Genomic DNA, 55,178 nt, shown 5'->3' with positions numbered 1-55,178 from the left:
ATACTGTGGCCAACCTGGGCGATCACGCATGTTAATGAAGGCGGGATTGTCGAGATTGCATCGGCTGTGATGCTGTTCGGCGCGGCTGTGGCGGCGTTGGTAACTTTGAAGGGGTTGCCGCGAGTGTATATTTCGCTGGGCTGTTTCCTTCTGGCAGAGCGAGAGATCGACACCGAGATCTTCGCCACAGACAGCTCGATTGCGGCTGTTTTCAACGCGATTGACAATATGCTTGATCCCACTTGGGTGCGGGTGGTTCTGGGTCTGGTCTTGCTGTTCGGAGTGGTCTGGCACGGGATGCCAACGATCTGGAAAGCCCGCAAGGCCCGTGCGCCATTCCTTACCGTTTTCGCTTTGGCAGTGTTGGCTGTCGTCGTGGCGCAAGTCGTGGATCAGGTCGCACGGCCCAAATATACGGACTTTTCCCAACTGACACTGATGCGTCTCTTTGTTGTGGAAGAAACGCTCGAGCTATTGTTTTCGATTGGCATTTTCGCTTCGGTTCTGATCGGATGGCGTAAACACCAACAGCACGAGACGATGCCCGATGCGCCCTTTGCGTTCGAACCAGACGATAGCCGAGTTCCGCTTACCAACGAATGAGCTAAGGGACGACATCCCGTTTTACACCAAGGTTCTGGGGATGCGGATGGATATGATCTATCCCGCAGACGATCCGCGGACTGCCGTGTTTTCGGGTCATGGGTTGCGCCTGCGCATCGAAAAAGATGCGCCTGAAGGTGCCGGAACGCTTCGCATCCTGACCGAAGACCCCGACGCATTTGCCGGCGGCGAACGGGTTTTGATCGCGCCAAACGGAACCCGAATCGAGATTGAAGACCGCGACCCGCCGCTGGTCATGCCTGAGACTGTCCATTCCTTTGTCGTGCGTCGTTTGAAAGATCAGGCCCCTTGGATCATCGGGCGGGCGGGCATGCATTACCGTGATCTGGTGCCGGATCGTCTGGGCGGCTCGATCATCGCCAGCCATATCCGCATCCCCGATGGTGGGCCGGTGCCGGATATGGTGCATTTCCACAAGGTGGGTTTTCAGCTGATCTTCTGCATCCATGGCTGGGTCGATGTTGTCTACGAAGATCAGGGTGACAAGATGCGACTGACCGCCGGGGATTGCTTTATCCAGCCCCCGGAAATCCGCCATCGCGTGCTGGAAGCCTCGGACAACGTGCAGGTGATCGAGATCGGCGTCCCGGCCGAGCATGTCACCGAGATTGATCATGAGATGGAGCTGCCGACGCCTCATTTGCGTCCGGACCGGGAATGGCAGGGTCAACGCTTTGTCTACAATCAGGCCAAGGATGCCGAGTGGATACCCTTCCGGCTGCCGGGCTATGTTTGCCGAGACACGACGATTGCCGAAAACACCAAAGGCGTGGCCGGGGTACAGGTCGTCCGCCGCGGGCAGGGGGACCCGGTCTGGGCCAGCCATGATACCGACATTCACTTTACCTTCGTCATGACCGGAGAGGTCACGTTGGAAGGCGAAGGGCGCGAGCCATACCGGCTGGAACAGGGGGATGCCTTTGTTATTCCGCCGGGAATGCGCACGCGGCTGGCGGACCCGTCCGAGGATCTCGAATTGCTGGAAGTGACATTACCGGGAACCTTCAACACAATGCTGGAATAGGCGAAAAACACATGCTGGGGGCTTCAACTTCCCCGGCGCTTGCTATTAGGGTACGTTTTTCTGACCAACTGATCAAAAATTGGGGAATCGCCATGTCGCTCAAAGATGCTGCCCTGAAGGTTCGCGAAAACGCCCATGCGCCTTATTCGAACTTCAAGGTGGGCGCGGCGATCCTGTCGGGGTCCGGTACGCTTTACGTCGGCTGCAACGTCGAAAACGTGGCTTATCCCGAAGGCACCTGTGCCGAAGCAGGGGCGATAGCCGCCATGGTTGCCGCAGGTGAGACCGAACTGGCCGAGGTCTACGTCGTGGCCCAAAGCCCGCAACCGGTGCCGCCCTGCGGGGGGTGCCGCCAGAAACTGGCCGAGTTTGGCGCGCGCGACGTGAAGGTCACGCTGGCGACGACCGGGGGGATGGAACTGGAAACCACCATTGGTGATCTTCTGCCGGGCGCGTTCGACGCGTCCCATATGCAGGACGCCTGAGCCAATGGATGCCCGCTCGATCATCGCAAAACTGCGCCGGCATGAGGTGCCGACCGGCGAAGAATTGACATGGTTCGCGCAAGGTCTGGCCGATGGCGGGGTCAGCGACGCGCAGGCCGGGGCCTTTGCGATGGCGGTTTGCATGGGCGGGCTGGGCGCGCAGGGACGTGCCGACCTGACCCTAGCCATGCGCGACAGCGGCGATGTCCTGAGTTGGGATGTGGATGGGCCGGTGATCGACAAACACTCGACTGGCGGGGTGGGGGATTGCGTCAGCCTGATACTGGCCCCGGCGCTGGCGGAATGCGGGGCCTATGTTCCGATGATTTCCGGGCGGGGCCTTGGTCATACAGGTGGCACGCTGGACAAGCTTGAAGCAATTCCCGGTGTCACCACGCAGATCGGGCAGGACCGCCTGGCCCAGATACTAAGCGAAACCGGGGCCGCGATTGTTGGCGCAACCGGTCAGATCGCACCGGCCGACAAGCGGCTGTATGCGATCCGGGATGTCACGGCGACGGTCGAAAGCCTCGATCTGATCACCGCGTCAATCCTGTCCAAGAAACTGGCGGCCAGCCCCGAGGCATTGGTGCTCGATGTCAAAGTCGGCAGCGGCGCGTTCATGAAAACGCTGGACGAGGCGCGCAAGCTGGCACAGGCCCTGACCGAGACCGCGAATGCGGCTGGGTGCCGGACTTCGGCCGTGATCACCGATATGCATCAACCCTTGGCCCCGGCGCTGGGCAATGCGCTGGAAGTGGCCGAGGTGATGAATGTTCTGACAAATGCGCATTACGCGCCGCTGGCCGAAATTTCGGCCGAGTTGGGTGGCGTATTGCTGGCCGATGCGGGCATGGTCGCCACGGCTGATGAGGGGCGCGACAAGATCACCGACGTCATCCGCGACGGGCGGGCAGCTGAGCGGTTTGGCCGCATGATGGCCGCTGTCGGCGGGCCGCTGCAGTTCGTCGAAAACTGGTCACGCTTCCTGCCCGAAGCCAGCGTGATCCTCGAGGTTCAAGCCCCGCGCGGTGGGTATATCAACGCGATAAATGGCGAGGCATTGGGCCTTGCCGTGGTTGCCTTGGGCGGTGGTCGGCAGGTCGAAAGTGACGTGATCGACCCGGCGGTCGGTATGTCCGGCATTGTCCGGCTGGGCGACAAAGTCGACAAAGGCGCGCCCTTGGCCGTGGTGTATGCAGCGCGTGAAGACGCCGCGCGGCAGGCCGCAGAAACGATCCTGCAAGCCATCTCGATCGGCGATGATGCACCGATGACCCCGACGCTGGTTCATGAAAGGATCACCGCATGAGCCGGGCTTTTCTGGTCGTCATGGACTCGGTCGGCATCGGCGGCGCGCCGGATGCGGGCCAGTATTTCAATGGCGACGTGCCGGACACTGGGGCCAACACGGTCGCACATATCGCGCAGGCCTGTGCCGAGGGTCGCGCCGAGGACGGGCGCTCTGGCCCGCTAGACCTGCCCAATCTGGACGCGTTGGGCCTTGGTGCTGCGGCGCGTCTGGCGTCGGGGGAGGATACGCCGGGGCTTGATGCTGATCCTTCGGGCCTCTGGGGATGCGCGCGCGAACGTTCGCCGGGCAAGGACACGCCCTCGGGCCATTGGGAACTGGCCGGGCTGCCCGTACCGTGGGATTGGCACTATTTCCCCGACACCACCCCGGCCTTTCCCGCTGATCTGAGCCGCGCCGCAGCCGAGGCGGCGGGCGCCGATGGCATTTTGGGCGACTGCCACGCCTCGGGTACCGCGATCATCGCGGAACTGGGGGCCGAACATATGCGCACCGGCTGGCCGATTTGCTACACCTCTGCCGACAGCGTGTTCCAGATCGCCGCGCATGAAGGCAGCTTTGGCCTCGACCGTCTGCTTGAGATGTGCCGGACGCTCGCGCCGCGTTTGCACCAGATGAAAGTGGGTCGGGTGATTGCACGGCCCTTTGTCGGATCGCCTGAGGACGGTTTCACCCGCACCACTAACCGGAAGGATTTCGCGATCCTGCCGCCTGCTCCGGTGCTGACCAATTGGGTGCAGGATGCCGGGCGCAAGGTGCATGCGGTAGGCAAGATCGGCGACATCTTTTCGATGCAAGGGATCGACACGCTGCGCAAAGGTTCGGACGCCGAGTTGATGAGGCACCTGTCCGATCTGGTGGACCACGCCGAAGAGGGCAGCCTGACCTTCGCCAATTTCGTCGAATTCGACAGCCTCTATGGTCACCGCCGCGACATTAGCGGCTATGCGCGGGCTCTGGAATGGTTCGACCGGGAAATCGGCGTGATCCTGCAAAAGCTGCGCCCGGACGACCTGCTGCTGCTGACCGCCGATCACGGCAACGATCCCAGCTGGACCGGAACCGACCACACGCGCGAACAGGTGCCTGTTATGGTCGCTGGAAAAGGCAGCGGCCAGATCGGGCAAATCGCATTCGCCGACGTCGCCACCAGCATTGCCCATCACCTGAACGTACCGGCGCAAGGGCCGGGGAGAAGCTTTCTATGACCGTTGCGGATCTGCCCAAAATCGAATTGCACCTGCACCACGAAGGCGCGGCCCCGCCCGCCTTTATCCGCCAACTCGCCCATGAAAAGCGCGTTGACCTGAGCGGGATTTTCAAACCTGACGGCAGCTATGACTTTCGTGATTTCGCCCATTTCCTCAGCGTGTATGAGGCCGCTTGTGAGGTTCTCAAAACGCCCGAGGATTTCCGCCGTCTGACGCTGGCGATACTTGAAGAAAGCGCCGCAAATGGTATTGTTTATTCAGAAACCTTTCTCAGCCCGGATTTCTGCGGCGGCGGGGATCTTCATGCCTGGCGTGACTATCTGACGGCCATTCAGGACGCCGCTGACGAGGCTGAGCGCAAGTTTGGCATCACCCTGCGCGGCGTCGTCACCTGTGTCCGTCATTTCGGACCAGAACAGGCCAAACGCAGCGCCCATTGCGCGGCGGAAACCGCAGGCGACTGGATCACCGGGTTTGGCATGGGCGGCAACGAATCCGTGGGCACCCAGGGGGATTTCAAATGGGCCTTCGACTGCGCCCGCGAGGCGGGTTTGCGTCTCACCACCCATGCGGGCGAGTTTGGCGGCCCGGAAAGTGTCCGCGATGCGATCCGCGACCTTGGTGTGGAACGCGTCGGCCACGGGGTGCGCGCGATTGAAGATCCTGACCTTGTGCACGAAATTACCGACCGTGGTATCACGCTAGAGGTCTGTCCGGGATCAAACGTGGTCCTTGGCCTGTTTCCCAATTTCGCAGACCACCCGATTGCAAGGCTGCGCGATGCAGGCGTCAACGTAACCGTTTCCACCGACGATCCGCCCTTTTTTCATACCACCATGCGGCGCGAATATGAGATGCTGCACGCAGCCTTCGGCTGGGACGCCGAAGACTTTGCTGCGCTGAATGAAACAGCCCTGAACGCGGCTTTTTGTGACGAAGACACCCGCGCGCGGGTCAAGAAAAGACTGGAGAACTCATGAGCGATCACCTGACCGTCGTCGACCACCCGCTGGTGCAACACAAGCTGACGCTCATGCGGGACAAGGGCACCTCGACCGCCGTGTTCCGGCAGTTGCTGCGCGAAATCACGCTGCTGTTGGCTTATGAGATCACGCGGGAAATGCCGCTGACGACGCGGCATATCGAAACCCCGATGGAGGAGATGGACGCCCCCATCCTGGCCGGCAAGAAACTGGCGCTGGTCTCGATCCTGCGGGCGGGCAACGGAATGCTGGATGGGGTGCTGGAACTGATCCCCTCGGCACGGGTGGGATTTGTCGGCCTGTATCGCGATGAAGAAACGCTGAAACCCGTTCAATACTACTTCAAGGCCCCTGAGGGGCTGAAAGACCGTCTGGTCATTGCCGTTGATCCAATGCTGGCCACCGGCAACAGCTCTGCCGCCGCGATTGATCTGCTGAAAGAGCAGGGCGCGACCGATATTCGCTTTCTCTGCCTGCTGGCCGCACCCGAAGGTGTCGAACGCATGAAAGAGGCGCACCCGGACGTGCATATCGTCACCGCCGCGCTGGATCGCGAGTTGAACTCGAAAGGCTATATCATGCCCGGTCTCGGTGATGCCGGGGACCGGATGTTCGGCACCAAGTAAGGCGGATCACTCGCCGCAAATATTCTGTAGCCGGACCCAATCGCGGTCCGGCAACACCTGTTCCAACGTGCGCCCGGCCATCGGGTCGGCCTCAATCAGCCCCAGCACGGTTTCCCCGGTGATGTCACGTGCATAGGCATAAGGGGTCGAGGGCAGGGCGGCCTGCGCGAACATTGCCAGCAACGCCTCATCCGTGACCGCGGGGCGGGGTTCGGACAAGACCTGTTCGGTATAGTTGTCGACGATCTGAGGCGTCAGCCCTCCGGTTGTCAGCAATCGAAACGCCGAGGACGCGCCCGTCCGGTCCAGCAAATCATCCAGCGGGTCCTGCTGTTCGGACCGCGCCCGTTCTGCGATAACAAACCCGGCGGCGACGGCTGGATCCTCATGATCCTCGACCAATGACCGGCTGAGAAGAACAGTGCCGCCCGGCAGGCTGAGGCTGTCCTGCACACCCGCAGGCAGGATGATGATCTGCCGCACGCCGGTCCGTTTCGCCAGCCGATCCAATGACGCCTGCGCATCGCGTGAGGTACAGGCACGCCCCGACACACGCTCGATCCGTTTCAGAATCGCGTCACCAATTTCCTGTCGCTTCACCTCGGGCACGACGGACACCACATGGCTTTGCAGCGCTCCGGGCAGCCACAACAGCATGACCGCCAGAACAGCGGCAACAACGCCCCCAACGCTGAGCCACCGCAGACGCCCGGGATGCGGGCGTGCCTTGTCGATGGCGCGTTGCAGCCGGTCGATGGCTTCGAGCATGGTCTTTTCGCTTTCGGCCAGCTCCAGCGTCTCATCCGGGTCGCCATCGGGGTTGAAGATCGCGGGGAAGACACCCGGATTCTGCCGTTCCAGCGCCGCCAGCGACCAATGCGTCAAGGCGCGGTCATTGAAATCCGAGATGGTCAGCGTGGCCTCACCAATCGAGACGACAACCTCGCGCCGTTGTTCATCGGGCGAGGGGCGCCACAGACCGGTGGCTTCGATCCGCTGGTACTGTTTCAGGGCGGTCATCTGGATGGGTTCTGCTCGTATTTCTTTTGCCGCAGCTTAGCACGCCCAAATCGCGCGGCGCAAACTTGTTGCGTCGGGATTGGCAATTGTGCTGGATGGCGGGACGCAGAACAGGAACATGTGGCAGATGCAGGCAGCTAAACCGACCTCACCGATTTTGGCCGCGGCCCTGATGGTCAGTTCCATGGCCATCATCGGGGTTGTGGACAACGTCGTGATCCTGCTGGCCGAGACAATCGGGCTGTGGCAATTCCACCTGAGTCGGGCCGCTTTGATGTTGCCCTTGATCGCGGGGCTTTCTCTGCTGGGCTTTGGCACGCTGCGCCCCAAACGGTTAGGGCCTGTCGTGGTGCGCAGCCTGCTGATCACCACGGCCATGCTGTTCTATTTCGCCTCGCTGGCTTTGATGCCGATTGCGCAGGCGCTGGCCGGGCTGTTCACCTCGCCGATCTTTGTGCTTCTGATTTCGGCACTGGGGCTGAAACAACCCATCGGGCCGTGGCGTATCGGGGCGGTGATGATCGGGTTCATCGGCATCCTGTGCGTTTTGCAACCCAACCCAACCGATTTCGACGCCCGAACCCTGTTGCCGGTGGCGGGCGGGTTTTTCTATGCGCTCAGCGCCATTGTCACCCGCAGTCACTGCTCGGATGAAAGTACGGTAGCGTTGCTGGCGAATATGGTGATGACCCTGGGGTTGGCAGGCGCAATCGGGTTGGCCTTTTTCACCGCCTTTCCGGTGGATACGCCCGAGGGGCCGGATGGGTTTGTGACCCGAGGTCTGGTCCAGGACTTCCAACCGGCCATTCCGTGGATCGTCGTGCAAGCCGTTGGGTCGACCATCGCGGTCTTCATGCTGATCAAGGCGTATCAAGTGGGCGAGCCGTCCTTTGTTGCCGTGTTCGAATATTCGGTGATGATCTTCGGCCCGCTTTTTGCCTGGGTGGCGTTGGGGCAGTCCATCGGCGTGATGCAGGTCTTTGGCATCGGACTGATCGCAACGGCGGGGGCCGTGCTGGGATGGCGCGCCAGTCGCGCACCGGCAGAGCAGGGCGTGGCGTGATCATCTCGACCGGACGGCGTTATGTGTTTGTGCATATCCCCAAGACCGGGGGCACGTCATTGGCGTTGGCGCTGGAACAGCGGGCGATGAAGGATGACATTCTGTTGGGGGATACGCCCAAGGCGCTGAAACGCCGACGCCGCGCCAAATCCCTGAACGCGCGCGGGCGCCTGTGGAAGCATTCGACGCTGTCCGATATCGACGGGGTTCTGTCTGCCAAGGCTTTGACGTCGATGTTCGTGTTTACGATGGTGCGCAATCCGTGGGACCGGATGGTGAGCTATTATCATTGGCTGCGGGTACAGAGCTTTGATCACCCGGATGTCGGGCGCGCCAAAGATCTGGATTTCGGGTCGTTTGTCCTGCATCCGTCCACGCTGCGATCCTTTCGGCACCACCCCGCGCGCGCCTATGTGACCATGGCCAACGGGGCCGAAAGATGTGACGCATATATTCGCCTTGAGCATTTCGCACAGGACGCGCGGCCTCTGATCGAACATCTCGGGTTTGACGTGGAGCTGCCGCATCTGAACCGGTCGAAGCGGGATCGCGATTACCGTCGGTACTATACGACGCAAACAGTGGATGCGGTTGCCCAAGCCTGCGCGGAAGATATTCGGAGATTCGGATATCAGTTCGACGGATCGGCCCAGTAATCGTTTCCGAATGCGGATCAAAAGAAGTATTTACCCCGCATTTGTCTGTAAAATGTGCGCAAAAGGGGCCTCAAAAGGCCCAAATTGGGCGCAAATATGTCAGAAATAAGTCACCCCTTAAAATTCATGCTATCCGTTTTGCATCGTTAGTTTGTGCCACAAGGGGGTGAGGCACGTGTTTGAAGTAGTGAGTGTTTCGGGGTTTTCGGATCAATCTGGTGACGTTGATTTCGCCGACCCGAATAAAGCGGTAAATGCACGCCGTGGCGGTCTGTTGCACGGCACCAAGGTTGCCACCACCAGTGGCTGGAAGCTGATCGAACGGGTTGCCGTGGGCGATCTGGTGCGAACTTTGGATAACGGGTTTCGCGAGGTGCGCCGGATTTCGACCTGTTGCGTCGTCATTCCGGCCGATGAAACCCGTGCCGATTACATGCCGATATTTGTACCCGCACGGGCGACCTATAACGGGCGGCCCGTCTGGTTGATGCCCGAGCAGGGCATGGCGCTGGACCTTGGGAAACTCGATCCCGACGCGGCGGGTGTCGCGGTCTTTCCGGCCCGGATGTTGAACGGCGCGTGCCGGATGTCGGCGCAGGTGCCGGGGTCATCGTTCCAGGTGACGACTTTGTTTTTTGACACGGATGAGGTGATCTTTGTCGAGGGCGGGCTGCAGACCTTTTGCCCGGCTGGTCGGTTCAGTGCCCGTTCGGCACAGGAACACGCGCCCTATAGGGTGGCGGATGAACAGACCGCGACGGCTTTGGTCAATTCGATTGCAATCAGGGGCGACGTTTCAGCCCTTGCAAACCCGTTGGGTGCACTGCCTGCACCCATCCCGCAGGAACCGATTTTCCCGATCCGCCCGCCATCCGGCATGCGCAGGCCGGGGCGTCCGGGCAGGCCCAATGCGCCTGTCCTGTTTCTGCGGCCTGAATGGCAGACCTAACCAAACACGAAAAGAACGATGCAGGCGCGTGGTGTCACGCGCCTGCATCACTTGATCAAGCGGCTTTGGCTTCGGGGTCGAAGCGGCCATAGAAGGTCTGACCCTTCTCGGCCATCTCACGCAGCAGCGGCGGGCAGGCAAAACGCTCGCCATAGGCTGCGGCCAGTTGGTCGCAACGCTCGGCGGCGTAAGGCGCGCCGATGATGTCCAGCCAGCTGAGCGGACCGCCAGACCACGGAGCAAAGCCCCAGGCCAGAATCGCACCCACATCGCCTTCGCGAATGTCTTCCAGAACACCCTCTTCCAGCGCGCGCACCGCTTCCAGAACCTGCGCGAACATCAGACGTTCCTGCACTTCGATCAGGTCGGGTTGATCCTCGACCAGCGGATACTTGTCCTGCAGACCATTCCAGTACCCGACGCGCTTGCCCTTTTCGTCATAGTCAAAGAAGCCCGCGTTCGATTTGCGGCCCAGACGGCCCTGTTCTTCCATCCAGAAGATCAGATCGTCCGAGGGGCTTTCGGGATAGGCATCGCCCATTGCCGCCTTGGTGGCACGGGCAATCTTGGCCCCTAGATCGATCGAGGTCTCATCGGTCAGCTGAACCGGACCGACAGGGAAACCCAACTGACGCGCGGCGTTGTCGATCAGCACGGGGCTGACGCCCTCGGTGATCATGCGCGCACCTTCGTTGATGTAGGGGATGATGCAGCGGTTGCAGTAGAAGAAGCGTGCATCGTTGACCACGATGGGCGTCTTCTTGATCTGGCGCACATAGTCCAGCGCCTTGGCGACCGCGCGATCCCCGGTTTCCTTGCCCTTGATGATCTCGACCAGGAACATCTTCTCGACCGGCGAGAAGAAGTGGATGCCGATGAACTGATCCGGACGCGCCGAGGCTTTGGCCAGATCGGTGATCGGCAGGGTCGAGGTGTTCGAGGCAAAGATGCAATCCTCGGGGATGATCGCCTCGACCTTCTTGGTCATCTCGGCCTTGACGCCCATATCTTCGAAGACAGCTTCGATGATCAGGTCACAGCCTTTCAGGTTGTCCAGATCCGGGGTCGCGGTGATGCGGCCCAGCATGGCCTCTTTCTTTTCAGCGGTGACCTTGCCGCGCTTCATGCCCTTGTCAAGATAGGTCTCGGTATAGGCCTTGCCCTTGTCGGCGGCTGCTTGATCACGGTCGACCAGAACCACTTCCATACCGGCCTGCGCCGACACCAGCGCGATGCCCGCACCCATCATGCCCGCGCCCAGAACGCCGATCTTCTTGACCGACTGATCGGGAACACCAGCGGGACGCACAGCGCCTTTTTCCAGCGCTTCCTTGTTCAGGAACAGCGAGCGGATCATGGCACCCGAGGACGGGTTCATCAGCACGGAGGTAAACCAGCGCGCCTCGATCTTCAGCGCGGTGTCGAAATCGACCAGAGCACCTTCGTAAACCGCGCTCAGCAGCGCCTTGGCAGCCGGGAAGGCGCCTTGGGTCTTGCCATGCACCATCGCCGAGGCTCCGACGAAGTTCATGAAGCCCGCTGGATGGTAGGGCGCGCCGCCGGGCATCTTGTAGCCTTTGGCATCCCAAGGCTTGACGATGTCGCCGTCCTTGGCGTTCAGCACCCATTCCTTGGCCGCAGCCATCGGGTCTTCGGCGATCTCATCGATATAGCCTGCGCCCTTGGCTTTCTTGACGTCCAGCATCTTGCCTTCCAGCAACAGCGGAGCCGCCGCAATCGCGCCAACCTTGCGCACCATCCGCGTGGTGCCGCCCGCGCCGGGGAAGATGCCGACCATAATCTCGGGCAGGCCGAACTTTGCCTTGGGGTTTTCGGCGGCAAAGATGCGGTGCGTGGACAGCGGCAGTTCCATACCGATGCCCGCGGCGGTGCCGGGCAGAACGGTGGCAATCGGCTTGCCGCCCTTCTTGGTCTTGGGGTCCATGCCCGCAAGCTCGATCTTGCGCAGCAGGGCATGCATCTGCATCGTGCCCTCGAACAGACCCTTGGCCGGATCGTCGCCCGCCTGTTCCTTCATCACCGCCAGCAGGTTCAGGTCCATGCCACCGGCAAACGACCCTTCCTTGCCCGAGGTGATGACGATGCCTTTGACCGCGTCATCTGCCAGCGCATCATCGATGCAGCTGCTCAGTTGCGCCAGCCCGTCAAAGGACATCACGTTCATGGTTTTCCCGGGCACATCCCAGGTGATGACGCCCACGCCATCAGAGTCTTTTGTCAGAGTGAATTCAGTCATTGTCATCTCCAATCTGGTCAGCCGTCAGCGGGCTGCCGTCTTTGCGGGTAAAGCGAAAGCCGTCGGCATCGAACTTCACCATCATGTCTAAGTCGCTGTAATAGCCGGTCTCGGTCGGGGTCCGTGTGCCCACCACCAGAAAGGTCGCGGGCGCATCGGTTTTGTTCACAAGGTGGTGGCCGTTGGCCTCACCTGCGGGAAAGGCGGCGCAATCACCGGGCTGCATCTCATGCTCACCATCATCGTCGATCAGGGTGCAGGTGCCGCTGAGGACAATGGCGAACTCGTCCTGTTCCATGTGATAATGGCGCAGCGAGGACAGCCCCTGCGGTTCCAGCCGCACGATGTTGACCCCGTACTGGGTCAGCCCGCCGGCATCACCCACAGGCTGAACAAAGCGGCCATCGCCTGCCTTTGCCAGCTTGCCGGGATAGCCCGAGCCGCCCCTGAACGGGATCTGAGAGAGATCCAGCTTGGGCATCAGACCCGCTCAATGATGGTTGCCGCACCCATGCCGGACGCGATGCAAAGCGTTGCCAGACCCATTTCCTTGTCCTGACGCTCAAGCTCGTCCAGCAGCGTGCCGATGATCATCGCGCCGGTCGCGCCCAGCGGGTGGCCCATCGCGATCGAGCCGCCATTGGGGTTGACCAGCGCCGGATCGACGTCAAACGCCTGCTGGAACCGCAGCACGACCGAGGCGAAGGCTTCGTTTACTTCGAACAGGTCCAGATCGCTGATCTTCATGCCGTTGTCGGCCAGAATCTTCTCGGTCACCGGAACCGGGCCGGTCAGCATGATGGTCGGATCGGTGCCGATCTTGGCGGTCGCCTTGATACGCGCGCGCGGTTTCAGGCCGTATTTCTCGCCAAACTCCTTGTTGCCGATCAGCACAGCCGCAGCCCCGTCCACGATGCCCGAGCTGTTGCCCGCGTGGTGGATGTGGTTGATCTTTTCCAGATGCGGGTATTTCAGCATCGCAACCTTGTCAAAGCCCGGCATCTGCTCGCCCATCATCTGGAAGGACGGGTTCAGCGAACCAAGGCTCTGCATGTCGGTGCCGGGGCGCATGTACTCGTCGCGGTCCAGAATGGTCAGCCCGTTCTGATCCTTGACGGTGATGACCGATTTCTCGAACCGGTTGTCCGCCCAGGCCTCTGCGGCACGGCGCTGCGATTCAACCGCCAGCGCGTCCGCGTCATCGCGAGTAAAACCATATTCGGTGGCAATGATGTCGGCCGAAATGCCCTGCGGCACGAAATAGGTGCCCATCGCCAGCGAGGGGTCCACGGCAATCGCCGCACCGTCGCTGCCCATGGCCACGCGGCCCATCATCTCGACACCGCCGGCGATATAGGCCTCGCCTGCGCCGCCTTTGACCTGGTTCGCCGCCAGGTTCACCGCTTCCATGCCCGAGGCGCAGAAACGGTTGATGGCCAGACCGGGGATCGATTCATCCAGATCCGAGGCCAGAACAGCCGAGCGCGCCAGACAGCCGCCTTGCTCCATCACCTGCGTGACGTTGCCCCAGATCACGTCCTCGACAGCGTGGCCTTCCAGATTGTTACGCTCTTTCATCGCGTTCAGGGTCAGGGCGGACAGGCGCACCGAGGTCACCTCGTGCAGGCTGCCATCCTTGCGGCCCTTGCCGCGCGGGGTGCGCAGGGCATCATATATGTAAGCTTCGGTCATGAGACTTCTCCTTAAGCTCGATCCGACGGTTTGCCGGGCATCAGGTCATAGGGGTGTTTCCAGCCGGGCTGTGCGCTGAGACGGGTCAGCCAGGCATCGATATGGGGCCAGTCGGCACGGTCAAAGCCGAATGGTTCGGGGTAATACAGATAGCCGCAGCAACTGAGATCCGCGTTGGTGACGCCATCACCAACAATCCAGTCACGGCCTTCCAAATGGGCATTAAGGACTTCGTAAGCCGCTTTCAATCGCCCCTGATTAAACGCAATCACATCCGGGTTACGGTGTTTTTCCGGCAGGAAATTGACCAGAAACCGCGTCAACCCGGCCATCGAGCTGAGCTTGTGGTTGTCCCACAGCACCCAGCGAAGGATCTCGTAGTTCTCGTCCCGGTCCTTGCCGCCGAACTTGCCGGATTTTTCGGTCACGTAAGCCTGAATGGCGCCGGACTGGCTGGTGCGAAAATCGCCATCGACAAGAAACGGGGCTTCGCCCATCTCGTTGGCGTCCTTGCGGAACTCTGGCGTGCGGGTCTCACCGTTGAAGAAGTCGACAAAGACCGGCTCCCACTGCAGCCCGGACATCTCCAACGCCAGCGCCGCCTTGTAGCTGTTTCCGCTTTCTCCGAAGCAGTGCAGTTTGATCGTCATGCGATTGCCCCTCCCAAGGCGCATGTGGTCAGGTTGGAATTGAGTATTTGTAAAAAGATGAAGTGAGGACGTTTACCATTTATCAAACCGGATCTGTTTCACTCGGCTTGCGGTACAGGCTGGAGAGCCGATGACCGCAAAAGGTGAAGTCGTCCCTGTCCTGATGGCGAGTGCGCCCGGTGGCAGGGGCGCATCACGTATTCATCTTTTCAGAAATACTCCCGCCGGAGGCGTCCGGCCCTAAGGCCGTAGCAGGCAGTTGGTTGGTGCGTGCCCTCACCGTTTTCGCGCTTCCAGCTCAGAGTTGAAGATGCGCAGACGGTGGGTCAGATTCTCCTCGTCAATCACGCTGTTGAAGTTCTCGAACAGAAAGGACAGCGCCTCACCTTCATCCAGACCGGCCTCACGGGCGAAACCCTTGAGTTTGCGATACCCGTCTTCAGTCATGGCGACCGGAAAACGGCGGGTCAGGCGAAAACGTTTTGGCATCTTGTATCCTCTCAATAGCTGGGCCCGGGCATGAGCGCCCGGACCCAGACTGAGATCAGAAGCTCGCCGCGTCCAGAGCCATCACAGTGTCCGCACCGGTCTGGATACGGGCCAGATGCAGCGTCGTGGCGGGCAGGCGGCGGGCCATGTAGAAGCGACCGGTATTGATCTTGGTCTCGTAGAACTCTTTGTCCGACGCACCATTGTCCAGCGCACCCTGCGCGGCCTTGGCCATCTGCGCCCACATCAGGCCCAGGCAGACATGGCCGAACATATGCATGAAGTCATAGGATCCCGACAGCGCGTTGTTGGGGTTCTTCATGCCCTGCTGCATGAAATACATGCCAGCGGCCTGCAGATCCTTCGACGCAGCCTTCAGCGGTTCGATGAACGCCTTGTCATAAGCTTCGTCCTGGCCCGTGTTCTCTTTGCAGAACCCCTTGACCATTTCGAAGAAGGCCATCACGTGCTTGCCGCCATCCTGTGCCAGTTTGCGGCCCACCAGATCCAGCGCCTGAACGCCGTTGGCGCCTTCGTAGATCTGGGCGATACGGGCGTCGCGGGTGTATTGCGACATGCCCCATTCCTCGATGTAGCCGTGGCCGCCATAGACCTGCTGCGCCTGAACCGTCATGTCGTAACCCTGATCGGTCAGGAAGCCCTTGATCACCGGTGTCAGCAGCGAAATCAGACCGTCCGCGTCCTTGTCACCCGAGCGATGCGCCTTGTCGATCATCGTCGCGCCCCACAGGATGAACGCGCGCGCGCCTTCGGTAAAGCTTTTCTGATCCATCAGGTTGCGGCGGATGTCGGGGTGCACGATCAGCGGATCGGCGGGGCCGTCCGGGTTTTTCACGCCGGTCACGTCGCGGCCCTGTAGGCGGTCCTTGGCGTATTCGACGGCGTTCTGATAGGCGGCCTCGGCCTGCGCCAGACCCTGCATGCCCACACCCAGACGCGCTTCGTTCATCATGGTGAACATGGCGCGCATGCCTTTGTGTTGGTCGCCCAGCAGCCAGCCGGTCGCCTCGTCATAGTTCATCACACAGGTCGAGTTGCCGTGGATGCCCATTTTCTCTTCGATCTTGCCGACCGAAACACCGTTGCGCTCGCCCGGGGTGCCGTCTTCGTTCACGATGAATTTGGGCACGATGAACAGCGACACGCCTTTGATGCCTTCGGGGCCGCCGGGGATCTTGGCCAGCACCAGATGGATGATGTTGTTGGACATGTCGTGATCGCCAGCCGAGATAAAGATCTTCTGACCCGAGACCTTATAGCTGCCGTCTTCCTGCGGTTCCGCCTTGGTGCGCATCAGGCCCAGATCGGTGCCGCAATGCGGTTCGGTCAGGTTCATGGTGCCGGTCCATTCGCAGCTGACCATGTTGGGCAGGTATTTGTTCTTCTGCTCGTCCGAGCCGTGCGCCAGAATGGCCGAGGCCGCGCCGTGGGTCAGGCCCTGATACATGGTGAAGGCCTGGTTCGCGGCCGAGAACATCTCGCCCACAGCAGTCCCGATGACATAGGGCATGTTCTGGCCGCCATACTCTTCCGGCATGTCGAGGCCAGTCCAGCCACCTTCTTTCACCTGCTCGAAAGCGTCCTTGAACCCGGTCGGCGTGTAAACGATGCCGTTTTCCAGCCGACACCCTTCGGTGTCGCCCACGGTGTTCAGCGGATGCAGCACATTCGCGGCAACTTTGCCTGCTTCTTCCAGAACTGCGCCGGTAAATTCGGCTTCCAGTTCATCATAGCCGGGAATATCCGACTGCGAGACTTTCAGAACGTCATGCAGGATGAACTGCGTGTCTTTGGTAGGCGCGTTATACACGGGCATGGAAAGCTCCCTTAATTCATATTTCCAGCCGGCAGGCCGAGGTTACTCGGCTGCCTTTTTTTCCTGTTTCATCGAGGCGATGACTTTTTCGCCCCAACGCAACTGTTCTTTCAGATCGTCGATTGCCTGCGTCAGTTCTTCGCGGCGCGATTCCATGTCTGCCAGACGGTCGCACGCGATCTCATAGGTGCGGGTCATCTGGGTCAGTTGCTGATCGCCCACATGGTACAGATCCAGAAGCTGGCGAATTTCCTCCAGGCTGAACCCGAACCGCTTGCCGCGCAGAATCAGCTTCAGCCGCGCGCGGTCGCGTTTGGTGAACAGGCGTTTCTGACCCTCGCGGATCGGAAACAGCAGTTCCTTCGCCTCGTAGAACCGCAAGGTACGGGGCGTGACATCATAGGTCTCGCACATCTCACGGATGGTCATCAGATCTTCGGTCATTCGTCATACTCTCGTCACTGGCGTCACTGGACATGACTTGCGCAGTTGCTGGTCGCTTTACAACATGAGAGTGACGTTTACGTAATCCAAACGCTGCGTCATTTCCAAGTTGACGTAACTTCCGAACGCGTAAACAGACTCAGGGGCAATTTTGTTTCCCCTGCGTCAACCGGGAATCGGGACGGACGCCGCCAAAACGACTGGCAGATTTATGGGCGCTTGCGGCACCCGGCAGGCATTGAGCCTGTCAGTTCAGAGATTTTGCTGTCTGGTCGCGCAGGCGCTTGAGCTCGCCCATCGCCTCGTCCAGTTGCTGGCGTTGCTGGTTCAGTTCGTCCATCTGGCGGTCGGCCATTTCGACAAAGGCAGCCATTTGCGCCTCGTTGCCCTGATCTTCATAGATCAGCAGCCACTGACGAATCTCTTCCAGCGGAAAGCCGAATTTGCGCCCGCGCATTATCAGTGTCATGCGCGCGCATTCGCGGGGGCCGTAAAACCGCGACCGGCCTTCCCGATCGGGCTGCAGCAACTCGATATACTCGTAGTAACGCAGGGTACGCGGAGTCACATCGTACTCAGCGCACATCTCTTTGAATGACAAACGGTTGTCGGACATTCCTGGTCTCCTTGGCAGCACCGTAGGGTGTCATGAGGACGAGCGCAACAGGCGGGCTTGCCCTTTGCATCGTCCGCGGCTCATAAAGGGGCAACTTGACGACAGGAGCCAAATGTATGGCGGATATCTCAAAATTTGCGCGCCAGTTCATCCAGGCCATTCCTCACGCACAGGCACTTGGGTTAGAGCTGACGTATATTAACAATGGTGAAGCGGAAATCACCATGCCTTACAACGAGGCGCTGGTTGGCGATCCCCGGACCGGTGTCATTCATGGTGGTGCCGTATCGACAATGCTGGACACGTGCTGCGGCGCAGCTGTGATGAGCAATCCGGTGAAGCCGACAAGCACCGCAACCATCGATCTGAGGATAGATTACATGCGCGCCGCAAAGCCGGGCCAGACCATCACGACACGCGCCAAATGCTATCATATCACGCGGAACGTGGCCTTTGTACGGGCCACGGCAACCGATGAAGATCAGGACAATCCGGTCGCCACCGCATCGGGTGCCTTCACCGTGGAGGTCAAGTAAATGGCGCGTGCACGTCCCGAACCCATGCAGGTTGTCAAACAGCGCCGGGATGCCGCGCTGACCGCTTTGGTTGAAGGTGTTCCGTATATCCGCTTTCTCAATATCAGCTTCGACCGGCGCGGAGATGAGCTGACCGGCGTTCTGAATTTTGACGAAAAGTTGATCGGAAACCCGCTATTGCCCGCCCTGCACGGTGGCGTGACGGCGGCGTTTCTTGAAGTCACAGCCCTTATCACCCTAAGCTGGGAACGTCTGTTCCCCCGGATCGAAAGCGGTGAACTGGATGTTGCGGATATTCTGAAATCAGAAGAGACGCGCTTTCCCAAGACGATCGATTTCACGGTGGATTTCCTGCGCTCAGGCCTGCCGCGCGACGCCTATGCCCGCGCCTTTATCAACCGATCCGGTCGGCGCTATGCCTCGGTTCGGGTCGAGGCCTGGCAGGACAATCACGACAAATTGTTCGCGCAGGGCACAGGGCATTTCCTGATCCCCCAAAGCCGCTCTGACAAGAGCTAAGGAATGCACGATGCCCCGGCACCCATAACGCACGGGCGGGTGCTGAGGATCGCGGTTCCGATTGTGCTGTCCAACGTGACGGTGCCGATTCTGGGTGCGGTGGACACGGGCGTTGTTGGGCAGATGGGTCAGGCTGCGCCGATTGGGGCCGTGGGGATCGGTGCTGTGATCCTGTCTGCGGTCTACTGGATATTCGGCTTTCTGCGCATGGGCACCACCGGCCTTGCCGCGCAGGCGCGCGGGGCAGGGGATTTGGCCGAGATGCGCGCCCTGCTGATCCGGGGGCTGATGCTGGGTGCGGCGGCGGGGCTGGTTTTCATCGTCGCACAGGTTGCGATTTTCAGCGGCGCGTTTCTGCTGTCTCCGGCCAGCCCCGAGGTCGAGGCGCTGTCCCGGGCCTATCTTGAAATTCGGATCTGGGGGGCGCCAGCCACCATCGCGCTTTACGCGGTAACCGGATGGCTGATCGCGGTCGAGCGGACGCGGGGCGTGTTCCTGCTGCAAATCTGGATGAACGGGCTGAATATCGCTCTGGACCTGTGGTTTGTTCTGGGCCTCGGTTGGGGCGTTGAAGGCGTCGCCATTGCAACCCTGATCGCCGAGTGGACGGGGCTGGCGCTGGGGCTGTGGTTGTGCCGCGACGGGTTTCAGAACCGGATCTGGCGCGATTGGTCGCGTATCTTCGATGCGGCCCGTCTACGGCGGATGCTGCAGGTGAACAGCGATATCATGATCCGTTCGGTCCTGTTGACCGGTTCCTTCACAACGTTCCTGTTTGTTGGGGCCGATCTGGGAGACGTCAATCTGGCCGCCAATCAGGTGTTGCTGCAATTTCTGGAAATCACCGCCTTTGCGCTGGACGGGTTTGCGTTTTCTGCCGAGGCGCTGGTCGGTGGCGCAGTTGGCGCGCGGGACAGGTTTCAGGTCCGGCGCGCCTCTGTCGTGTCGTCGCAATGGGGTGTCGGCGGGGCCGTTTTGCTGGGCGCGGTTTTCTATTTCGCCGGACCTGCGCTGATCGATCTGATGTCCACCTCGCCCGAGGTGCGCGAGGCCGCGCGCGCGTTTTTGTTCTGGGCGGCAATTGCCCCGATCATTGGCGTGGCAAGCTGGATGTTTGACGGCATCTATATCGGCGCCACCTGGACCCGTGAGATGCGCAATGCGATGCTGCAATCGGTGGCGATCTATGTCGTGGCCCTGTTCCTGCTGGTGCCCAGCTTCGGCAACCACGGGCTGTGGGCCGCGCTTATGGTCCTGAACCTTGCGCGCGGCGTGACCATGGGCTGGCGCTATCCCCGGCTTGAGGCTCAGGTCGCTTAAAGCAGGTCCAGCAGGTTTTCCGGAGGGCGCCCGATGGCAGCTTTACCCCCGGCGATGGCCAGAGGACGTTCGATCAGGATCGGGTTCTCGGCCATGGCATTGATCAGTTCCGTGTCCGGCGCATCTTTTGACAGGCCCAATTCCCTGAACCGCTTCTCGCCCGTGCGCATCATCTGAACGGCGGATACGCCCAGAAGGGCCTGAGCCGCGCGCAGTTCCTCGACCGAGGGGGCATCTTCAAGATATTTCCGAACCTGAACCTCCGCACCGCGCTCTTCCAGCATTGCCAGACCCGTGCGGGATTTTGAACAGCGCGGGTTGTGCCAATAATCGATCACAGCCAGTCCTCTCGTTTGCTACCCACGGCCTGCGCGACCGAGTTGAACCCGTCGCGCGCCAGCAGGGCATCCAGCCCCTGCGCGATCTCCGCTGCCAGTGACAGACCGCCATATACCATTGCAGTATAGAACTGTACCGCAGACGCCCCGGCGCAAATCTTGGCATAGGCTTGTTCCGCCGTGCTGACGCCACCAACGCCGATCAGAGGGATGTTGCCGCCGGTGAGGTGACTCAACCGGGCCAGCACGCGTGTCGATTTCTCGAACAAGGGTGCACCCGACAGGCCGCCTTTTTCGTCCTTGTGCGCACTGCGCAGGCCGTCACGGGACAGAGTGGTGTTGGTTGCGATCACAGCATCCACGCCGGTCTCGGCGGCGACCTCGGCGATGTCCTGCAGTTCGGTCTCGGTCAGATCGGGCGCGATTTTCAGGAAGATGGGCAGGGGGCGGGGCAGGGCATTGCGTGTCTCGATGACACCGCTCAGCAGCGCACTAAGCGCGGCTTTGCCCTGAAGATCGCGCAGCTTTTCGGTGTTCGGGGATGAGACGTTGACGGTGGCAAAATCCAGATGCGTGGCGCAATGGGCCAGCACTTTGGCGAAATCTCCCGGCCGGTCGTCGCTGTCTTTATTCGCCCCAAGGTTCAGGCCGATCACAGCATCCTTGGGACGGTTAGCCAACCGTCCGGCCATGACCTCCATTCCGTCATTGTTGAACCCAAAACGGTTGATGGCGGCCTTGTCCTCGATCAGGCGGAACAGGCGGGGCTTGGGATTGCCGGGCTGTGGGCGCGGGGTCACGGCCCCGACCTCGATAAACCCAAAGCCTGCGCGGGACAGAGGGGTCAGGACCTCTCCGTTCTTGTCAAATCCAGCGGCCAGCCCCACCGGGTTGGGCAGGCGCAGCCCCGCAAGTTCGGTGCTCAGCCGGGCCGAGGTGATCGGCCCGGGCGCAGGGGCCAGCCCAGCCTTCAGCGCCTTGATCGACAGCCCATGGGCGATTTCCGGATCCATCCGGTGCAGGGCGGCCAGCCCAAGTTTTTCAGTCAATTTCATCCGAAGGACGCCCCGCCCTCGGTCGAACCGCAGCGGATCAGGCGCGAGGTTTCGACCGCCGCCTGACGATGCACAACGGCTTTCTGATAGTCAGGATCGGTGACCATTTCCAAAAACACATGAGCGCTGGGATAACGGGCGATGAACACTGCATCCCACGCTTCATCCGTCGGTCCGATCAAAGTTGCCTGAAACACGCCGCGCCACAGGATCGACGCGCCCAACCGGGCAATGATAGGGGCCGTCTCTGCCCCGTATTTGCCATAGGCATCCGCCCCGGTCAGGTCGGCCCCGGCCAGTTCGTGACCCACCGGATAGGCGGCCTTGGCGCGAAACTTGACCAGATTCAACATCTCGATGGGGTGATCGCGATCCAGCGTCTTGAAGGTTTCGAATTGCTCGCGTTCGGGATCGATATAGGCGGTCATGCCATCTCCTTCGGGAAGTGGTGGGTTTGGCCATCAAAGGGCAGCGCGCGCGACCAGACCACGTCAGATATACGGATCTGGCGGTAGAGATGTGGGAACAGGGCCCCGCCGCGCGACACCTCCCATTTCAGGTCATCGCCCATGGCATCCGCGTCGCAGGCCAACAGGGTCAGCCCCTCGATACCGGCGAAATGCTTGGCTGCGGTTTCAGCCGCCTGTTCAGCGGTGGAAAAATGCACGAACCCGTCGGACAGATCGATCGGAGCCCCGTCCGATGCCCCATTGGCCTGCAACTCGGCCCATTCATCGGCCCGGAAAATTTTGTAGATCAGCATGTCTTGGGTGATGCCTCGCGCTGCGAGGGGAATCAAGTCGGATTTGCCCCTTTGACTCTTTCCCGTCCACAGCGCACGATCTGCGCAATCAAAGATAGGGAGTATTCAAATGTTGACCCGTTTCCTGACCTCCGCAGCCGTGTTGGCCCTGACCGCAGGTGTTGCGGCGGCTGAGTATAAGCTGACGATTTTGCACACAAACGACATTCACAGCCGCATCGAGTCGATCAACAAATACGATTCCACCTGCGACGCCGAAGACGAGGCCGAGGGCAAGTGTTTCGGCGGCGTGGCCCGGCTGAAAACAGCCGTGGACGCCAAGCGGGCCGAGCTGGCGGATGAAAACGTGCTGCTTCTGGATGCGGGTGACCCGTTCCAGGGCTCGCTGTTCTACACCACCTACAAGGGCGCGGCCGAGGCCGAGTTCATGGAAGGTATCGGCTATGATGTCATGGCCGTCGGCAACCACGAGTTCGACGATGGCCCCGAAGGTCTTGCAGCCTTCATCGACGCGGTCAGCTTCCCGGTGATCTCGGGCAATCTGGATCTGTCGAATTCGGCCGAGTTGAAGGACAAGGTGCAAAACCACGTGGTTCTTGAGGTTGGTGGCCAGAAGATCGGCATCATCTCGGCGCTGGCAACGGATACGGTCGATACCTCAAGCCCCGGCAAGGACGTGGTGTTTAAGGACGAAATCGAAAGCCTGAAGGCCGACGTCGCGGCGCTGCAGGAAGACGGGGTGAACATCATCATCGCGCTGAACCATGTGGGTCTGGCCAAAGATCTGGAGATCGCCGAACAGGTTCCCGGCTTGGATCTTGTCGTTGGCGGCCATTCGCACACGCTGTTGTCGAACACGGACGAAGGTGCTGCGGGTGCCTATCCGACGATGGTGGGCGATGTGCCGGTGGTGCAGGCCTATGCCTATTCGAAATATCTGGGCGAAGTGGTTCTGACCTTCGACGATGACGGCAATCTGATTTCCGCAGAAGGTGAGCCGATCCTGCTGGACGCCTCGGTCGCCCCTGACCCCGACGTCGCAGCGCGTGTCGCCGAAATGGGCGCACCGATTGAAGAGATGAAGCAGCGCGTGGTTGCTGAAACCGGTGCCGCGGTCGAAGGGTCGCGCGATATTTGCCGGGTGCAGGAATGCGAGATGGGCAACCTTGTCGCCGATGCGATGCTGGCGCGGGTTGCGGATCAGGGGGCCCGGATCGCCATCGCAAACTCGGGCGGGCTGCGCGCCTCGATTGACGAAGGCGAAGTGACCATGGGCGAGGTCCTGACGGTTCTGCCGTTCCAGAACACGCTGTCGACCTTTGAGATCAGCGGTCAGGGCGTCATTGACGCGCTGGAAAACGGTGTCAGCCAGGTGGAAGAAGTCAAAGGCCGTTTCCCGCAGGTTGCCGGTATGACCTTCACCTGGGATCCTTCGGTCGCGCCGAACAAGGGCCGTATCACTGAAGTCATGGTTGCCGAGGGTGACGGCTTTGTGCCGATCGATCCGGCAGCGACCTATCTGGTCGTGACCAACAACTATGTGCGCAATGGCGGAGACGGGTACAGCATGTTCGAAGGCGACGACAAGAACGCTTATGATTTTGGTCCTGATCTGGCGGATGTGACAGCGGAATATCTGGCCGCAAACGCGCCGTATACGCCTTATGTCGATGGGCGTATCAAGCAGAAGTAAGGCGCTGGTATATCAAAGAAAGCCGCATCATTTCGATGCGGCTTTTTTCGTTTGGATCAGCTGAAATCGTACTCAGGCCATAGATCGGGATCGAACCCGTCCAGCATGGGCTGAATATGCTCGGCGACGGCGCGCCAGCCACCGATCGACTTGGTCGAGATCTTGTTGCGCACCTGATCGATACTGGCTGTTCGCACTTGTTTCGTATTGTCCTCGGGGCGCACCATCGCGGGGTGCCATTCAATCTCGCAGAACGCAGCGATGTCTCTGCTGTAGGTTTCCGGGTCGGCAACCAGTTTTTCATAAGGCACGGTCAGGATGCGACCGGCAAACGCGGCATCCCAATGCGCCATGTACCGACGGTACAGGTTGGCCGTATGCGCAATCGATTCCAGGTTCGAGGCATAGTTCATACCGCCCGCCGGGAAACGCCGAATCCATTTTGACAGGCCAACATCCCGAGGATCGCGCAACATGTTGATGACTTTCGCGTTCGGGAACGCCCCAAGGACGAAGCCGACGCGCTGGAAGTTATGGGGCATCTTATCGACAAAGGCTGTCGAATCCTCGGGGATCGGCGGCATTAGCTCGCGAAACTGCTGCGCGAACTCGCGTGCTGCATCCGCGTCGAACGCCTGTTCGCCCGATTGGAACTCGACAGACAAATCCGCCGCCAAAGTCAGTTCGCCACAACCCGCGATACCGGGCGCGGCGCTGAGCATCATTTCCATCAACGTTGTGCCAGAGCGGGGCTGCCCGATCACGAAAATCGGGGCTGGGGTCTCGACCAGATCAGAACTGACTGCAGGCCCGCCAACCGGAAACAGGTTCGTAATCGCGTTAAACTTCTTATCTTCCGCCGCAAAATGGTAGGGATTGGTGCCGTGCTGCGTCGCGTTGGCTTGCGCGAAATGCGGCATCGCCGCACCCAGCCCTTCAATCTTCGAGGTCAGGTGGGCCTTTGCGAATTGAAGCTCTTGCAAGTCGTGATCACTGGCATCTATCGCCGCTTCAACCTTGTTCAAAAGGGCAGAGGCATTACCCTTGTCGGCAATGGTCGACAATTGCAGCAACGCGTTCTTGTGGTTCGGGTCCTTGTCCACAATCGCACGATAAAGCGTGCCAGAGCTCTCTTTGTCGCCGCTTTGGTGCAAGGTAACTGCTTTGGCAAAGGCGACTGCCGGATTCTCGGCGTCCAACTCGAATGCGCGTGAGACATCGCGCGTATTTTCCTCCACAAAGCCGATCCTTGCGAAAGCACGCGCCCTTTTGATCAGCAGATCAGCATTATCGGGATCATTGGCCAGTTTCTGCGTCGCATAGTCGATGATCGACCGCCAGTTGCTGCCCTTCAGCGAAATCTCTTCGATGACCCGCGCAAGTTCCTTGTTGTTCGGAAACTTCTCGGATTTTTGTTCCGCATAGGTCAGCGCGCGCTCGATCTGGCCGGTCTGCATCAACGCATTTGCAAGGTTCTCGACAAATTGCGGGTCTTCCGGCTTCATACGCGAGGCTTCGACGAAATGCGGGATCGAGCGTTTGTATTGCTTCATCTCGGTCAGGACGAACCCGGCTATGGCGCGATAATCGCAGTCCTTCGGGAATTTCTTGATCCCCAGCTCGGCCTTTTTCAACGCCTGTGGCAGTTTTCCTGCCTCCAAAAGCTCGATTGCCTTGTCTTTCAGGGATTTCGCCGTTTGATTTTTCATGTCACCCCATGAGACCTTGTGCCTGAATGAAACACTTTCGAGGGTTCATTACCCATGTGCGGACGGTTTGCAATAACTCTTCCCAATGATGCCATGGCGCAGCTTTTTGCCGCCAGGCCTGCCAACGCCTTGCCCGCCGTCCCGAACTACAACATTTGCCCGACAAATCAGGTCCACGCCGTGCGGTTGGGTGAGGGCGGTCGGCAGTTGGACGCGCTGCGGTGGGGATTTCTGCCCCGTTGGTACAAGACCGAAACCGCAGGGCCCTTGTTGATCAACGCCCGGGCTGAAACACTGGCTGAAAAACCCGCTTTTCGCGATGCCTGCCGCGCGCGACGGTGCCTGATCGTAGCCACCGGTTTCTACGAATGGACCAAGACGGAACAGGGCACCCGTCTGCCCTGGTATATTCATCGCAAAGATGGGGCTCACATCGCGTTTGCAGGGGTCTGGCAGGATTGGGGCCCTGATGACGCCCGGCAATCCACCTGCGCCATCGTCACCACGCAAGCGAACCAAAACCTGTCTGCCATTCACCACCGGATGCCCTTGATCCTTGAGCCGGACGACTGGTCCTTGTGGTTGGGTGAGGCAGGCAAAGGTGCCGCGCGGCTGATGAAACCCGGGGCCGAGGATGTGTTGGAGTTTCACCGGGTCGACCCGACGGTCAATTCCAACCGCGCGTCGGGCCCCGAATTGATCGAGGCAATCGAAGAATGATCGCTGACAGGCTTTCCATAGGTCGCGCGGACAGCTAGATCGTTGCCATGGCTCTGAAATTCTCTGATCTCACACAGCTTTATTCGCATGGGTTCGACACCGTGATCGACGTGCGCAGCCCGGCAGAGTTTGCCGAAGATCACCTGCCTGGTGCGATCAACCTGCCTGTTTTGGACAATGAAGAACGCGCGCGGGTGGGAACGATCTACAAACAGCAAAGCCCGTTTCTGGCCCGCAAGCTTGGGGCCGCGTTGGTGTTTCGGAACGCGGCCAACCACATCGAACACAGGCTCAGCCATCATGAGGGCAACTGGCGTCCACTGGTCTATTGCTGGCGCGGCGGTCAGCGCTCGGGCTCATTCACCTGGACATTGCAACAGATCGGGTGGCGGGCCGAAGTGGTTGAGGGCGGGTATCGCACCTATCGCCGTTTGGTGAATGCCTACCTGTATGACCAACCGTTACCGTTCCGGCTGGTGGCGTTGGATGGGTATACCGGGACCGCCAAAACCGACCTTTTGCATTATCTGAACCAACGAGGCGTTCAGGTCATCGATCTGGAAGGTCTGGCCAATCATCGCGGGTCTTTGCTGGGGGAAAGGCCGGGCGGGCAGCCCAGCCAGAAGGCTTTTGAATCCGCTCTCTCTGCCGCCTTATGCGCTCTGGACCCGGCACGCCCGGTTGTGGTCGAGGCGGAGTCGTCCAAAATCGGAGAGCGCATATTGCCGCCCAGCGTCTGGACCGCGATGTGCAACGCGCCGCGCATTCACATCAGCGCACCGATTGAAGCTCGCGCCGCCTATCTCGCTCGCGCATATGACGACATCCTGTCGGACACCGAACGTCTGCGCGACCGGCTGTCACCGCTGCGCCTCCATCGTGGGCACGAGGTTGTTGATGGGTGGTTGCAACTGATCGATGCCGGTGACAAACCGGCCTTGACCCGCGCCCTGATGGAGCAGCATTACGATCCCGCCTACACCAAATCCCGACGGTCTTTTGCGACCGACACACTGGCGCAGATCGAAGTCGTGCGCTTGGATGAGCCGGGCTTGAATGAGGCAGCCGCCCGGATCGAACGGGCTCTGGATCAGCATTGAAGCCGCAGGCCCGGTGCTTCGGTCAGGGAACCGATGCGCACCGCCGGATACCCGGCGTTTTGCAGGTCTTCCAACACCGCGTCGGCATCGTCGGGCGCAATGGCTGCTAGCAACCCGCCTGCGGTTTGAGGGTCGAACAACAGCGCCGCCTTGCCGTCCGAGGGAAGTTCGGGCGCGATTGATCTGTTATCCGCGAACAAGGTGGAATGCATGCCGCTGTCGTTCAGGTCCAAGGCCCCGGGCATTGCGGGAACAGCCTCCAGATCCAGAACCGCGCCACCGCCCGAGGCGTCGCACATGCCCTTCAGGTGACCCGCCAGACCGAAGCCGGTGACGTCGGTCATGGCATGCGCATCGACCAGAATACGCGACGCAGCACCCTGCGGTTGGGTCATGATTTCATAAGCTCTTGCCACGCTTGCACCAACTCCGCGCCCGGCCATTTCCGCAGCCATCACGACGCCGCTGCCAATAGGCTTGGTCAGGATCAGCGCATCCCCTGGTCGGCCACCGGCCAGAGTGATCGGCGTATCCCGGCACAAACCCGTCAGGGTGAACCCAATCGTCATCTCATCGCCCATCGAAGAGTGACCGCCGACGATCTCGGCCCCGGCCTCTCGCATGACCTCGTTGGCGGTGGTCATGATCTCGCTCAGGGTGCGTTCCTGTAGTGCTGCGGACATGCGGGGCAGGATCAGAGTCGCCGTTGCAGCCTGCGGTTCGGCCCCCATGGCCCAAATGTCGCCCAAAGCATGCACCGCCGCGATACGCGTCATCAAAACCGGGTCATTGGTCACGCTGCGCAAATGGTCCGAGGTCATGACCTGCCGTACCCCACCCGTTGTCAAAAGCGCAGCGTCGTCTCCGGGCAGGGGCGTCACGTCGGTCCGGGTTGGCTCAGGCAAAGCCGCCAGCGCCTGTTGCAGGGCACCGCGCCCAACCTTGGCCCCGCAGCCGCCGCACATGGGTTTGTCGCCCAGCACCTCGGTTAGGCCCGCCGCGTGATCGCGCGGCAGCGCCGGGGTTGGCATCGTTGGAAGGTCGCGGAATTTGCTCATGAAGGTCTGGTCGATGTGGTTTTTCCACCGCCACATCAATGCGCCGCTGAACGAGGTGCCCAGCCGCTCCCCCAGCGCGGATTTGCCGCCTAGCGAGATCAGCTTCAGGTAATCCTTCTGCGGCACATAGCGCCGCATCCGACCCGCGCCCAACGCCGCCCGCAGGTTATGGAACAGAACCGGAGCTTCGCGCACCGCATAAACGCCCGCCTTGGGGCGTGGGTTTTCCGTCAGATGGGCGCAGTCCCCGGCGGCGAAAACGGCCGGATCGCTGGATTGAAGGTGGCCGTTCACCCGTATGAACCCGTCCTGCAGGTCCAGCCCGGTGCGGGTGATCCAGTCATAGGGGCGGGCCCCTGCCGCTCCGGTTACGAACTGGGTCTCGATCTGGCGACCATCCTGCAACGCCACATGATCGGCGGCGATTTCCTTGATCGCGGTCTGTTCCAGCACCTCGACGCCCAGCCCGGCCATTGCCCGGCGGATCGTCGCGGCGGCTTTGAGCCCGGTCGCTGTCAGGGCCGAGGCATTGTCGATCAGCGTCACCTGCGCCGTGCGTTGGCGGGATTTCAAGGCATGGGCCATGGCCATGGCCAGTTCGACACCCGCGACACCTCCGCCAATCACGGCAACCGATGCGGGGCCGCTGCCATCCAGATATGCAGCCCAACGGGCGGCGAAAGGGCCCAAGGGTTTGGCAGGCACCGCGTGTTCGGCAAAGCCGGGCAGGGCGGGCATGTCCGAGGTGATCCCGACATTGACCGAGGCCACGTCGAACGCCACCGGCGGACGCCCCGGTACATGAACGCAGCGCTGATCGGTATCGATGCCATCGACCGCCCCCAGAATGACCCGCGCACCGGCAAATCTGGCCAGCTTTACCAAGTCGATATCCAGTTCCCACCGGGCATAATGCCCCGCGACATAGCCGGGCAGCATCCCGGAATAAGGCGCGGTCGGGCCGGGATTGATCACCGTCACCCGTGCACCGGGCAGCGGGTTCATCCCCCATTTGCGCAGCAACAGCGCGTGGGTGTGTCCTCCGCCAATCAGAACCAGATCACGGGTCAGGGGCAGCGGAGGTCTATTCATCAGGATCAGTTCGTACTGTGGTCAGGGACGTCTTCGACCTGCTCTACCGCGTGGGTGGCCCAAAGCTCATCCTCGCCCGCGTCGGGCAGATCCTCGGGCTTTTCATGGCGATGTATGTGCCATTTGGCAATGAACAGGGCCGTGATCGGGGCGGTCAGGAACAGAAACAGGGTGATCAGCAACTCGTGCAGGGAAAGTTTGCCTTCCAACAAGACAGAATGCGCGATCGAGGCCAGCAGCACGCCGCCAACCCCCAGCGTCGTTGCCTTGGTGGGTGCGTGCAGACGCGACATCGGGTCCTTCAGTTTGATCATCCCGAAAGAGCCCACAAAGCCGAAGATGCCAGACATAATCAGGAAGGCTGCAATCAGAAGTTCGACGAAAAAAGTCATGCCGCCCTCACTCGATAATATTGCCGCGCAGCATAAAGCGCGCGTAGGCCACGGTTGAAACAAAGCCCAGCATGGCGATGATCATGGCGGCCTCGAAAAAGATCTCGGTGCCCTGATCCAGACCGTAAAGGATCATCAGGGCGATGGTGTTGATCACCATCGTATCCAGCGCCAGAACGCGAGTGCCAACGCCGTCCGCAGTGATGATCCGCCACAGGCACATCATTATTGCGGCTCCGAAACAGGCGAAGGCAAACCAGATCGCATAGTCAATCATTCGAAAATCTCCTTCAGTCGGCGTTCATACCGCTGCTTGATCTGGTCGCGGACCGCATCGGGGTCGGGGGCGTCGAGGCAGTGCACCAGCAGGTTATGCCCCTGCGCCGACAGGTCACAACTGACGGTGCCGGGGGTCATGGTGATGGTGCCTGCCAGAACGGTGATCGCCTCGGGCGTGCGCAGCTCCAGCGGGATGCAGACCCAGTTGGGCTGACGGTCCGAGTCGCGCTTGAACAAAATAATCCGGGCAACGGTGATGTTGGCCATCACGATGTCCCACAGAACGACCAGCATGTACTCAACGACCATCGGCCAGTTGCGCAGCTTGGGGCGGTCGGGCCAGTAGGGTTGAGTGATGAAGGGGATGATGATCCCCAGGATCAGCCCGAAGACCAACGAGTTCAGCGACGGTTTGTTGGCCAGCAGCATCCAGACCACCGTCAGCAGGAAGGTCAGGTGCGGGTGCGGGAATACGCGGCGCAGCAGCTTGATCATTCTTCCCCTCCCAACACGGCCGAGATGTAGTGCTCGGGCGTGAACAGTTGTTCAGCGGTTTTACTGGTGTAGGTCAGTGCAGGCCCGGCAAATATAGTCAGCAGGATCAGGCCGGCGACCAGACCGCAGACGGATGTAAAGGCCAAGCCGGGTTGCGGCTCGGGCGCGGTTTTGGGGGTGTCCTCATCTTCCGGTGTCGATGCATCGTGGCTCTTCCAGAAGATCAACGATCCTGCGCGCGCCAGTCCGACGATGGTGACAAAGGACCCGATCAGGATCACGGCCCAGACCCATCTCGCATCCGGCGCCCCGCGCGAGGCATCCAGCACCAGCAGCTTGCCGACAAAGCCCGACAGCGGCGGCATACCGGCCATGGCGATGGCTCCGACAAAGAACAGGGCCGAGATCAGCCCGGTTTGCGCCATCGGCGCTTTGGGCATAATCGCTCCGCCCCGTCGTTCCATCACCAGATCGGCGACAAGGAACAACAGCGCCGTGGCGAGCGTCGAATGGAACACGTAATACAGTGCGGCGGCGCTGGCCTGAGGTGTGAACAGCGAGATCGCGATCAGCAGCGTCCCCATCGAGGCGATGGCGCAGAAGGCCACCATCCGCGCGATATGCTGCGACCCCAGAATGCCAATGGCCCCGACCGCAAGCGTCACCAGTGCGGCGGGTTGCAGCCAGTCGCCGACCAGCCCTTGGGTCGCCTCGACCTCGGGTCCAAAGGCCAGCGTATACATCCGGATGATCGAGTACGCGCCGACCTTGGTCATGATCGCAAACAGCGCGGCCACCGGCAGCGGCGCGTTGGCATAGCTGGCTGGAAGCCAGAAATGCAGCGGCAGAACGGCAGCCTTGATGCAGAAGACCAGCAGCAGCAGCACCGCACCGACGCGCAGCAGAGCGGTGTCTTCGGGCGGGATCTCGGCCACGCGCAGGGCGATATCGGCCATGTTTAGTGTGCCGGTCACACCGTAAAGCGTGCCCAGAGCAAACAGGAACAGGGTCGAGCCCAGCAAGTTGTAGGCCACATATTGAACGCCGGATTTCAGCCGCACGGACCCGCCGCCATGGGTCATCAGACCGTATGAGGCGATCAGCAGAACCTCGAAGAACACAAACAGGTTGAAGGCGTCACCGGTCAGGAAGGCGCCGCAAACGCCCATAAGCTGGAAATGGAACAAGGCGTGGAAGTGTTTCCCCCGTTCATCCCAGCCCGAGGCGATAGCGTAGAGCACAATGGGCAACGCCAGCAAAGCGGTCAGCAGAACCATCATCGCCGAAAGCCGGTCCAGCACCATGACGATGCCGAACGGCGCGGGCCAGTTGCCAAGCTCATAGACCTGAATCTCCCCTCCCGCTGCCTGGGCGGTGACGGTCAGGGCAATGCCCAGCAAGGCAACGACGCCCGAGACCGAGAAGATGCGTTGCAGGTCCAGATGATAGCGCAGGACCATGATAATGAACGGGGCCAGGATCGCGGGAAGGACGATCGGCGCAACGATCCAGTGGTTCATGCGTCTTCCTCCGGCGCGTCCACGCTGTCGCTTGCGCTCATGTCGATATGGTCATCTTTCGAGGACAGATAGGCCGACAGGGCGATCATCACGATCACCGCCGTCATCCCGAACGAGATCACGATGGCCGTCAGCACCAGGGCCTGGGGCAGCGGGTCGGTATAGGGGACGTCTTCGTATTTGTTCAGAACCGCAGGCGCATTCAGGGCCAAACGTCCGGTGGCAAACAGGAACACGTTCACCGCATAGGTGATCAGCGACAGGCCAAGAATGACCGGGAATGTCCGTCGGCGCAGGATCAGGAAGATCCCGGCGGCGGTCAGAATGCCTACGGCAGAGGCAACCAGCGCTTCCATCAGGCCTGCTCCTTCTCTTCTACTTCGTCCTGTGGGGCATCCCGCAGCGGGTTGATATCCATCGGGAATTCCTGCGCCATGCCCGGTCGCCACGCAAAGCGCGACAGGCTGTCGAGCGCCAGCATCACGGCCCCCAGAACGGCCAGGAACACGCCCACGTCAAACAACATGGCGGTGGCCCATTCGAACTCTTCCAGCGGGGGCCAGTTGATGTAGCCGAAGTCGCTGGTCAGGAAGGGGCGTTCGTTGAACCAGGCCCCCAGACCGGTGGCGGCGGCGATCAGCACACCCCAGCCGATGGTGCCGTGATAGTAGAACCTTTGTCGTTCAATCGCCCAGGTATAGCCGCTGGCCATGTATTGCATCAGAAACGCAATCGCGACGATCAGACCGGCGATGAAGCCGCCCCCGGGCTGGTTGTGACCCCGGAAGAAGATATAGGCCCCGACCATCAGCGCGATGGGCATCATCACACGGGTGACAACCACCATCATCAGTGGGTGTGAATCCCCCGATTGCGGCCAGTGCGGTTTGCGGTTCAGCAGGTAGCCGCGCACATTGGTGCCCAGAACCGCCTCGGTCAGGGCAAAGATGATCAGCGCGGCAATGCCCAGAACAATGATCTCACCAAAGGTATCAAAGCCCCGGAAGTCGACCAGAATGACGTTCACCACATTGGTGCCTCCGCCGCCTTTGTACGAGTTTGCCAGATGGAAATCGGAAATCGTCGGGAAGGCGAAGTCGCGCAGCATGATCGCATAGATCAACGCCCCGGTTCCCACGCCAGCAACCACGGAAATCGCCGCATCCCGCCAGCGCCGCGCGGCGGAACTGTCCCATGGCGTCTCGGTGGGCAGGAAGTTCAGCGACAGCAGCAGCAGGATCATCGTCACCACTTCGACCGAGATCTGGGTCAGCGCCAGATCCGGTGCCGACAGATAGTTGAAGGCAACCGAAACGATCAGGCCAACAACGCCGATCAGCACGAGCGAGAGCAGACGGTTGCGATGGAACCACATGATGCCCAGCGTCGCGCCGACCAGACAGATCCAGCCAATGATGGGAATGATCTGCGCGGGAATCGGTACACGGGTTTCGACACCGATGGTTCCCGTCGAATAGGCGTAATAGCCAAGCCCTACGGTAAAGGCGACAAAGATGATCGCGTAGCGGCTCAGGACCCCATTGTGCAGTTCATCCGTAATCCACTGGCTGAGGCGCGTGAAGGCGTTGATGATAGCCTCGAAAATCACCTTGGCCTCGGGGCGGGGCAGAGCGTTCCACACATACTCGCCCCGTTTGTGCAGCGCCAACAGGAACAGACCGCCCAGCGTGGCCACGACCGACATATACAACGCCGGAGTAAACCCGTGCCACAGTTTCAGCGAGTAATAGGGCAGTTTCTCGCCCCCGATCACAGCGCTGGACACAACGGCCACCAATGGGCCGACGATAGCGGCGGAATAGAAGCCGATCAGCACAACCAGAACCACAAGGAACGCCGGCGCAATCCACAGCCCGACAGGCGGATCATGCGGATGCGCGGGGTAATCGTCGCGCTGCGGTCCAAGGAACACATGGCTGACGAAACGGAAGGAATAGGCGGCGGAAAACAGCGCCGCCAGCAGGGCCAGACCCGGCATCAGATAGTGCGAGTTCAGCCATGTGGTGTGCACGGTTTCCTCCAGCATCATCTCTTTCGAGAGGAACCCGTTCAGCGGCGGCAGGCCGGCCATCGACAGTGCCGCGATTGTGCCGATTGTGAAGGTGATCGGCATCAGGTGCCTTAGACCCCCCAGCCGTTTGACATCACGCGTTCCGGTCTCGTGATCGACGATCCCGGCGGTCATGAACAAGGCGGCTTTGAACGTCGCGTGGTTGATGATGTGGAACACGGCGGCCACGGCGGCAAACTTGGTGCCAAAGCCCAGCAGCATGGTGATCAAACCCAGATGCGAGACGGTTGAAAACGCCAGCAGCGCCTTCAGATCATCCTTGAACAGCGCGATCACCGCCCCAAGCAGCATGGTTACTAGACCGGTGGTGGCAACGATATAGAACCACGCATCGGTGCCCGACAAAACCGGCCACATCCGCGCCATCAGAAACAGGCCCGCTTTCACCATCGTGGCCGAGTGCAGATAGGCCGAAACCGGCGTCGGTGCGGCCATCGCGTGCGGCAGCCAGAAATGGAACGGGAACTGCGCCGACTTGGTGAAACAGCCCAGCAGGATCAGGATCAGCGCGGGCATGTAATAGGGCGATGCCTGTATCAGTTCCTTGTTCTGCAGAATCACACTCAGATCGTAGGACCCCACGATATTGCCCAGGATCAGCATCCCGGCGATCATCGCCAGCCCGCCGCCACCGGTGACGGCCAGTGCCATTCGCGCGCCCTGACGGCCTTCGGGCAGGTGTTTCCAATAGCCGATCAGCAGGAAGGAACTTAACGAGGTCAACTCCCAGAAGATCAACAAAAGCAGGATGTTGTCGGACAGAACGATCCCGACCATCGCGCCCTGAAACAGCAGCAGATAGGTATAGAACTGCCCCATCGGATCTTCGCGCGACAGGTAAAACCGCGCATAGAGGATGATCAGCAGACCGATGCCCAAGATCAGCAGGGCAAACAGAAAACCAAGCCCGTCCAGCATGAAGTTCGCGTTCAGCCCCAGGCCCGGTATCCAGTCGTACCGGGCGGTCACGACCTCACCTCGCATGACCGAGGGGATGTGGATCAACAACCCCATCAGGGCCAGGAAGGTGGTCAACCCAGCGGCCGAGGCGGCTGCGTTTCGTCCCGCCCGGATCAGGAGGGCTGGAAACACAGCTCCGATAAAGGGAAGGGCCGCGATGAGGAATAGGGACAAGTGCGATACTCCGGTCTGAGCGGTCAATATGATTGAATTGGTAAGGATAATTTATTGACTGTCCAAAAATTGCAAGGTTTCGAACGGCCTCAAAAGATGTATTCCGGATGTGATTAACCTGCGTAATAATGACGCGAACTTGAACGGGTGGCCGGTTTTCCGCGCAGCACCGGCCCCGCTGCTGTGTTAGAAAACACCCGTCAGCGCAGGAGGGCGCCGCATGGCGGACAGGACAAACCGGACCCGAAGGTGGGTTTTGCTGGGTGGCGGGGCCGCCATCGCAGCAGGGTTTGCGATACGGGAATATCGTCTGATCCCGCAGGATTATTCGGGCGGTCAGCTGGACGTATCTCAGGCGCATCAACAGGCGGTTTCGGGCGATGTTCTGCTGGTGGATATCCGCACACCGCGCGAATGGCGCGCAACCGGCATCGGGCAGGGGGCGCAGCCGCTGGATATGCGGCGGGACGATTTTGTTCAGGCTTTGACGACGTTGACGGGCGGAGATCAATCCGCCCCCGTTGCCCTGATCTGCGCCCGCGGGGTCCGCTCAGCCCGGCTGAGCAACCAACTGACCGAGGCGGGGTTCACCAATATCATCGATGTGCCCGAAGGCATGCTGGGGTCTGCCGCCGGGCCGGGCTGGGTGCGCGCCGGGTTGCCGGTCGAAGCTTATACCGAGGGGACGTGATGGAAACGAAATACTGGCTGTCTTTTTGTTTGGCTTGCGCAGGAAGCTCGGCCCTTGCCGATTGTGGTCCGGATCAAGGGACCTGCCAGACGCCGTCGGGCGAATATCACATAGAATTGCCAAACGCCGAAAACCCGCCATTGGTGGTTTTCCTGCATGGCTATGGGGGCAGCGGTGCCGGAACCATGAGAAACCGCGCTATGGTGGACCCATTGCTAGAGCGTGGCTATGCCGTCATGGCTCCGGAAGCGCTGGAACGACCGGACAGGGGCGGCACCAAAAGCTGGAACTTCTATCCGGGCTTTGGGGATCGTGATGAAACCGCGTTTCTTAGCGAAACGGTCGAAGATGCGGCCGCGCGCTTTGGCATCGACAGTGAACGCGCGATACTTGGCGGGTTCTCGGCTGGTGGCTTCATGGTGAATTACCTGGCCTGCGCGGCACCCGATACATTCTCGGCCTATGTGCCCGTCTCGGGCGGGTTCTGGCGTCCGCATCCCGAAGCCTGCGAAGGGCCGGTTCGGATGTTCCACACCCATGGTTGGACCGACAATGTGGTCCCGTTAGAAGGGCGTCTGCTGGGCGGCGGGCGCTTTCATCAGGGCGATATCTTTGCGGGCCTCGAAATCTGGCGCATCGCCAACGAATGCGAGGATACGAAGCCCAGCGGGTTTTCGACCACTGGGCAATTCATGCGGCGCAACTGGATGGGATGCGCCGAAGGCAGTGCGCTGGAATTTGCGCTGTTTCCCGGCGGTCACAACGTGCCCAGTGGCTGGGCTGACATGATGCTGGACTGGTACGAGGGGTTGCCCGGCGGCTGATTACTCCGCCGGGGTCATTGTGCCTTTGCCTTCGATCAGCCGCTTCAACTCATCCCGGTGACGACGGGCCGAGCGGGTGATGGCCGGTTCGGCGAAATCCTCGCGCATGCCAACCATGCGGCGGGCGGTGCCTGCGGACACGCCGCTGAGCGCGGACAGCGGGACCGCCAGCGCAAGGCTGATCGCAATCGGGGCCAGCCAGACCGAGACCAATCCGGCGAGAATACCAACGCTCAGCGCGATGCCGCTGATGGTTTCCAGCGTGTGGCACAGGATCAGGGTGCGCAGAGAATAGCTGCCGCCATCGCGTGCTTGCGGCGACCAGCCCTTTTGCAAGCCCAGGGCGGTGCGGAACACGGCGATCATCTGCTGCACCATCAGGATCGGTGCGTAGAGGATCGACAAGATGACCTCGAACAGGAACGAGGTGAAGAACCGCCGCCAGCCGCCGAAATCGGAATAGCGCACACCGCTGAGGGGCAGGGCGGCCACACCCAGAACCTTGGGGGCCAGCAGCATGGCGTACATGACCAGAATGATCAGCACGTGGCGCGTCTCGGTCATTTCGGGCCATTGCGGGAACAGCGGATTATCGGGGCTGAAGTAATGCAGAACCGAGGCCTCTTCGCCCTGACCGATCAGCGCCCACATCAGCAGCAGCGCAAACCACAAAGGCGACATCAGATATCCAACCGCCCCATGGAACATGTGAAACCGCGAGACCGAGCGGAACCCGCGCGAGCCCAGAAGTTTCAGATGCTGCAGGTTGCCCTGACACCAGCGGCGATCCCGCATGGCGTGGTCGATGAGTGTGGGTGGGGTTTCTTCGTAAGACCCCCGGATGCGCGGCAGGAACCGCACAGCCCAACCGGCGCGGCGCAGCAGACCGGCCTCGACGAAATCGTGGCTCATGATCAGCTTTTCCTGCCCGGTCAAGGACCGCAGCTTGGGCAGACCGGCACATGTGGCGAAGGCCCTGGTGCGGATGATGGCGTTGTGGCCCCAATAATTGCCCTCTTGCCCGCACCAGCGGGCCAGACCTTCGGCAAAGGCGATGCCATAAACGCCATTGGCAAACTGCTGCATCCGGGCAAAGACCGACTGCGCGCCGATCAGTTGCGGGTAGCTTTGGATCAGGCCTGCGCCCGGGTCGCGCGCCAGCGAATCCGTCAGGCGGGCGATGGCGCGGCCGGTCATCAGGCTGTCGGCGTCCAGAACCAGCATCGCGTCCCAATCCGCGCCCCAGCGGCTGACCCAATCGGCGATATTGCCAACCTTGCGGTCCGTGTTCTGCGGGCGGCGGCGGTAATAGAGCTTCAGGTCCGGGGCCAAGGTCGTGCGCAGCGCTTCGATACTGGCTTGCTCTTGCGCGGCGATATCCGGGTCGCGCGTGTCCGACAGGATGAACATCGCGTATTCATGCTGACCGCCCCGCGCGCGCAGTTCTTCCAGCATGGTGCGGGCATTGCCCAGCACGAACCACGGGACCTCATTATAGGTCGGCATCAACAGGGCCACGCGCAGCGGTTGCGCGCGTTCCCGTCTGACCGGACGGTCCTGCCGGGACAGGGAAATCATGCCCAGAAGCACCGTGCAGACGGTGAAGGAAATCCAGAAGAAGTTGAACGAGATCAGTGCCAGCAGAATGCCTTCGACCAGATTGATCCCCTCGGCCCCGAACCAGTCGCTCATGACCCAGAGCAGGCCCAGCGTTGCCGCCATGGCGGGCGAAAAGGCCAGCGCGCGCCAGAACCCGGCGGATCGGCGTTTGCCCGACGGCACCCCGGCATCGCGGAACCCCGCGCGGAAATCCTGCGCGGGCATGGCCAAGGGCGCCTCGGGCGGCATGATATGCAGATCGCGGCTCATGTGGTCCAACGGTACAGCCAGACTTCGGAGGCCGGTTGCTTGCCCACCAGCAGCTGCGCGCGCAGTTCAACATAATCGCGGTCGCCGGGCTGGAACGAGAAGGCCAGACGCACACCGCCTGTGTCCGGGTTGCGTTGCAACACGCCGTCCGAGGTTTCGGCATGGGGCGAATTGGCAAAAATGCGAATGGCGTCCAGATCGTCGAACAACTCGCTGGGTTCGAAATCGATCACGGCCAGACGGCCTTCGCCAAAGGTATTCACACCCATCGCCGTGTTGATGACACGCGGCATCGAGGTGCGCTGCGGCTCTTCACCCCAGATCAGGCGATAGCTGAGGTCCACCTGACTGCCTGCAGCATAGGGTTCCGCCGGACGCCAATAGGCAACGATGTTGTCATAGATTTCCTGATCGGCCGGAATCTCGACCAGTGTGACGGTGCCCTTGCCCCAGTCATCCCCCGGTTCGACCCACAGGCTGGGGCGCTTGTGATAATTCGCCTCAAGATCCGCATAGTCCGAGAATTCGCGCTTGCGCTGCATAAGACCAAACCCTTTGGGGTTGGTGTCCACGAAAGATGAGATTTGCAGGCGCGTCGGGTTGGCCAGAGGCCGCCAGATAACCTCACCCGCGCCATTGCGGATCAGCAGCCCGTCGCTGTCGTGCACGGCGGGGCGGAAATCGTCGAACCGGCTGTGGTTGGTCTGATCAAACAGGAACATCGAGGTTCCAGGCGCGATGCCGACGTGATCCAGCTCGGTGCGCGGGAACAGGGTGGCTTCGACATCCATGATGCAGTCGGCACCGGCGGTAACGTTGAAACGATAGGCCCCGGTCACGCTGGGGCTGTCCATCAACGCGTGGACCACCATGTTGCGCTGGCCCGGTTCCGGGCGTTCCAGCCAGAAGCGGATAAATTCCGGGAATTCCTCACCATCCGGATCGCCGGTTTTCAGCGCCAGACCGCGGGCGGACAGACCGTAAACCTCGTGCAGGCCGATGGCGCGGAAATAGCTGGCCCCCTGCCAGACGCAGAACTCATCTGTTTTGCCGGGGCGGTGCATTTCGGTGCGCAGGCGCAGGCCCGAGAAGCCCAGCGTGTCGTCGATAGGCAGGGTCGGAACCTCATCCGACTTGTCGAACATCGCAAGATCGAAGGCCACCGGTTTGGTCATGCCATTCTCCACCGTCGACACTTTGACCGTGCGCGGGAAGTACAGGCCCGGCGTGAAGAAATCGACGTTGAAGGGGGTCTCGGTCTCGTACCAAAGGGCGCGATCCAGACGGAACCGGATCGAGCGGTATTGCTGGTACGTCAGGTCCTGCCATTCCTGCGGCACCATCTCACGCTCGGCAAAGGGGCGGCTGGCCAGTTCACGGGCCAACTCGATCACATGATCGCGGTCAAATGGCACGTCTCCGCCCGAGGCAAAGGTGGCGGGCGCCAGAAACAGCGCGGAGGTTGAGGCCAGAAATGCGCGGCGCGTCAAAGTCATTTCTTAGATTTCCACGGATGAGATTTGAACCAGCCGGCCAGATAGGCCACTGCGATGATCATGGCAAAGCCAATCATGTTGGCGGCGAAAACGGTGGCGGCATCCCGCCCGGCCTGATCCAGCGCAACACCGATCAGACGGGCTGCCGCCATCGAGAAGACGAATACGGCAAGGGATTGCTGGCCGACTTTGGTCACCAGCTTCAGCACCACTTGCCAAACCCGTGCGCCGACACTGTGGCCCGAGGCGATCAGGCGGTGGCCATGTTCACCCGCGACGACCCAGCCCAGATAGGCCAGCGACAGGAAGTGGATATAGCGGAACAGGCCGAACTCGGTCTTGCCGCGCAGTTCCTTGGTCAGGGGCCAGATCTCGCGGATTTCTTCGGCCAGGCCGGGGGCTGCGGATTGCACCCACAGGAACACTTTCCACGACCCAATAGGCGCGGACAGAACCAGAAACGCAATCGCCGCCCAGATCAGTGTTTTTGACACCCGCGGGGCAGGGATCCAGCCGCGCATGAAAGCAAAGCCGGTGAAGAACAGCAGCTGCCAGCCGAACGGGTTGAAGAACCATTGCCGGTCAGACCAAGGCTCGGCCGGAAGGGCAAGCGCGCCGGTCTGAGCCACCAGCCAGATCGACACCGAAGCCAGCGCGACGGCCCAGAACCCGATGCGCGACAACGCCATGAACAGCGGCATCATCGCCAGCACAACCAGATACATCGGCAGGATGTCGAAGTAGTTCGGCACATAGGTCAGGGTGAAAATCCCGACCATCTGCGGCAGCGGATCGTTGAAGAAATGCTGCAGGTTCAGGGACGAGACGTAATTCTTTGTAAACAGGCCGGAATTATCAAGCGCGGCCATTGTCATGGCGACAAAGAAGAACAGACAGATATGCGCCCAATAGACCTGCCAGATGCGGAACGCCACGCGGGCGGTGCCCATCCACCAGCCCTTGCGCAGGAACGCGCCGCCAAAGGCGATGGCCGAGGCCATGCCGGAACAGAACACAAAGATCTCGGTAGCGTCGGAAAACCCGAAGCGCGCCGGAATCCAGCTTGTCCAGGGGTTGCCGGGGATATGGGCAACCAGAATGATGAACATCGCGATGCCGCGATAGAAATCCAGTCGCGGGTCGCGCACGGTTGCCGGAGCGGCCACCGGGGCCGCCACAGGCGCAAAATCAGAAGCGGGCGATGCAGTCGCCATACGTTTTCTGTCCTTCTTGGTCTTTTTGTTATTCGGCCGGGACGCTTTGAGCGTCTCCGCTGTCGCGGGCCGCGTCGATCAGGGCGCGGCGCGCAAGTGCGTAATTGTCCTCGCCCCCGGCACGTTTGGCGCGCCGGTCGTCCAGGATGCGCTCCACCGCGTCCAGACGCCCGGCGCGCAGGCCGGAATCGATTGTGATGCGCTCGAATACATCACGTTGTGCGTGGCTGCCACCTGCCATTTGCATGCCAGCGCGCGCGGTCGACAGGAAATCGAAGGCCGCGCCATAAAGCCCGTCGCCGAAGGCCTCCAGGCCCTTGGCCGCAGCAATGCCCGGATCGGACATGCGGATCGGGGTGTCCCCCTGATTGCGCTGCGCATCCTTCTGAATGCGCTGCAACATTTTGCCCGTCGCGTCCGCGCGGTTGTCGCCGGTCAGGGCCAGCAGGTAATGCAGGTCGGCAAAGATCAGGCAGCCGTCCTCGGTCCGCGCGGCGCTGAGATCGGCGAGTTCTTCCCAGCGGTTGCCAACATCGATGCCCTCAAGCTCCAACCGCGACAGCAGCGAGGTCGCGTTCGAGATGTCGCGATAATCATCCGTCTTGTCCTTGCGGATATGCTGATCATACAGCGCCATCACCTGATCGACCTGACCCAGATCCAGATGCATCAGCGCCTTGTGCCACCAGACGTGATAGCGAAAGTTGTTGCAATGCGCCCAGGCGTCCTCGCGCCCGGCAAGCCAGTCCAGACCCAGTTGCGCGTTGCCTGTCATCTCGTGGACGTGAGCGACAGCATGCAGACCCCAGGCATCGTCCGACACCATCCACAGGGCCTGTCGACCGGCAATCTCGGCCTTTTCATAGGCGCCAGTTTCTTCCAGCGCGAAGGAATGGCAGCCCAGCAGATAGCCGCGTCCGGCATGATCCGGCTCGTAGGCGGGCAGAACCCGTTCAATCGACCGACGCATTCCCGCCGCGTCTCCCAGCACAAACCGTGTCGCGTGGCTGAGTTTCATCGCCAGCGTGTCGGTCGGATGGGCGCGCAGGACCTCTTCGAATTTCTGCACAGCTTGCGAGGGCAGGTCGGCTAGATAGAGCGACAAGGCATCGACATACAGCTTCTCACGCGCCGACACGGTCTGGCGTGTCATTGCGGTGTTGGCTGCGGCCAAAGCCTCGGTCGCGACGGGCAACATCTCGCGCCGACCCAGCAGAACCATGAACAGACCCTTGATCGCATGACCCAATGCGAAGTCCGGCTCAAGCTCGAGCACCTTGCCCAGATGCTGAGGGGTGATTGCCGCGTGCGCCATGAACCCAAGCAGAACACCATCCCACGCTTCGACGGCTGCCGGGTGGCTGAGGGTGTTCAATTGTCCAAAAACGTCTTGTTTCATACTTGGGTCCAATCTGATTGCGATATTTGACACTGTTCGATTTATCAGAGTGTGCGGGCGCGTCGTAACAGTATCGACCCTGCTCTCGAATTGGTGAAAAGCCGTGTGTGTAAAAATTGAAAAAAACCGCCGATTCAAGGGCATGTTTCAGCAACTTGCCGCCGAAATGGGCAAGTGTTTCAGTCTTCGAAGGGGTTTTCAGCGCCTAAAACTGCATCAGTATCCGCACCAAACACCGGCGGGGCATGCCGATATGTTACAGGCGTGCGTGACAGGTTCAGGGGATTCCCGATCAGTTTCACCTCGGCCGGATCGGCCTGCATGGCGATCTGCATGCCACGGGCTGCCACCTGATCCGAGGCAAAAACCTGATCCAGTGTCCGCACCGGGCCAACCGGCACCTTGCGGGTTTCAAGCTCGGAAATCACCGTGGCCGTTGCCTGGGATTTCATTGCCGGACGCAGCACGGCGTTCAGCGCATCGCGATGTTCAAGCCGCGCGGGGTTGGTGGCGAAACGCGGCTCGTCGGCCAGTTCGGGATGGCCGATGAAATCGCAGAAGCGGCGGAACTGGCTGTCATTGCCAACTGCCAGAATCACGTGGCCATCGGAGGTTTCGTAAACCTCGTAAGGCACGATATTGGGATGCCCGTTGCCACGCCGCTGGGGCACATCGCCCGAGGTCAGATAGTTCACGCCCTCATTGATCAGCCAGGCCACCTGCGAATCCACCAGCGCCAGATCGATCTGCTGGCCTTCGCCGGTCAGATCGCGGTGACGCAGCGCCGCCAGAATGCCGACAGTCGCATACATGCCGCACATGACATCGGCGATGCCAACACCCACTTTCATCGGCGCGCCATCGGTATCGCCGGTCAGCGACATGATCCCACCATAGCCTTGCGCCATCAGGTCATAACCGGGCTTGCTGGAATTGGGTCCGGTCTGCCCGTATCCGGAGATTGAGCAATAGACGAGTCCCGGAAGATCCTGAGACAAGCTGTTGTAATCCAGCCCGTATTTCGCCAGCCCGCCGGGCTTGAAGTTCTCGATCAGAATATCGGCATGCGAGGCAAGGCGTTTGATTTCAGCCTGTCCCTCGGGCGTTGCGATGTCGATGGCAACGGATTTCTTGTTGCGGTTGGCCGACATGAAATAGGCGCTCAGGTCCGAGCGGTTGCCATCCCCATCCGCAACATACGGAGGGCCCCATTGCCGCGTATCGTCCCCGCCGGTCGCGGGGTTTTCGATCTTGATGACGGTTGCACCCAGATCGCCCAGCAATTGCGTGCAGGTCGGTCCGGCCAGAATGCGCGACAGGTCCAGAACCTTGACGCCCTTCAGCGGTCCTTCAGATGCGGCCATCATACCCTCCACGATCAATCTCGGCGGCGATCACAGTAAAGCGGTCGGCCTTCATCGCCTCGTTCAATGCTGCGCGCAGTTCTGCGCGGTTGCGCACGGTATGTCCATAGCCGCCAAAGGCGCGGCCCATGGCGGCAAAGTCGTGACGGTCGAAATCGACGCCCCGGTTGCCCATCTGGCGCTGGCGTTGCTTCAATTCGATCAGCGCCAGCGAGGCGTCGACGAACACGAGAAAGATCGGATTTCCGCCCATTTCGGCAGCGGTCGACAGCTCTCCGGCGATCATCAAGAACCCTGCATCGCCCGAAAAGCTGATCACCGGGCGGTCGGGTTCGGCCAAGCTCAGGCCCATCGCCATCGGAAGGGCGCAACCCATTGTGCACAAAGCAGAAGATTGGATCAGCCCGCGCGGCTCTTGGCACTCCCACATCTGGCTCAGCAGGATGCGGTGTGCGCCGCTATCGGCCGAGGCCAGCGTGTTGCCGGGCAGCACGGCGCGGGTTTCGGCGATCACACCCGCAGGCCCCCAATCGTCGTCCTGCGGGAAGGCTTGCGCCAGCGCGGCCTTGACCTGAGCGGGCTCTCCACCGGGCCACGTGGCGCGGGCCGGGTTGCCTTTGGCAATCGCCTCCAGCGTCTGGCCGGTATCGGCCACCAGATTCAGGCCGGCCTGATGCATGTAGTGATCGTTCACCACGGCCGAGATGTCGATGACGCGCTTTTCGTCCGGATCCCAGATCTCGCGCCAGCCGGGGCGCATTTCGATGGGGTCATAGCCAAGGCACAGAACCAGATCGGACTGTTCGATCAGCGGCACCAGATGTTTGTCGGCCAGAGGCGACAGCCCCGCGCCGCCCAGACACAAAGGGTGATCCTCGGGGATCACGCCCTTTGCCTTGTAAGTGGTGACAAAAGGAATGCTGAAATGTTCTAGAAACGCCTGAACCACACTGCGCGAGTCGTCATACAGCACATCCAGCCCGATGATCGCGACGGGACGTTCGGCCTCGGCCACCCAGCGGCGGGCCTTGGACAGGCAGTCGCCTTCCGGGGCTACAGCCGCCACCTTGGCCAGGCGGCGGCGTTTGGGCGAAGACATACGCGCATCCGCAACCGAGATTGGCACGTCGATATGGACCGGGCCGGGGCGGGGCTGATTGGCCAGAGAGACTGCCTTATCCGCAATGATATCCGCGCCTTCGGCGGTCATCACATAGGTGGCCTTGGTGATCGAGCGGTAGACCTGTGAATGGTCCATGACCTGATGGGTATAGGTCAGCGCCTCGTCTGCATCCACACAGCCGGTCAGCACGATCATCGGCACGCGGTCCTGAAACGCATTGGCCACCACGTTGATCCCGTTCATCGCACCCGGCCCGATGGTCGCAACCAGAATGGCGGGCGCGCCGTCGCGGTGATGCACGGCCTCGGCCATGAAGCCCGCGGCGTTTTCGTGCTTGGTCAGATGGAAGGTGATGCCCGCCTTTTCCAGCGCATCAACCAGCGTCAGAACCTCGCCGCCCGGCATCCCGAATGCGTGGCGGCAACCCGCCTCGTACAGCCGTTGGGCCAGAAGGTCCGCAGCGCGGGGGGACAGGTCCTGCATCAGTCATGCTCCGAATTAGCCAATGGGAAGCAAATGTCTGACATCCCTAACAGAGGCAAGCCGGATCACGCCAGTGTGACTATTTGACTGCGGAATCCGCGATGGATTGAAACTTTGCGTCCAATTCTTCGGCAATCGCAGACAGCGCCGCGCCGCCTTCGTCAGCGTAAGGCTGGAAGACAAAGCTGGGTGTTTTGTAAGACAAGGTCGCCGTGCCATCGTCATTTTCGGTGACGTAAAACCGGATCGGCGCTTCGATCATCGCAGCGGTCGAGGTTTCCAGAACGCGCACGGCAAAATCGTTGTTGAACACGCCGATCACGCGGTTGCCGGGGATGGTAATCCCACGCGCCGCAGCGGCCTTGGTCGGACCGGCCTGAGTGACCACGATCAGCCCATTGGCCTTCACCGCCGCTTTCGTGTCAGCGACCAACGCCTCATAGGATTTTTCGCTGTCAAACACGGCCCATCCGGGCAAAGGCTCATCCGCAAAGGCGGGCAGAGCCAGCAAACACGCAAACGCAACGACAGGTTTCATCGCAGGCCCTCCGTCAACTTGGCTAACTGCTTGATGCCAGAATTCGCGTGTCGGCGCACTCACATTCTTGTGCCGTTACCTGTTAGTCAGCGCGTCGCTTCAACAGATAGATATCCATGATCCATCCATGTGCGGCCCGATGTCTGGCGCGATTGGCCAGAATCTCTTCGGCCACGTCGGCCAGAGGCCCATGGATCAGAATCTCTTCCTTCATTCCGACATAGGCGCCCCACCAGATGTCATAATCTGCCATCTCCAGTGACTGGAACGAACATTCTCCATCCAGCATGACGGCGACATTCGATGCGCCCGGGGGCCAACCTTCGTCCCGCAAACGTCGCCCCGTGGTGACGACATAAGGCGCACCGATCTCGTTGATCGGGATTGCGTGGGCCGCCGTCAGCGCTTGCAACGCGGTGATGCCCGGGATCACCCGCTTGTTCGGCTGCGGATTCAGCCGGGCCGCAATGCGCAAAGAACTGTCATAAAGCGACGGGTCGCCCCAGATCAGCAGGGCAACCTTGCTGGCCGTCGGATGGGCCGAGATCGCCTTTTGCCAGCGCAGCGCAATGGCGTCGTGCCACTCATCCACGCCTTGCAAATAACCGTCCTCGGACCGCCGTTTGGGAATGTCGAAATAGGCGATCTGCGGCGAGCTGTCCGTGACCGTGGCAATGATCTCTTCGCGCAGTCCGGCCAGATCGGCCTTGTTCTCACCCTTGCGCGGGATCAGGATCAGATCGGCCTCGCGGATTGCCTCAATGCCTTGCCGGGTCACATGATCGGGGTTGCCGGTGCCGATCCCGATCAGGGTCAGATCATACATCATCCAACTCCGCCAATGGACCATAAAGGATCAGGGCAGGGGCCGTGCCGATTTCGGATTTCAGCGTGTCGGCAAGCGCGCCGATGGTGGAACGGTGCAGCACCTGATCGGGGGTCGACACGGATTCCGCCATCAGCGCGGGCGTGTCCAATGGCAGTCCATGGGCATGCAGCGCCTCGACCAGCAGGGGAAAGGTGCGCTTGCCCATGAACACAACAGTCGTGGCCATTCCGTCGGCCAAAGCGGGCAGGTTCAGATCGTCGGGCAACTGCCCACTGACATCATGGCCGGTGACAAATTGCACCCGCCGTGCCGTAAGGCGACGTGTCAGCGGGATGCCAGCAGCGGCGGCTGCCGCAACGGCCGAGGGGATGCCCGGAATGACCTCGTATTCGATCCCGGCCGCGCGCAATGCCACCAGTTCCTCCTCCAGCCGTCCGAACAGCCCGCCATCGCCGGATTTCAACCGCACGACGCGCTGACCGGTCTGCGCATATTCGACCAGCAGGCGGCTCACATGGTCCTGTTTGGGCGAGGGGCGTCCGGCGCGTTTGCCGACGCCGACCAGATCCGCATCCTCGCGCGCATGCGTCAGGATCGGCCCACTGCTCAGGTCATCGAACAGCACCGCATCGGCCTTTTGCATCCGGTCCACGGCCTTGAGCGTCAGCAGCTCCGGGTCACCGGGGCCTGAGCCTACGAAAGAGACAAAACCGCTCATGCCGAGGCCTCGGCAATCAGGTGAAAGAACGTGCCGGTGACGTTGCCACGCACTGATCCGGTTTGGGGGCCTTCGGTTCCCTCGGCGTCAAACACCCGCGCCAAGGGGGCATCGGGCTGTTCGATAATCGAGGAATAGTGGAACTCGTGCCCCCGCAGGGCTGTCCCTGCCGCAAGTCCCGGCATCGGGGCCAGAAGTTCAGCCCGGCGATAGCCCAGATTGAATTTGCGCTTTTCGTAAGATGTGACCAACCCAAGCAGCCCGGCCATCTTATGCCGCGTGCCGTCCTTGTCGATCAACCCTTCGCCCAACGCCATGTACCCGCCGCATTCGCCGTGAACCGGTTTGGTTTCGGCGTGGCGACGCACTCCGGTCAGGAAGGTATCAGCAGCGGCCAGAGTGCCCGCATGTAACTCAGGGTATCCACCCGGCAACCAGACCAGATCGGCATCCGTCGCCGGAGCTTCATCCGCCAAAGGCGAGAAGGGCAACACCTCGGCCCCAGCCCTGCGCCAGCCTTCCAGCAAATGTGGGTAGGTAAAGGAAAATGCCGCATCCCGCGCCAATGCAATTCGCTGGGCCGGGGGGCGCGGCAGCGCGGCTGACGATGGCCCAGCCGGGCCTGAGGAGGCCGCCCGCTTGATCGCTTCCAGATCTACATGCTCACGCAGGAAGGCCGCATATCCGGCGATGGCGCTTTCCAGATCGGGGTGCTCAACGGCCTGGATCAGGCCCAGATGCCGCTCGGGCAGGGTCAGATCACCGCGTCTTGGTAGCACGCCCAGAACCGGCAGGCCTGCGCGCTCCATGCCCAGGCGGGTCAGACGCTCGTGGCGCAGGCTGGCACAGCGGTTCAGGATCACGCCGGCAAAGGGCAGATCGGGGTTGTACATCTTGAACCCCAGCGCCGTCGCCGCCGCCGATTGCGCCTGTCCGCCCACATCCAGCACCAGCACCACCGGCCAGCCCATCCGCTGCGCTGTCTCGGCGCTGGAGCCATGCCCCAGCTCCCCGGGCCTGGCCACGCCATCAAACAACCCCATCGAGCCTTCGGCGACCACAATATCCGCCCCGTCCGCCTGCGCTGAGATCGCGTTCAGCAGCGGATCGCCCATCGCCCAACTGTCGAGGTTGAACGAGGCCCGCCCCGCCGCCGCCCGATGAAAGGCCGGATCGATGTAATCAGGCCCGCTCTTGAAGGGCTGCACCGTCAGACCGTCCTCGGCCAGTGCCCGCAACAGGCCCAGCATGACGGTGGTTTTACCGGTGCCCGAGGACGGCGCCGAGATCAGCAATCCGGGAGGGTTAGTCATCACCATGACTCCAGCTCGACCACGGGCTGTCCGCGCTTTGCGGGCGATACCGACGGTCATAGGTCTTAGAATACAGGCAGCTTTCGTCGAACCCTTCGCCCGCCAGCGCTGGTCCGACCATGATCAACGCGGTGCGCGAGATGCTCTCGTCCAGTGCATCTTTCAACGTTTCCAAGGTCGCGCGGATGATCCGCTCATCCGGCCAACTGGCGCGATAGACAACGGCCACCGGACAATCCGCGCCATAGGCCGGGGTCAGGTCAGCGATAACCTTGTCCAGATTGCCAATCGACAGGTGAATGGCCAGCGTGGCCCCGGTGCGGGCGAAGTTCTCCAACGTCTCACCTTCGGGCATCGAAGATGCACGGCCGGGCGTCCGGGTCAGCACCACCGATTGCGCGAGTCCGGGCAGGGTCAGTTCAGTGCCCAGAGCCGCTGCCGCGGCGGCAAAAGACGGCACGCCGGGCGTGACGCTGACCGGAATGCCCATCTCTTTCAACCGACGGATCTGTTCCCCCATCGCGGACCAGACCGACAGATCGCCTGAATGCAGCCGGGCCACGTCTTGCCCCGCCTTATGAGCCGCTTCGATCTCGGCCATGATCTGGTCCAGATCCATCGGCGCGGTGTTCACGATCTTCGCGCCTTCGGGGCAATGGCTCAGGATCTCCTCCGGCACCAGCGAGCCCGCATACAGGCACACCGGGCACGACGCGATGATATCGCGCCCGCGTAAGGTAAGCAGGTCGGCGGCGCCCGGTCCGGCGCCGATGAAATGAACGGTCATGTTGGTCCTCCGATGGCCAAGGCGCAGGTCGCCAGCCGGTCGTCTGAAATCTGTCTTGGGGATATCAACCGCGCGCCGGGTCCGGCGGCGGCAAGGGCGGATGCTTCGGCCACGCTGCCGGTGCCATAGCTGGCGCGGCTGCGGGCTGAGCATGTCAGGGTGCGCTGTCCGGCCAGGTCAGCGGGTGCAACAAGGTGCAAGGGCAGGTCGACGATTGCCGCAAAGGCGTCCAACGCGGCGTGGCCGTCCTTGTCCGCGACCGTCGCCAGCGCATCCACGGCATGGCCCGAGGACGCCTGATCATAGGCCGCCTTCAGGCTGTCCACCGTGGCGGAGCTGGAAAAACCAAGACCGGCGACGATCATAGGGTCACGCTCCACTGCACCACCGGATAGGCGGATTTCCATCCGCGGCGGGGGCCCAGAGCGCCCGCCTGCGCCAATTCAATCCGCAGCAAGTCGCCGCCAAGGGCCTCGTGCCATTGGGCGAGCAAAGCCTCGCTTTCCAGCGTCACGGCATTGGCGACCAGCCGCGTGCCCGGTTTCAGGTTGTCGCGCAGCCAGACCAGCAAAGCCTCGGACAGCCCGCCGCCAATAAAAACCACATCAGGCATGGCCAAGCCCGGCAGAGCATCGGGCGCGGTGCCATGAACGACCTCCAGTCGATCCTGCCCCAACGTGTCCGCGTTGCGCCTAATTCGGTCTGCACGCTCGGCCAGCGGCTCGATCGAGGTTGCGGTCAGGGTCGGGTCGCACATCAGCCATTCGATGCTGATCGAACCGGTTCCGCCACCGATATCCCACAGATGCTCGCCCCGTTGCGGTGCCAGCGCGGACAGGGTCAGCGCTCGGATGGGCCGCTTGGTGATCTGACCATCGGTTTCAAAGATGTCGTCCGGCTTGCCGGATGCTTTGGGGAATGCCAGTCCGGGGCCGGTGACCTCAAGCCCGACACAGACCGGGTGATCGAACGTGCCCAGCAAGGCTTCGGTCAGTGTAACGGTCTGCGTGTTTTCGCGTGGCCCACCCAGGGCTTGCATCACATGCAGCGCGCTGTCGGCGAAACCGGTCTCGGTCAGATAGGTGGCCAATTCAGCCACCGCCTTGCCATCGCGCAGCAGCAAAATGGCACGCAACCCCGCCGCCAGATGCGGTCTCAGCCGGGTCAGCGGCGCGGCGTGCAGCCCAAATGTCAGCGTGCTTTCCAGCGGCCAACCCAACCGGGCAGCGGCCAGCGAAAAGGTGGATTGACCGGGCAGGGCAGTCCATTCGCCCGCGTCAAAGGTTCTGGCAATGACCGAGCCCGCACCGAACCAGAAAGGATCGCCCGAGGCCAGCACAACCGTTGGCCGCCCGCGCAGACCCGTCAGGATCGGGATGCCATCGGCAAACGGCACGGGCCATTCGATCCGTTCAGCCTGTGTTTCGGGGATCAGCGAAAGATGACGGGGCGGGCCCATGACGACCTCGGCCCGATCCAGCACTTGACGACTTGCGGGCGGCAGGCCATCCAGTCCATCTTCGCCCAGCCCCAGAATGGTCAGCCACGGAGCCTTATTCATGCCCAACCTCCTGCTTCTTGGCGGCACGACCGAAGCCAATGCGCTGGCCCGCAGCCTTGCCGATAGGGGGGTGCGCGCAATCTACTCTTACGCCGGGCGTGTGGACAATCCTCGCCCGCAACCTTTGCCGGTGCGCGTCGGCGGGTTCGGAGGGGCCGACGGGCTGCGCAGCTATATCCGCGACAACGCGATCACGCATGTTGTGGACGCAACGCATCCCTTTGCCGCGCAGATGAGCCGGAATGCCATCGCCGCCTGCGAAGCCGTAGGTGTTCCGCTGGTTGCCTTGACCCGACCGGCCTGGGTTCCGCAGCACGACGACCGCTGGCAGCATGTTCCGGACATTCCGGCGGCCGTTGCAGCACTGGCAGGCCCCGCTCGGCGCGTCTTTCTGGCTGTGGGCCGGATGCACCTGCAGGATTTCGCCGCGCAACCCCAGCATGACTATTTGCTGCGGCTGGTTGACGAACCTGCCAATGTGCCGCTGCCAAACGCCGATATTGTCGTCTCGCGCGGGCCGTTCACGGTTGAGGGCGACCTTGCGCTGATGCAACGCCACGCCACCGAACTGGTGATTTCGAAAAACGCAGGTGGCACCGGCGCGCGCGCCAAGCTGGACGCCGCGCGGGCGCTGGGCGTGCCAGTCCTGATGATCGACCGGCCCAGCCTGCCGCCCCGGCAGGAACTGTCCTCGGTCGCGCAAGTTCTGGACTGGCTGGCTCATCCCTGACCCTCGGCCAGAGTGAACCTTGGCGTATAGACAATCGGCGCGCCGTCGCCTTCGATCACGCGCGTCAGAGAGGATCCGACAATCACAACCGTCTGCATGTCGGCCATATCCGGTGTCGCCTCGGCCAGCGTTGAGATTCGGATCGCTTCATCCGCCCGAGTCACAGCCCGTGCGAACAGGATCAACCGTTCTGGCTCACATTCTTCCCGCAGGATTTCCAGCGTTTTTACAAAACCTTCCGGGCGGGATTTCGAGCGCGGATTATAGAACGCCATGGCGAAATCGCCCTGTGCCGCAAGGCGCAGGCGCTTTTCGATCAGGGACCATGGCTTGAGGTTGTCGCTCAGGTTAATGGCGCAAAAGTCATGGCCCAAGGGCGCACCGGCACGGGCCGAGGCTGCCAGCATCGCGGTGATGCCCGGCAGTACGTCCACCGGAATATCACGCCATTCACGCGGCCCGTTTTCCATAGCCTCGAACACTGCTGCCGCCATGGCAAACACGCCCGGATCACCCGACGAAACCACGACCACACGTTTCCCCTCAGCCGCCATTTGCAGCGCGTGCTGGGACCGGTCGATTTCGACCCGGTTGTCGCTGGCATGCAGGGTCAAGCCCTCACGGTCGCCAACACGGGCAACATAGGGAATGTAGCCGACAACATCAGTGGCCTTGGCCAGCGCTGTGGATACTTCGGGCGTCACCAGTTGTTCATCACCGGGGCCCAGCCCGGCGATCTTGACCCATCCGCTCATGGTCGCCGTCCTTGGCCATGCACGATGATAATCGAGAAATAAGGGGTAATGCCGTCCCCGTCCTCGGACAGCTTCCGCACCCGTTGATTGGGCATCTGCGCAAACTCGACGATCCAGGCCCGGTCAAAAAGACCCGCAGTCTTCAGCGCCCGTTTGACCTTGTCGATATTGCGCCCGATCTTCATCACAACCAACGCATCGGTTTGCGCCATACGTCGCGCCAGATCATCCTCGGGCAGGGTTCCGACCAGCACGGTCAGCACATCATCGCCCCATGTGATCGGGTCGCCCGTTGCCGTCCACGCGCCGGACATGCCAGTAATTGCAGGCACCACATCTACATCAGCTTCATCGCGTAAGCGGCTGTAAAGATGCATGAATGACCCGTAGAAGAACGGATCACCCTCACACAGAACAACAACGTCCTCGCCTTTGTCGGCCAGCGTTTTCAGATGTCGTGCGCAGTCTTCGTAGAAAGCGGCGAGCAATTCGTTGTAGCGCGGGTCTGTCACGGGAATTTCCGTGGTGACGGGGTATTCCATCGGGAATTCCACCACGTCTCCGGGGATCATGCCGTTGACGATCTTGCGCGCCTGACCGCTGCGGCCCGGCTTGCGGAAAAACGCCACGTGGCGGGCATTGCGCAGCAGCCGGTCGGCCCGGACGCTCATCAGATCCGGGTCGCCAGGGCCGAGGCCCACGCCATAGATTTTACCCGCGCTCATTCGGCGCGGCTCGCGATGGCGTTGATAGCGGCCACAGTGATCGCGCTGCCGCCCAGACGGCCCTTTACTATGCAGGACGGCACCGGCTGCGCCTCCCACAGCGCGTCCTTGGATTCCATTGCGCCGACAAAACCCACCGGGCAGCCGATGATGGCGGCGGGGCGCGGGCAGTCGGGGTCTTCCAGCATGTTCAGCAGGTGGAACAGCGCCGTGGGCGCGTTGCCGATGGCGACCAGAGAACCCTCCAGATGCGGCCGCCACAGTTCCAGCGCGGCGGCGGAGCGTGTGTTGCTCATCTCAGCCGCCAGCGGGCGCACGCGGTCGTCATGCAGGGTGCAGATCACCTCATTGTCGGCGGGCAGGCGAAAGCGGGTCACACCTTCGCTGACCATCCGCGCGTCGCACAGGATCGGCGCGCCATTTTCCAGCGCGGTGCGGGCGGCGGTCACGAAACCGGGTGAGAAATGCACGAACTCTTCCAGTCCGACCATGCCTGCGGCGTGGATCATGCGGACGGCGACCTGCTCCTCGTCGGCGTCGAACCGGGCCAGATCGGCCTCGGACCGGATGGTGGCAAAGCTCTCTTTGTAGATCGCTGCGCCGTCGGTTTCGTATTCATAGGGCATCAGGTCAGGTCCATGGTCAAAAGTGTTTCGGGGCTGAGCCCGCGCTGACAGGGCTCATCCCCTGCGCGGCCCCGTTTGACAAGATCAAATCGTCCGTTGTTGCCGACCAAAGTGACGTCGGCGGGGCCCATGCGGGCACATCCCTTGGCGCAGCCCGAGACATGCAGGCTGCCGGGAACGCGCGCGGCCAGGGCGCGGGCGATGTCGCGGGTTTCCACTTGCGCCTGCGGGCAGAATGGCGCGCCGGGGCAGGCGTCGGTGCTCATCAGCGGGTCGGTGCCATCGGTGACGAAGTCCGGGGCAGGTATCGCCGCCCCGCCTTCCAGCAGGATCAGCCGCCACGGGGTGACACGCAGGGCGGTTGCGCCGCTGTCGTCAAT

The 55,178-nt window shown here is 61.4% G+C and carries 57 protein-coding genes (2 of these 57 only partly in view); 19 read left to right on the top strand and 38 right to left on the bottom strand.

Annotation, left to right across the window (positions count from 1 at the left end; all coding sequences use genetic code 11):
• The 7 genes from ACR0KJ_RS06900 to upp all read left to right on the top strand — a co-directional run.
• A protein-coding gene (locus ACR0KJ_RS06900; protein WP_170524871.1) for a hypothetical protein crosses the window boundary here: on the top strand, positions 1 to 603 show its 3' portion. The gene continues 123 nt to the left of window position 1, outside the view; 603 of the gene's 726 nt are visible here — the last part of the coding sequence; its start codon lies beyond the left edge, outside the window; it ends in the stop codon at positions 601 to 603.
• On the top strand, positions 548 to 1,648 hold the full coding sequence (locus tag ACR0KJ_RS06895) for a cupin domain-containing protein (RefSeq protein ID WP_170524868.1): 1,101 nt from the start codon (positions 548 to 550) through the stop codon (positions 1,646 to 1,648). The genes ACR0KJ_RS06900 and ACR0KJ_RS06895 overlap by 56 nt, the downstream gene beginning before the upstream one ends.
• A gap of 92 nt (positions 1,649 to 1,740) precedes the next feature.
• Complete coding sequence (locus ACR0KJ_RS06890) at positions 1,741 to 2,133, top strand: cytidine deaminase (protein WP_170449329.1); 393 nt, start codon at positions 1,741 to 1,743, stop codon at positions 2,131 to 2,133.
• Positions 2,134 to 2,137: 4 nt separating this feature from the next.
• Positions 2,138 to 3,445, top strand: coding sequence for a thymidine phosphorylase (locus ACR0KJ_RS06885; protein ID WP_170449330.1), 1,308 nt, complete (start codon positions 2,138 to 2,140; stop codon positions 3,443 to 3,445).
• A complete protein-coding gene (locus ACR0KJ_RS06880) occupies positions 3,442 to 4,653 on the top strand; it encodes a phosphopentomutase (protein WP_170449333.1) in 1,212 nt (403 codons plus the stop codon). The genes ACR0KJ_RS06885 and ACR0KJ_RS06880 overlap by 4 nt, the downstream gene beginning before the upstream one ends.
• On the top strand, positions 4,650 to 5,636 hold the full coding sequence (locus tag ACR0KJ_RS06875; protein WP_480626257.1) for an adenosine deaminase: 987 nt from the start codon (positions 4,650 to 4,652) through the stop codon (positions 5,634 to 5,636). Before ACR0KJ_RS06880 ends, ACR0KJ_RS06875 begins: the two co-directional genes overlap by 4 nt.
• Complete coding sequence (gene upp, locus ACR0KJ_RS06870) at positions 5,633 to 6,265, top strand: uracil phosphoribosyltransferase (protein ID WP_170524854.1); 633 nt, start codon at positions 5,633 to 5,635, stop codon at positions 6,263 to 6,265. Before ACR0KJ_RS06875 ends, upp begins: the two co-directional genes overlap by 4 nt.
• A 6-nt stretch (positions 6,266 to 6,271) precedes the next feature.
• Here upp and ACR0KJ_RS06865 read toward each other — a convergent pair whose 3' ends face one another.
• Positions 6,272 to 7,285, bottom strand: coding sequence for a hypothetical protein (locus ACR0KJ_RS06865; RefSeq protein WP_480626256.1), 1,014 nt, complete (start codon positions 7,283 to 7,285; stop codon positions 6,272 to 6,274).
• Positions 7,286 to 7,412: 127 nt separating this feature from the next.
• Between ACR0KJ_RS06865 and ACR0KJ_RS06860 the strand changes: the two genes are divergently transcribed.
• The 3 genes from ACR0KJ_RS06860 to ACR0KJ_RS06850 all read left to right on the top strand — a co-directional run bounded on the left by ACR0KJ_RS06860 (position 7,413) and on the right by ACR0KJ_RS06850 (position 9,953).
• Positions 7,413 to 8,348, top strand: a complete 936-nt coding sequence (locus ACR0KJ_RS06860; RefSeq protein ID WP_480626255.1) for a DMT family transporter — start codon at positions 7,413 to 7,415, stop codon at positions 8,346 to 8,348.
• Complete coding sequence (locus ACR0KJ_RS06855) at positions 8,345 to 9,004, top strand: sulfotransferase family 2 domain-containing protein (protein WP_480626284.1); 660 nt, start codon at positions 8,345 to 8,347, stop codon at positions 9,002 to 9,004. Before ACR0KJ_RS06860 ends, ACR0KJ_RS06855 begins: the two co-directional genes overlap by 4 nt.
• A 175-nt stretch (positions 9,005 to 9,179) precedes the next feature.
• On the top strand, positions 9,180 to 9,953 hold the full coding sequence (locus ACR0KJ_RS06850; RefSeq protein ID WP_480626254.1) for a Hint domain-containing protein: 774 nt from the start codon (positions 9,180 to 9,182) through the stop codon (positions 9,951 to 9,953).
• A 55-nt stretch (positions 9,954 to 10,008) separates the two neighbouring features.
• On the opposite strand, the gene ACR0KJ_RS06845 is transcribed toward ACR0KJ_RS06850, so the two are convergent.
• From ACR0KJ_RS06845 to ACR0KJ_RS06810, 8 genes are all read right to left on the bottom strand, one after another.
• Positions 10,009 to 12,210 (bottom strand): 3-hydroxyacyl-CoA dehydrogenase NAD-binding domain-containing protein, encoded by a 2,202-nt coding sequence (locus tag ACR0KJ_RS06845; protein ID WP_170449343.1) that lies wholly within the window; start codon positions 12,208 to 12,210, stop codon positions 10,009 to 10,011.
• Positions 12,203 to 12,691: a cupin domain-containing protein gene (locus ACR0KJ_RS06840; protein WP_170449345.1), complete on the bottom strand. Its 489-nt coding sequence runs from the start codon at positions 12,689 to 12,691 to the stop codon at positions 12,203 to 12,205. Before ACR0KJ_RS06840 ends, ACR0KJ_RS06845 begins: the two co-directional genes overlap by 8 nt.
• Positions 12,691 to 13,902 carry an acetyl-CoA C-acetyltransferase gene (locus ACR0KJ_RS06835; RefSeq protein WP_480626253.1) on the bottom strand — a complete coding sequence of 404 codons (1,212 nt, stop codon included), beginning with the start codon at positions 13,900 to 13,902 and terminating at the stop codon, positions 12,691 to 12,693. The genes ACR0KJ_RS06840 and ACR0KJ_RS06835 overlap by 1 nt, the downstream gene beginning before the upstream one ends.
• 11 nt (positions 13,903 to 13,913) lie before the next feature.
• Positions 13,914 to 14,552 carry a glutathione S-transferase family protein gene (locus ACR0KJ_RS06830; RefSeq protein ID WP_480626252.1) on the bottom strand — a complete coding sequence of 213 codons (639 nt, stop codon included), beginning with the start codon at positions 14,550 to 14,552 and terminating at the stop codon, positions 13,914 to 13,916.
• Between the two features lie 276 nt (positions 14,553 to 14,828).
• Entirely contained in the window at positions 14,829 to 15,041 is a 213-nt protein-coding gene (locus ACR0KJ_RS06825) for a hypothetical protein (protein WP_005981899.1), read from the bottom strand.
• A 55-nt stretch (positions 15,042 to 15,096) separates the two neighbouring features.
• Complete coding sequence (locus tag ACR0KJ_RS06820; protein WP_170449351.1) at positions 15,097 to 16,878, bottom strand: acyl-CoA dehydrogenase C-terminal domain-containing protein; 1,782 nt, start codon at positions 16,876 to 16,878, stop codon at positions 15,097 to 15,099.
• 42 nt (positions 16,879 to 16,920) lie between these two features.
• Positions 16,921 to 17,322, bottom strand: a complete 402-nt coding sequence (locus tag ACR0KJ_RS06815; protein WP_170449353.1) for a MerR family transcriptional regulator — start codon at positions 17,320 to 17,322, stop codon at positions 16,921 to 16,923.
• Positions 17,323 to 17,569: 247 nt separating this feature from the next.
• On the bottom strand, positions 17,570 to 17,938 hold the full coding sequence (locus ACR0KJ_RS06810; protein WP_170449355.1) for a MerR family transcriptional regulator: 369 nt from the start codon (positions 17,936 to 17,938) through the stop codon (positions 17,570 to 17,572).
• A 116-nt stretch (positions 17,939 to 18,054) separates the two neighbouring features.
• On the opposite strand from ACR0KJ_RS06810, the gene ACR0KJ_RS06805 reads away from it, so the two are divergent.
• The 3 genes from ACR0KJ_RS06805 to ACR0KJ_RS06795 are packed head-to-tail and all read left to right on the top strand — an operon-like array spanning position 18,055 to position 20,313.
• The gene (locus tag ACR0KJ_RS06805; protein ID WP_170524846.1) at positions 18,055 to 18,474 is read left to right on the top strand and encodes a PaaI family thioesterase; all 420 of its coding nucleotides are present in this window, start codon (positions 18,055 to 18,057) and stop codon (positions 18,472 to 18,474) included.
• A complete protein-coding gene (locus ACR0KJ_RS06800; RefSeq protein ID WP_170449359.1) occupies positions 18,475 to 18,993 on the top strand; it encodes a PaaI family thioesterase in 519 nt (172 codons plus the stop codon).
• Between the two features lie 3 nt (positions 18,994 to 18,996).
• Complete coding sequence (locus ACR0KJ_RS06795; protein ID WP_480626251.1) at positions 18,997 to 20,313, top strand: MATE family efflux transporter; 1,317 nt, start codon at positions 18,997 to 18,999, stop codon at positions 20,311 to 20,313.
• Here the strand turns inward: ACR0KJ_RS06795 and arsC are convergent.
• The 4 genes from arsC to ACR0KJ_RS06775 are packed head-to-tail and all read right to left on the bottom strand — an operon-like array spanning position 20,310 to position 22,469.
• Positions 20,310 to 20,651: an arsenate reductase (glutaredoxin) gene (gene arsC, locus ACR0KJ_RS06790; RefSeq protein WP_480626250.1), complete on the bottom strand. Its 342-nt coding sequence runs from the start codon at positions 20,649 to 20,651 to the stop codon at positions 20,310 to 20,312. The two genes, ACR0KJ_RS06795 and arsC, sit on opposite strands and share 4 nt — an antisense overlap.
• Positions 20,648 to 21,706: a quinone-dependent dihydroorotate dehydrogenase gene (locus tag ACR0KJ_RS06785; protein ID WP_480626249.1), complete on the bottom strand. Its 1,059-nt coding sequence runs from the start codon at positions 21,704 to 21,706 to the stop codon at positions 20,648 to 20,650. The genes arsC and ACR0KJ_RS06785 overlap by 4 nt, the downstream gene beginning before the upstream one ends.
• On the bottom strand, positions 21,703 to 22,134 hold the full coding sequence (locus tag ACR0KJ_RS06780) for a DUF1330 domain-containing protein (protein ID WP_480626248.1): 432 nt from the start codon (positions 22,132 to 22,134) through the stop codon (positions 21,703 to 21,705). The genes ACR0KJ_RS06785 and ACR0KJ_RS06780 overlap by 4 nt, the downstream gene beginning before the upstream one ends.
• Positions 22,131 to 22,469, bottom strand: coding sequence for a DUF952 domain-containing protein (locus ACR0KJ_RS06775; RefSeq protein WP_480626247.1), 339 nt, complete (start codon positions 22,467 to 22,469; stop codon positions 22,131 to 22,133). The genes ACR0KJ_RS06780 and ACR0KJ_RS06775 overlap by 4 nt, the downstream gene beginning before the upstream one ends.
• Positions 22,470 to 22,578: 109 nt before the next feature.
• Between ACR0KJ_RS06775 and ACR0KJ_RS06770 the strand changes: the two genes are divergently transcribed.
• Positions 22,579 to 24,162 (top strand): bifunctional metallophosphatase/5'-nucleotidase, encoded by a 1,584-nt coding sequence (locus ACR0KJ_RS06770; RefSeq protein ID WP_480626246.1) that lies wholly within the window; start codon positions 22,579 to 22,581, stop codon positions 24,160 to 24,162.
• Between the two features lie 56 nt (positions 24,163 to 24,218).
• On the opposite strand, the gene ACR0KJ_RS06765 is transcribed toward ACR0KJ_RS06770, so the two are convergent.
• The gene (locus ACR0KJ_RS06765; protein WP_170622074.1) at positions 24,219 to 25,871 is read right to left on the bottom strand and encodes a tetratricopeptide repeat-containing sulfotransferase family protein; all 1,653 of its coding nucleotides are present in this window, start codon (positions 25,869 to 25,871) and stop codon (positions 24,219 to 24,221) included.
• 54 nt (positions 25,872 to 25,925) lie between these two features.
• Between ACR0KJ_RS06765 and ACR0KJ_RS06760 the strand changes: the two genes are divergently transcribed.
• On the top strand, positions 25,926 to 26,591 hold the full coding sequence (locus tag ACR0KJ_RS06760) for an SOS response-associated peptidase (protein ID WP_170622073.1): 666 nt from the start codon (positions 25,926 to 25,928) through the stop codon (positions 26,589 to 26,591).
• Positions 26,592 to 26,638: 47 nt separating this feature from the next.
• Positions 26,639 to 27,691 carry a tRNA 2-selenouridine(34) synthase MnmH gene (gene mnmH / locus ACR0KJ_RS06755; protein ID WP_480626245.1) on the top strand — a complete coding sequence of 351 codons (1,053 nt, stop codon included), beginning with the start codon at positions 26,639 to 26,641 and terminating at the stop codon, positions 27,689 to 27,691.
• On the opposite strand, the gene selD is transcribed toward mnmH, so the two are convergent.
• Genes selD through ACR0KJ_RS06720 form a run of 7 tightly spaced genes read right to left on the bottom strand, consistent with a single transcriptional unit; the run spans position 27,682 to position 35,753 of the window.
• A complete protein-coding gene (gene selD, locus ACR0KJ_RS06750; protein ID WP_480626244.1) occupies positions 27,682 to 29,841 on the bottom strand; it encodes a selenide, water dikinase SelD in 2,160 nt (719 codons plus the stop codon). The genes mnmH and selD overlap by 10 nt on opposite strands.
• A gap of 5 nt (positions 29,842 to 29,846) precedes the next feature.
• Complete coding sequence (locus tag ACR0KJ_RS06745) at positions 29,847 to 30,233, bottom strand: Na+/H+ antiporter subunit G (protein ID WP_170449380.1); 387 nt, start codon at positions 30,231 to 30,233, stop codon at positions 29,847 to 29,849.
• Between the two features lie 7 nt (positions 30,234 to 30,240).
• Positions 30,241 to 30,510, bottom strand: coding sequence for a K+/H+ antiporter subunit F (locus tag ACR0KJ_RS06740; protein ID WP_170524812.1), 270 nt, complete (start codon positions 30,508 to 30,510; stop codon positions 30,241 to 30,243).
• Entirely contained in the window at positions 30,507 to 31,004 is a 498-nt protein-coding gene (locus ACR0KJ_RS06735; RefSeq protein ID WP_170452980.1) for a Na+/H+ antiporter subunit E, read from the bottom strand. The genes ACR0KJ_RS06740 and ACR0KJ_RS06735 overlap by 4 nt, the downstream gene beginning before the upstream one ends.
• Positions 31,004 to 32,527: a monovalent cation/H+ antiporter subunit D gene (locus ACR0KJ_RS06730; RefSeq protein ID WP_170449384.1), complete on the bottom strand. Its 1,524-nt coding sequence runs from the start codon at positions 32,525 to 32,527 to the stop codon at positions 31,004 to 31,006. Before ACR0KJ_RS06730 ends, ACR0KJ_RS06735 begins: the two co-directional genes overlap by 1 nt.
• Positions 32,524 to 32,883, bottom strand: a complete 360-nt coding sequence (locus tag ACR0KJ_RS06725) for a Na+/H+ antiporter subunit C (protein WP_170449386.1) — start codon at positions 32,881 to 32,883, stop codon at positions 32,524 to 32,526. Before ACR0KJ_RS06725 ends, ACR0KJ_RS06730 begins: the two co-directional genes overlap by 4 nt.
• Positions 32,883 to 35,753, bottom strand: coding sequence for a monovalent cation/H+ antiporter subunit A (locus ACR0KJ_RS06720; protein WP_170622070.1), 2,871 nt, complete (start codon positions 35,751 to 35,753; stop codon positions 32,883 to 32,885). The genes ACR0KJ_RS06725 and ACR0KJ_RS06720 overlap by 1 nt, the downstream gene beginning before the upstream one ends.
• A gap of 220 nt (positions 35,754 to 35,973) precedes the next feature.
• Here ACR0KJ_RS06720 and ACR0KJ_RS06715 point away from each other — a divergent pair, with 220 nt between their 5' ends.
• Positions 35,974 to 36,444, top strand: coding sequence for a rhodanese-like domain-containing protein (locus tag ACR0KJ_RS06715; RefSeq protein WP_170524806.1), 471 nt, complete (start codon positions 35,974 to 35,976; stop codon positions 36,442 to 36,444).
• Positions 36,444 to 37,268 (top strand): alpha/beta fold hydrolase, encoded by an 825-nt coding sequence (locus tag ACR0KJ_RS06710; RefSeq protein ID WP_170524803.1) that lies wholly within the window; start codon positions 36,444 to 36,446, stop codon positions 37,266 to 37,268. The genes ACR0KJ_RS06715 and ACR0KJ_RS06710 overlap by 1 nt, the downstream gene beginning before the upstream one ends.
• On the opposite strand, the gene mdoH is transcribed toward ACR0KJ_RS06710, so the two are convergent.
• From mdoH to cbiE, 13 genes are all read right to left on the bottom strand, one after another.
• Positions 37,269 to 39,137, bottom strand: coding sequence for a glucans biosynthesis glucosyltransferase MdoH (mdoH, locus tag ACR0KJ_RS06705; RefSeq protein WP_480626243.1), 1,869 nt, complete (start codon positions 39,135 to 39,137; stop codon positions 37,269 to 37,271). It abuts the gene before it with no gap.
• Positions 39,134 to 40,633, bottom strand: a complete 1,500-nt coding sequence (locus tag ACR0KJ_RS06700; RefSeq protein ID WP_480626242.1) for an OpgD/OpgG family glucan biosynthesis protein — start codon at positions 40,631 to 40,633, stop codon at positions 39,134 to 39,136. Before ACR0KJ_RS06700 ends, mdoH begins: the two co-directional genes overlap by 4 nt.
• Positions 40,630 to 41,847, bottom strand: a complete 1,218-nt coding sequence (locus ACR0KJ_RS06695) for an OpgC domain-containing protein (RefSeq protein ID WP_170449397.1) — start codon at positions 41,845 to 41,847, stop codon at positions 40,630 to 40,632. The genes ACR0KJ_RS06700 and ACR0KJ_RS06695 overlap by 4 nt, the downstream gene beginning before the upstream one ends.
• Positions 41,848 to 41,875: 28 nt before the next feature.
• Positions 41,876 to 43,246, bottom strand: coding sequence for a tetratricopeptide repeat protein (locus ACR0KJ_RS06690; RefSeq protein ID WP_170449399.1), 1,371 nt, complete (start codon positions 43,244 to 43,246; stop codon positions 41,876 to 41,878).
• Positions 43,247 to 43,425: 179 nt separating this feature from the next.
• On the bottom strand, positions 43,426 to 44,610 hold the full coding sequence (locus ACR0KJ_RS06685) for a CaiB/BaiF CoA transferase family protein (protein WP_480626241.1): 1,185 nt from the start codon (positions 44,608 to 44,610) through the stop codon (positions 43,426 to 43,428).
• Entirely contained in the window at positions 44,597 to 46,216 is a 1,620-nt protein-coding gene (locus ACR0KJ_RS06680) for a thiamine pyrophosphate-binding protein (protein ID WP_170449405.1), read from the bottom strand. The genes ACR0KJ_RS06685 and ACR0KJ_RS06680 overlap by 14 nt, the downstream gene beginning before the upstream one ends.
• A 79-nt stretch (positions 46,217 to 46,295) precedes the next feature.
• Entirely contained in the window at positions 46,296 to 46,754 is a 459-nt protein-coding gene (locus tag ACR0KJ_RS06675) for a DUF302 domain-containing protein (protein WP_480626240.1), read from the bottom strand.
• Between the two features lie 82 nt (positions 46,755 to 46,836).
• Complete coding sequence (gene cobF / locus ACR0KJ_RS06670; protein ID WP_480626239.1) at positions 46,837 to 47,580, bottom strand: precorrin-6A synthase (deacetylating); 744 nt, start codon at positions 47,578 to 47,580, stop codon at positions 46,837 to 46,839.
• Positions 47,573 to 48,301 (bottom strand): uroporphyrinogen-III C-methyltransferase, encoded by a 729-nt coding sequence (gene cobA, locus ACR0KJ_RS06665; protein ID WP_480626238.1) that lies wholly within the window; start codon positions 48,299 to 48,301, stop codon positions 47,573 to 47,575. Before cobA ends, cobF begins: the two co-directional genes overlap by 8 nt.
• The gene (locus tag ACR0KJ_RS06660) at positions 48,298 to 49,620 is read right to left on the bottom strand and encodes a cobyrinic acid a,c-diamide synthase CobB (RefSeq protein WP_480626237.1); all 1,323 of its coding nucleotides are present in this window, start codon (positions 49,618 to 49,620) and stop codon (positions 48,298 to 48,300) included. The genes cobA and ACR0KJ_RS06660 overlap by 4 nt, the downstream gene beginning before the upstream one ends.
• Positions 49,607 to 50,401 (bottom strand): precorrin-4 C(11)-methyltransferase, encoded by a 795-nt coding sequence (gene cobM / locus ACR0KJ_RS06655; protein ID WP_480626236.1) that lies wholly within the window; start codon positions 50,399 to 50,401, stop codon positions 49,607 to 49,609. The genes ACR0KJ_RS06660 and cobM overlap by 14 nt, the downstream gene beginning before the upstream one ends.
• Complete coding sequence (locus ACR0KJ_RS06650; protein WP_480626283.1) at positions 50,398 to 50,766, bottom strand: cobalamin biosynthesis protein; 369 nt, start codon at positions 50,764 to 50,766, stop codon at positions 50,398 to 50,400. The genes cobM and ACR0KJ_RS06650 overlap by 4 nt, the downstream gene beginning before the upstream one ends.
• Positions 50,763 to 51,962: a precorrin-6y C5,15-methyltransferase (decarboxylating) subunit CbiE gene (gene cbiE / locus ACR0KJ_RS06645; RefSeq protein WP_480626235.1), complete on the bottom strand. Its 1,200-nt coding sequence runs from the start codon at positions 51,960 to 51,962 to the stop codon at positions 50,763 to 50,765. Before cbiE ends, ACR0KJ_RS06650 begins: the two co-directional genes overlap by 4 nt.
• Between cbiE and ACR0KJ_RS06640 the strand changes: the two genes are divergently transcribed.
• A complete protein-coding gene (locus tag ACR0KJ_RS06640) occupies positions 51,961 to 52,692 on the top strand; it encodes a cobalt-precorrin-6A reductase (RefSeq protein WP_480626234.1) in 732 nt (243 codons plus the stop codon). The genes cbiE and ACR0KJ_RS06640 overlap by 2 nt on opposite strands.
• Here ACR0KJ_RS06640 and cobJ read toward each other — a convergent pair.
• The 4 genes in view from cobJ to ACR0KJ_RS06620 are tightly spaced (each overlapping or abutting the next) and all read right to left on the bottom strand, a layout consistent with a single transcriptional unit that may run on beyond the window.
• Entirely contained in the window at positions 52,683 to 53,447 is a 765-nt protein-coding gene (gene cobJ / locus ACR0KJ_RS06635; protein WP_480626233.1) for a precorrin-3B C(17)-methyltransferase, read from the bottom strand. The two genes, ACR0KJ_RS06640 and cobJ, sit on opposite strands and share 10 nt — an antisense overlap.
• Entirely contained in the window at positions 53,444 to 54,172 is a 729-nt protein-coding gene (locus tag ACR0KJ_RS06630) for a precorrin-2 C(20)-methyltransferase (RefSeq protein ID WP_480626232.1), read from the bottom strand. The genes cobJ and ACR0KJ_RS06630 overlap by 4 nt, the downstream gene beginning before the upstream one ends.
• Positions 54,169 to 54,798: a precorrin-8X methylmutase gene (locus ACR0KJ_RS06625; protein WP_170449426.1), complete on the bottom strand. Its 630-nt coding sequence runs from the start codon at positions 54,796 to 54,798 to the stop codon at positions 54,169 to 54,171. Before ACR0KJ_RS06625 ends, ACR0KJ_RS06630 begins: the two co-directional genes overlap by 4 nt.
• Positions 54,798 to 55,178 carry the 3' end of a cobalamin biosynthesis protein CobG gene (locus ACR0KJ_RS06620; protein WP_480626231.1) on the bottom strand. It continues 741 nt past the right edge of the window, so only the last 381 of its 1,122 coding nucleotides appear in the window; its start codon lies off the right edge, out of view — the gene reads right to left on this strand; it ends in the stop codon at positions 54,798 to 54,800. The genes ACR0KJ_RS06625 and ACR0KJ_RS06620 overlap by 1 nt, the downstream gene beginning before the upstream one ends.

It is taken from the genome of Ruegeria sp. AD6 (assembly GCF_056542325.1).
Note: the sequence above shows the minus strand (reverse complement) of the source record. Positions and strands in the feature narration are given on the sequence as shown.

Excerpts from the sequence above, each read along its gene's own strand:
- ACR0KJ_RS06895 (WP_170524868.1), top strand. The coding sequence starts at position 548 with ATGCGCCCTTTGCGTTCGAACCAGACGATAGCCGAGTTCCGCTTACCA.
- ACR0KJ_RS06890 (WP_170449329.1), top strand. The coding sequence starts at position 1,741 with ATGTCGCTCAAAGATGCTGCCCTGAAGGTTCGCGAAAACGCCCATGCG.
- ACR0KJ_RS06885 (WP_170449330.1), top strand. The coding sequence starts at position 2,138 with ATGGATGCCCGCTCGATCATCGCAAAACTGCGCCGGCATGAGGTGCCG.
- ACR0KJ_RS06880 (WP_170449333.1), top strand. The coding sequence starts at position 3,442 with ATGAGCCGGGCTTTTCTGGTCGTCATGGACTCGGTCGGCATCGGCGGC.
- ACR0KJ_RS06875 (WP_480626257.1), top strand. The coding sequence starts at position 4,650 with ATGACCGTTGCGGATCTGCCCAAAATCGAATTGCACCTGCACCACGAA.
- upp (WP_170524854.1), top strand. The coding sequence starts at position 5,633 with ATGAGCGATCACCTGACCGTCGTCGACCACCCGCTGGTGCAACACAAG.
- ACR0KJ_RS06865 (WP_480626256.1), bottom strand. The coding sequence starts at position 7,285 with ATGACCGCCCTGAAACAGTACCAGCGGATCGAAGCCACCGGTCTGTGG.
- ACR0KJ_RS06860 (WP_480626255.1), top strand. The coding sequence starts at position 7,413 with ATGCAGGCAGCTAAACCGACCTCACCGATTTTGGCCGCGGCCCTGATG.
- ACR0KJ_RS06845 (WP_170449343.1), bottom strand. The coding sequence starts at position 12,210 with ATGACTGAATTCACTCTGACAAAAGACTCTGATGGCGTGGGCGTCATC.
- ACR0KJ_RS06840 (WP_170449345.1), bottom strand. The coding sequence starts at position 12,691 with ATGCCCAAGCTGGATCTCTCTCAGATCCCGTTCAGGGGCGGCTCGGGC.
- ACR0KJ_RS06835 (WP_480626253.1), bottom strand. The coding sequence starts at position 13,902 with ATGACCGAAGCTTACATATATGATGCCCTGCGCACCCCGCGCGGCAAG.
- ACR0KJ_RS06830 (WP_480626252.1), bottom strand. The coding sequence starts at position 14,552 with ATGACGATCAAACTGCACTGCTTCGGAGAAAGCGGAAACAGCTACAAG.
- ACR0KJ_RS06825 (WP_005981899.1), bottom strand. The coding sequence starts at position 15,041 with ATGCCAAAACGTTTTCGCCTGACCCGCCGTTTTCCGGTCGCCATGACT.
- ACR0KJ_RS06820 (WP_170449351.1), bottom strand. The coding sequence starts at position 16,878 with ATGCCCGTGTATAACGCGCCTACCAAAGACACGCAGTTCATCCTGCAT.
- ACR0KJ_RS06815 (WP_170449353.1), bottom strand. The coding sequence starts at position 17,322 with ATGACCGAAGATCTGATGACCATCCGTGAGATGTGCGAGACCTATGAT.
- ACR0KJ_RS06810 (WP_170449355.1), bottom strand. The coding sequence starts at position 17,938 with ATGTCCGACAACCGTTTGTCATTCAAAGAGATGTGCGCTGAGTACGAT.
- ACR0KJ_RS06805 (WP_170524846.1), top strand. The coding sequence starts at position 18,055 with ATGGCGGATATCTCAAAATTTGCGCGCCAGTTCATCCAGGCCATTCCT.
- ACR0KJ_RS06800 (WP_170449359.1), top strand. The coding sequence starts at position 18,475 with ATGGCGCGTGCACGTCCCGAACCCATGCAGGTTGTCAAACAGCGCCGG.
- ACR0KJ_RS06795 (WP_480626251.1), top strand. The coding sequence starts at position 18,997 with ATGCACGATGCCCCGGCACCCATAACGCACGGGCGGGTGCTGAGGATC.
- ACR0KJ_RS06785 (WP_480626249.1), bottom strand. The coding sequence starts at position 21,706 with ATGAAATTGACTGAAAAACTTGGGCTGGCCGCCCTGCACCGGATGGAT.
- ACR0KJ_RS06780 (WP_480626248.1), bottom strand. The coding sequence starts at position 22,134 with ATGACCGCCTATATCGATCCCGAACGCGAGCAATTCGAAACCTTCAAG.
- ACR0KJ_RS06775 (WP_480626247.1), bottom strand. The coding sequence starts at position 22,469 with ATGCTGATCTACAAAATTTTCCGGGCCGATGAATGGGCCGAGTTGCAG.
- ACR0KJ_RS06770 (WP_480626246.1), top strand. The coding sequence starts at position 22,579 with ATGTTGACCCGTTTCCTGACCTCCGCAGCCGTGTTGGCCCTGACCGCA.
- ACR0KJ_RS06765 (WP_170622074.1), bottom strand. The coding sequence starts at position 25,871 with ATGAAAAATCAAACGGCGAAATCCCTGAAAGACAAGGCAATCGAGCTT.
- ACR0KJ_RS06760 (WP_170622073.1), top strand. The coding sequence starts at position 25,926 with ATGTGCGGACGGTTTGCAATAACTCTTCCCAATGATGCCATGGCGCAG.
- mnmH (WP_480626245.1), top strand. The coding sequence starts at position 26,639 with ATGGCTCTGAAATTCTCTGATCTCACACAGCTTTATTCGCATGGGTTC.
- selD (WP_480626244.1), bottom strand. The coding sequence starts at position 29,841 with ATGAATAGACCTCCGCTGCCCCTGACCCGTGATCTGGTTCTGATTGGC.
- ACR0KJ_RS06745 (WP_170449380.1), bottom strand. The coding sequence starts at position 30,233 with ATGACTTTTTTCGTCGAACTTCTGATTGCAGCCTTCCTGATTATGTCT.
- ACR0KJ_RS06740 (WP_170524812.1), bottom strand. The coding sequence starts at position 30,510 with ATGATTGACTATGCGATCTGGTTTGCCTTCGCCTGTTTCGGAGCCGCA.
- ACR0KJ_RS06730 (WP_170449384.1), bottom strand. The coding sequence starts at position 32,527 with ATGAACCACTGGATCGTTGCGCCGATCGTCCTTCCCGCGATCCTGGCC.
- ACR0KJ_RS06725 (WP_170449386.1), bottom strand. The coding sequence starts at position 32,883 with ATGGAAGCGCTGGTTGCCTCTGCCGTAGGCATTCTGACCGCCGCCGGG.
- ACR0KJ_RS06715 (WP_170524806.1), top strand. The coding sequence starts at position 35,974 with ATGGCGGACAGGACAAACCGGACCCGAAGGTGGGTTTTGCTGGGTGGC.
- ACR0KJ_RS06710 (WP_170524803.1), top strand. The coding sequence starts at position 36,444 with ATGGAAACGAAATACTGGCTGTCTTTTTGTTTGGCTTGCGCAGGAAGC.
- mdoH (WP_480626243.1), bottom strand. The coding sequence starts at position 39,137 with ATGAGCCGCGATCTGCATATCATGCCGCCCGAGGCGCCCTTGGCCATG.
- ACR0KJ_RS06700 (WP_480626242.1), bottom strand. The coding sequence starts at position 40,633 with ATGACTTTGACGCGCCGCGCATTTCTGGCCTCAACCTCCGCGCTGTTT.
- ACR0KJ_RS06695 (WP_170449397.1), bottom strand. The coding sequence starts at position 41,847 with ATGGCGACTGCATCGCCCGCTTCTGATTTTGCGCCTGTGGCGGCCCCG.
- ACR0KJ_RS06690 (WP_170449399.1), bottom strand. The coding sequence starts at position 43,246 with ATGAAACAAGACGTTTTTGGACAATTGAACACCCTCAGCCACCCGGCA.
- ACR0KJ_RS06685 (WP_480626241.1), bottom strand. The coding sequence starts at position 44,610 with ATGGCCGCATCTGAAGGACCGCTGAAGGGCGTCAAGGTTCTGGACCTG.
- ACR0KJ_RS06680 (WP_170449405.1), bottom strand. The coding sequence starts at position 46,216 with ATGCAGGACCTGTCCCCCCGCGCTGCGGACCTTCTGGCCCAACGGCTG.
- ACR0KJ_RS06675 (WP_480626240.1), bottom strand. The coding sequence starts at position 46,754 with ATGAAACCTGTCGTTGCGTTTGCGTGTTTGCTGGCTCTGCCCGCCTTT.
- cobF (WP_480626239.1), bottom strand. The coding sequence starts at position 47,580 with ATGTATGATCTGACCCTGATCGGGATCGGCACCGGCAACCCCGATCAT.
- cobA (WP_480626238.1), bottom strand. The coding sequence starts at position 48,301 with ATGAGCGGTTTTGTCTCTTTCGTAGGCTCAGGCCCCGGTGACCCGGAG.
- ACR0KJ_RS06660 (WP_480626237.1), bottom strand. The coding sequence starts at position 49,620 with ATGGTGATGACTAACCCTCCCGGATTGCTGATCTCGGCGCCGTCCTCG.
- cobM (WP_480626236.1), bottom strand. The coding sequence starts at position 50,401 with ATGACCGTTCATTTCATCGGCGCCGGACCGGGCGCCGCCGACCTGCTT.
- ACR0KJ_RS06650 (WP_480626283.1), bottom strand. The coding sequence starts at position 50,766 with ATGATCGTCGCCGGTCTTGGTTTTTCCAGCTCCGCCACGGTGGACAGC.
- ACR0KJ_RS06640 (WP_480626234.1), top strand. The coding sequence starts at position 51,961 with ATGCCCAACCTCCTGCTTCTTGGCGGCACGACCGAAGCCAATGCGCTG.
- cbiE (WP_480626235.1), bottom strand. The coding sequence starts at position 51,962 with ATGAATAAGGCTCCGTGGCTGACCATTCTGGGGCTGGGCGAAGATGGA.
- cobJ (WP_480626233.1), bottom strand. The coding sequence starts at position 53,447 with ATGAGCGGATGGGTCAAGATCGCCGGGCTGGGCCCCGGTGATGAACAA.
- ACR0KJ_RS06630 (WP_480626232.1), bottom strand. The coding sequence starts at position 54,172 with ATGAGCGCGGGTAAAATCTATGGCGTGGGCCTCGGCCCTGGCGACCCG.
- ACR0KJ_RS06625 (WP_170449426.1), bottom strand. The coding sequence starts at position 54,798 with ATGCCCTATGAATACGAAACCGACGGCGCAGCGATCTACAAAGAGAGC.